The 57,067-nt window shown below is 57.1% G+C and carries 53 protein-coding genes and 7 pseudogenes; 22 read left to right on the top strand and 38 right to left on the bottom strand.

Annotated elements, in window-relative coordinates; genetic code table 11:
* From HJB83_RS22360 to HJB83_RS22370, 3 genes are all read right to left on the bottom strand, one after another.
* Positions 1-652: ATP-grasp domain-containing protein (locus HJB83_RS22360; RefSeq protein WP_311044488.1), on the bottom strand; the 652-nt coding region annotated here is incomplete at its 3' end.
* Between the two features lie 105 nt (positions 653-757).
* Positions 758-2,290, bottom strand: coding sequence for an acyl-CoA carboxylase subunit beta (locus HJB83_RS22365; protein WP_221159586.1), 1,533 nt, complete (start codon positions 2,288-2,290; stop codon positions 758-760).
* 302 nt (positions 2,291-2,592) lie between these two features.
* The gene (locus HJB83_RS22370; protein ID WP_221159587.1) at positions 2,593-3,333 is read right to left on the bottom strand and encodes an SDR family NAD(P)-dependent oxidoreductase; all 741 of its coding nucleotides are present in this window, start codon (positions 3,331-3,333) and stop codon (positions 2,593-2,595) included.
* A gap of 879 nt (positions 3,334-4,212) precedes the next feature.
* On the opposite strand from HJB83_RS22370, the gene HJB83_RS34615 reads away from it, so the two are divergent.
* Positions 4,213-4,875 (top strand): MFS transporter, encoded by a 663-nt coding sequence (locus tag HJB83_RS34615; RefSeq protein WP_311044489.1) that lies wholly within the window; start codon positions 4,213-4,215, stop codon positions 4,873-4,875.
* A 3-nt stretch (positions 4,876-4,878) separates the two neighbouring features.
* Positions 4,879-5,394 carry a hypothetical protein gene (locus HJB83_RS34620; RefSeq protein ID WP_311044490.1) on the top strand — a complete coding sequence of 172 codons (516 nt, stop codon included), beginning with the start codon at positions 4,879-4,881 and terminating at the stop codon, positions 5,392-5,394.
* Between the two features lie 99 nt (positions 5,395-5,493).
* Here the strand turns inward: HJB83_RS34620 and phbB are convergent, their stop codons facing one another.
* From phbB to HJB83_RS22435, 12 genes are all read right to left on the bottom strand, one after another.
* Positions 5,494-6,216, bottom strand: a complete 723-nt coding sequence (gene phbB, locus HJB83_RS22380) for an acetoacetyl-CoA reductase (protein ID WP_221159588.1) — start codon at positions 6,214-6,216, stop codon at positions 5,494-5,496.
* A gap of 101 nt (positions 6,217-6,317) precedes the next feature.
* Positions 6,318-7,484, bottom strand: a complete 1,167-nt coding sequence (locus HJB83_RS22385; RefSeq protein WP_221159589.1) for an acetyl-CoA acetyltransferase — start codon at positions 7,482-7,484, stop codon at positions 6,318-6,320.
* 77 nt (positions 7,485-7,561) lie between these two features.
* Positions 7,562-8,317: an SDR family NAD(P)-dependent oxidoreductase gene (locus tag HJB83_RS22390; RefSeq protein ID WP_221159590.1), complete on the bottom strand. Its 756-nt coding sequence runs from the start codon at positions 8,315-8,317 to the stop codon at positions 7,562-7,564.
* Positions 8,318-8,371: 54 nt separating this feature from the next.
* Complete coding sequence (locus HJB83_RS22395; protein ID WP_221159591.1) at positions 8,372-9,337, bottom strand: helix-turn-helix domain-containing protein; 966 nt, start codon at positions 9,335-9,337, stop codon at positions 8,372-8,374.
* A gap of 65 nt (positions 9,338-9,402) precedes the next feature.
* Positions 9,403-10,236 (bottom strand): MBL fold metallo-hydrolase, encoded by an 834-nt coding sequence (locus HJB83_RS22400; RefSeq protein WP_221159592.1) that lies wholly within the window; start codon positions 10,234-10,236, stop codon positions 9,403-9,405.
* 9 nt (positions 10,237-10,245) lie between these two features.
* Positions 10,246-11,085, bottom strand: a complete 840-nt coding sequence (locus HJB83_RS22405; protein WP_221159593.1) for an MBL fold metallo-hydrolase — start codon at positions 11,083-11,085, stop codon at positions 10,246-10,248.
* A gap of 21 nt (positions 11,086-11,106) precedes the next feature.
* Positions 11,107-12,624, bottom strand: coding sequence for a sugar ABC transporter ATP-binding protein (locus HJB83_RS22410; RefSeq protein ID WP_409079182.1), 1,518 nt, complete (start codon positions 12,622-12,624; stop codon positions 11,107-11,109).
* A gap of 1,210 nt (positions 12,625-13,834) precedes the next feature.
* On the bottom strand, positions 13,835-15,955 hold the full coding sequence (locus HJB83_RS22415) for an ABC transporter permease subunit (protein WP_221159594.1): 2,121 nt from the start codon (positions 15,953-15,955) through the stop codon (positions 13,835-13,837).
* 17 nt (positions 15,956-15,972) lie between these two features.
* Complete coding sequence (locus HJB83_RS22420; protein ID WP_221159595.1) at positions 15,973-17,037, bottom strand: sugar ABC transporter substrate-binding protein; 1,065 nt, start codon at positions 17,035-17,037, stop codon at positions 15,973-15,975.
* Positions 17,038-17,069: 32 nt separating this feature from the next.
* Positions 17,070-18,041 (bottom strand): ABC transporter permease, encoded by a 972-nt coding sequence (locus tag HJB83_RS22425; RefSeq protein ID WP_221159596.1) that lies wholly within the window; start codon positions 18,039-18,041, stop codon positions 17,070-17,072.
* Positions 18,042-18,086: 45 nt separating this feature from the next.
* The gene (locus tag HJB83_RS22430; RefSeq protein ID WP_221159597.1) at positions 18,087-18,896 is read right to left on the bottom strand and encodes an enoyl-CoA hydratase/isomerase family protein; all 810 of its coding nucleotides are present in this window, start codon (positions 18,894-18,896) and stop codon (positions 18,087-18,089) included.
* Complete coding sequence (locus tag HJB83_RS22435) at positions 18,889-20,475, bottom strand: class I adenylate-forming enzyme family protein (protein ID WP_221159598.1); 1,587 nt, start codon at positions 20,473-20,475, stop codon at positions 18,889-18,891. The genes HJB83_RS22430 and HJB83_RS22435 overlap by 8 nt, the downstream gene beginning before the upstream one ends.
* 385 nt (positions 20,476-20,860) lie before the next feature.
* Here HJB83_RS22435 and HJB83_RS22440 point away from each other — a divergent pair, with 385 nt between their 5' ends.
* On the top strand, positions 20,861-21,868 hold the full coding sequence (locus tag HJB83_RS22440) for an alcohol dehydrogenase catalytic domain-containing protein (RefSeq protein WP_221159599.1): 1,008 nt from the start codon (positions 20,861-20,863) through the stop codon (positions 21,866-21,868).
* A 156-nt stretch (positions 21,869-22,024) separates the two neighbouring features.
* Positions 22,025-22,204: pseudogene (locus HJB83_RS34225) on the top strand (transposase); the annotation flags it as partial.
* Here HJB83_RS34225 and HJB83_RS22450 read toward each other — a convergent pair.
* From HJB83_RS22450 to HJB83_RS34765, 3 genes are read right to left on the bottom strand one after another with little or no spacing between them, the layout of a single operon-like run.
* Complete coding sequence (locus tag HJB83_RS22450) at positions 22,205-22,447, bottom strand: hypothetical protein (RefSeq protein WP_221159600.1); 243 nt, start codon at positions 22,445-22,447, stop codon at positions 22,205-22,207.
* Positions 22,422-22,721: a plasmid pRiA4b ORF-3 family protein gene (locus tag HJB83_RS22455; protein ID WP_221159601.1), complete on the bottom strand. Its 300-nt coding sequence runs from the start codon at positions 22,719-22,721 to the stop codon at positions 22,422-22,424. The genes HJB83_RS22450 and HJB83_RS22455 overlap by 26 nt, the downstream gene beginning before the upstream one ends.
* Positions 22,678-22,887, bottom strand: a complete 210-nt coding sequence (locus tag HJB83_RS34765; RefSeq protein ID WP_409079183.1) for an IS1096 element passenger TnpR family protein — start codon at positions 22,885-22,887, stop codon at positions 22,678-22,680. Before HJB83_RS34765 ends, HJB83_RS22455 begins: the two co-directional genes overlap by 44 nt.
* Before the next feature lie 37 nt (positions 22,888-22,924).
* Here HJB83_RS34765 and HJB83_RS22465 point away from each other — a divergent pair, with 37 nt between their 5' ends.
* From HJB83_RS22465 to HJB83_RS22485, 5 genes are all read left to right on the top strand, one after another.
* The gene (locus tag HJB83_RS22465; protein WP_221159603.1) at positions 22,925-23,158 is read left to right on the top strand and encodes a hypothetical protein; all 234 of its coding nucleotides are present in this window, start codon (positions 22,925-22,927) and stop codon (positions 23,156-23,158) included.
* Between the two features lie 113 nt (positions 23,159-23,271).
* Positions 23,272-24,057 carry an amino acid ABC transporter ATP-binding protein gene (locus tag HJB83_RS22470; RefSeq protein WP_221159604.1) on the top strand — a complete coding sequence of 262 codons (786 nt, stop codon included), beginning with the start codon at positions 23,272-23,274 and terminating at the stop codon, positions 24,055-24,057.
* Positions 24,054-24,698, top strand: a complete 645-nt coding sequence (locus tag HJB83_RS22475) for an amino acid ABC transporter permease (protein ID WP_221159605.1) — start codon at positions 24,054-24,056, stop codon at positions 24,696-24,698. The genes HJB83_RS22470 and HJB83_RS22475 overlap by 4 nt, the downstream gene beginning before the upstream one ends.
* A gap of 38 nt (positions 24,699-24,736) precedes the next feature.
* Positions 24,737-25,354, top strand: coding sequence for an amino acid ABC transporter permease (locus HJB83_RS22480; RefSeq protein WP_259671393.1), 618 nt, complete (start codon positions 24,737-24,739; stop codon positions 25,352-25,354).
* Positions 25,355-25,646: 292 nt separating this feature from the next.
* Positions 25,647-26,252, top strand: coding sequence for a TetR/AcrR family transcriptional regulator (locus HJB83_RS22485; RefSeq protein WP_221159607.1), 606 nt, complete (start codon positions 25,647-25,649; stop codon positions 26,250-26,252).
* A 32-nt stretch (positions 26,253-26,284) separates the two neighbouring features.
* Here HJB83_RS22485 and HJB83_RS22490 read toward each other — a convergent pair.
* From HJB83_RS22490 to HJB83_RS22540, 12 genes and pseudogenes are all read right to left on the bottom strand, one after another.
* Positions 26,285-26,969 (bottom strand): annotated as a pseudogene (locus HJB83_RS22490) (IS630 family transposase); the annotation flags it as partial.
* Positions 26,876-27,121 (bottom strand): annotated as a pseudogene (locus HJB83_RS34230) (DDE-type integrase/transposase/recombinase); the annotation flags it as partial. The pseudogenes HJB83_RS34230 and HJB83_RS22490, both read right to left, overlap by 94 nt.
* A gap of 166 nt (positions 27,122-27,287) precedes the next feature.
* The gene (locus tag HJB83_RS22495) at positions 27,288-27,701 is read right to left on the bottom strand and encodes a hypothetical protein (RefSeq protein WP_259671400.1); all 414 of its coding nucleotides are present in this window, start codon (positions 27,699-27,701) and stop codon (positions 27,288-27,290) included.
* A 102-nt stretch (positions 27,702-27,803) separates the two neighbouring features.
* Positions 27,804-28,277: a MaoC/PaaZ C-terminal domain-containing protein gene (locus HJB83_RS22500; protein ID WP_221159609.1), complete on the bottom strand. Its 474-nt coding sequence runs from the start codon at positions 28,275-28,277 to the stop codon at positions 27,804-27,806.
* 83 nt (positions 28,278-28,360) lie between these two features.
* Positions 28,361-29,713: an amidase gene (locus tag HJB83_RS22505; RefSeq protein WP_259671382.1), complete on the bottom strand. Its 1,353-nt coding sequence runs from the start codon at positions 29,711-29,713 to the stop codon at positions 28,361-28,363.
* A gap of 106 nt (positions 29,714-29,819) precedes the next feature.
* Entirely contained in the window at positions 29,820-31,499 is a 1,680-nt protein-coding gene (locus HJB83_RS22510) for a class I adenylate-forming enzyme family protein (RefSeq protein WP_259671383.1), read from the bottom strand.
* Complete coding sequence (locus tag HJB83_RS22515; RefSeq protein ID WP_221159610.1) at positions 31,465-32,292, bottom strand: polysaccharide deacetylase; 828 nt, start codon at positions 32,290-32,292, stop codon at positions 31,465-31,467. The genes HJB83_RS22510 and HJB83_RS22515 overlap by 35 nt, the downstream gene beginning before the upstream one ends.
* Positions 32,289-33,470, bottom strand: coding sequence for an acyl-CoA dehydrogenase family protein (locus tag HJB83_RS22520; RefSeq protein ID WP_221159611.1), 1,182 nt, complete (start codon positions 33,468-33,470; stop codon positions 32,289-32,291). The genes HJB83_RS22515 and HJB83_RS22520 overlap by 4 nt, the downstream gene beginning before the upstream one ends.
* An 18-nt stretch (positions 33,471-33,488) precedes the next feature.
* Positions 33,489-35,102: an NAD(P)/FAD-dependent oxidoreductase gene (locus HJB83_RS22525; protein ID WP_221159612.1), complete on the bottom strand. Its 1,614-nt coding sequence runs from the start codon at positions 35,100-35,102 to the stop codon at positions 33,489-33,491.
* Positions 35,103-35,116: 14 nt separating this feature from the next.
* Positions 35,117-35,503, bottom strand: coding sequence for a RidA family protein (locus tag HJB83_RS22530; RefSeq protein ID WP_221159613.1), 387 nt, complete (start codon positions 35,501-35,503; stop codon positions 35,117-35,119).
* A gap of 493 nt (positions 35,504-35,996) precedes the next feature.
* Positions 35,997-36,920: pseudogene (locus tag HJB83_RS22535) on the bottom strand (NAD(P)/FAD-dependent oxidoreductase); the annotation flags it as partial.
* A 30-nt stretch (positions 36,921-36,950) separates the two neighbouring features.
* Entirely contained in the window at positions 36,951-37,442 is a 492-nt protein-coding gene (locus tag HJB83_RS22540; RefSeq protein WP_221159615.1) for a thioesterase family protein, read from the bottom strand.
* Between the two features lie 121 nt (positions 37,443-37,563).
* Between HJB83_RS22540 and HJB83_RS22545 the strand changes: the two genes are divergently transcribed.
* The gene (locus HJB83_RS22545) at positions 37,564-38,382 is read left to right on the top strand and encodes a citryl-CoA lyase (RefSeq protein ID WP_221159616.1); all 819 of its coding nucleotides are present in this window, start codon (positions 37,564-37,566) and stop codon (positions 38,380-38,382) included.
* A gap of 63 nt (positions 38,383-38,445) precedes the next feature.
* On the opposite strand, the gene HJB83_RS22550 is transcribed toward HJB83_RS22545, so the two are convergent.
* The 3 genes from HJB83_RS22550 to HJB83_RS22560 all read right to left on the bottom strand — a co-directional run bounded on the left by HJB83_RS22550 (position 38,446) and on the right by HJB83_RS22560 (position 41,583).
* On the bottom strand, positions 38,446-39,339 hold the full coding sequence (locus HJB83_RS22550) for a hypothetical protein (protein WP_221159617.1): 894 nt from the start codon (positions 39,337-39,339) through the stop codon (positions 38,446-38,448).
* A gap of 209 nt (positions 39,340-39,548) precedes the next feature.
* Positions 39,549-40,364 (bottom strand): ABC transporter substrate-binding protein, encoded by an 816-nt coding sequence (locus HJB83_RS22555; RefSeq protein WP_221159618.1) that lies wholly within the window; start codon positions 40,362-40,364, stop codon positions 39,549-39,551.
* Between the two features lie 109 nt (positions 40,365-40,473).
* Entirely contained in the window at positions 40,474-41,583 is a 1,110-nt protein-coding gene (locus HJB83_RS22560) for a nitronate monooxygenase family protein (protein WP_221159619.1), read from the bottom strand.
* A gap of 184 nt (positions 41,584-41,767) precedes the next feature.
* Between HJB83_RS22560 and HJB83_RS22565 the strand changes: the two genes are divergently transcribed.
* Positions 41,768-42,559, top strand: a complete 792-nt coding sequence (locus HJB83_RS22565; RefSeq protein WP_221159620.1) for an aspartate/glutamate racemase family protein — start codon at positions 41,768-41,770, stop codon at positions 42,557-42,559.
* 54 nt (positions 42,560-42,613) lie between these two features.
* Positions 42,614-43,408, top strand: coding sequence for an SDR family NAD(P)-dependent oxidoreductase (locus tag HJB83_RS22570; protein WP_221159621.1), 795 nt, complete (start codon positions 42,614-42,616; stop codon positions 43,406-43,408).
* 254 nt (positions 43,409-43,662) lie between these two features.
* On the opposite strand, the gene HJB83_RS22575 is transcribed toward HJB83_RS22570, so the two are convergent.
* Positions 43,663-44,472: an aspartate/glutamate racemase family protein gene (locus HJB83_RS22575; protein WP_221159622.1), complete on the bottom strand. Its 810-nt coding sequence runs from the start codon at positions 44,470-44,472 to the stop codon at positions 43,663-43,665.
* A gap of 323 nt (positions 44,473-44,795) precedes the next feature.
* On the opposite strand from HJB83_RS22575, the gene HJB83_RS22580 reads away from it, so the two are divergent.
* A complete protein-coding gene (locus HJB83_RS22580) occupies positions 44,796-46,445 on the top strand; it encodes a choline dehydrogenase (RefSeq protein WP_221159623.1) in 1,650 nt (549 codons plus the stop codon).
* 66 nt (positions 46,446-46,511) lie between these two features.
* On the opposite strand, the gene HJB83_RS22585 is transcribed toward HJB83_RS22580, so the two are convergent.
* The 3 genes from HJB83_RS22585 to HJB83_RS34240 form a co-directional block, all read right to left on the bottom strand.
* Positions 46,512-47,936 carry an aldehyde dehydrogenase family protein gene (locus HJB83_RS22585; RefSeq protein ID WP_221159624.1) on the bottom strand — a complete coding sequence of 475 codons (1,425 nt, stop codon included), beginning with the start codon at positions 47,934-47,936 and terminating at the stop codon, positions 46,512-46,514.
* A gap of 85 nt (positions 47,937-48,021) precedes the next feature.
* Positions 48,022-48,651, bottom strand: a complete 630-nt coding sequence (locus tag HJB83_RS34235) for a GMC oxidoreductase (RefSeq protein ID WP_259671384.1) — start codon at positions 48,649-48,651, stop codon at positions 48,022-48,024.
* Positions 48,652-48,738: 87 nt separating this feature from the next.
* Positions 48,739-49,452 carry a GMC family oxidoreductase N-terminal domain-containing protein gene (locus HJB83_RS34240; RefSeq protein ID WP_259671385.1) on the bottom strand — a complete coding sequence of 238 codons (714 nt, stop codon included), beginning with the start codon at positions 49,450-49,452 and terminating at the stop codon, positions 48,739-48,741.
* Positions 49,453-49,933: 481 nt separating this feature from the next.
* Between HJB83_RS34240 and HJB83_RS22595 the strand changes: the two genes are divergently transcribed.
* From HJB83_RS22595 to HJB83_RS22635, 9 genes and pseudogenes are all read left to right on the top strand, one after another.
* Complete coding sequence (locus HJB83_RS22595; protein ID WP_221159625.1) at positions 49,934-51,208, top strand: ABC transporter substrate-binding protein; 1,275 nt, start codon at positions 49,934-49,936, stop codon at positions 51,206-51,208.
* Between the two features lie 22 nt (positions 51,209-51,230).
* Positions 51,231-52,097, top strand: coding sequence for a branched-chain amino acid ABC transporter permease (locus HJB83_RS22600; RefSeq protein ID WP_221159626.1), 867 nt, complete (start codon positions 51,231-51,233; stop codon positions 52,095-52,097).
* A 3-nt stretch (positions 52,098-52,100) separates the two neighbouring features.
* Positions 52,101-53,102: a branched-chain amino acid ABC transporter permease gene (locus tag HJB83_RS22605; protein WP_221159627.1), complete on the top strand. Its 1,002-nt coding sequence runs from the start codon at positions 52,101-52,103 to the stop codon at positions 53,100-53,102.
* A complete protein-coding gene (locus tag HJB83_RS22610) occupies positions 53,102-53,854 on the top strand; it encodes an ABC transporter ATP-binding protein (protein WP_221159628.1) in 753 nt (250 codons plus the stop codon). The genes HJB83_RS22605 and HJB83_RS22610 overlap by 1 nt, the downstream gene beginning before the upstream one ends.
* A complete protein-coding gene (locus HJB83_RS22615; protein ID WP_221159629.1) occupies positions 53,851-54,552 on the top strand; it encodes an ABC transporter ATP-binding protein in 702 nt (233 codons plus the stop codon). The genes HJB83_RS22610 and HJB83_RS22615 overlap by 4 nt, the downstream gene beginning before the upstream one ends.
* Positions 54,524-55,261 carry a hypothetical protein gene (locus HJB83_RS22620; RefSeq protein ID WP_221159630.1) on the top strand — a complete coding sequence of 246 codons (738 nt, stop codon included), beginning with the start codon at positions 54,524-54,526 and terminating at the stop codon, positions 55,259-55,261. The genes HJB83_RS22615 and HJB83_RS22620 overlap by 29 nt, the downstream gene beginning before the upstream one ends.
* Positions 55,262-55,407: 146 nt before the next feature.
* Positions 55,408-55,647: pseudogene (locus HJB83_RS22625) on the top strand (IS21 family transposase); the annotation flags it as partial.
* Positions 55,648-55,652: 5 nt separating this feature from the next.
* Positions 55,653-55,820: pseudogene (locus tag HJB83_RS22630) on the top strand (IS21-like element helper ATPase IstB); the annotation flags it as partial.
* A 118-nt stretch (positions 55,821-55,938) separates the two neighbouring features.
* Positions 55,939-56,625, top strand: a pseudogene (locus tag HJB83_RS22635) (IS1595 family transposase); the annotation flags it as partial.
* On the opposite strand, the gene HJB83_RS34770 reads toward HJB83_RS22635, so the two are convergent.
* Complete coding sequence (locus HJB83_RS34770; RefSeq protein WP_221159658.1) at positions 56,572-56,967, bottom strand: LysR family transcriptional regulator; 396 nt, start codon at positions 56,965-56,967, stop codon at positions 56,572-56,574. The pseudogene HJB83_RS22635 and the gene HJB83_RS34770 overlap by 54 nt on opposite strands.
* Positions 56,968-57,067 lie beyond the last annotated feature (100 nt).

Genomic DNA, 57,067 nt, shown 5'->3' on the forward strand with positions numbered 1-57,067 from the left:
GGCCATCCTTCATGACGATCAGCGGATTGACTTCGAGCAGCGCCATGTCCTTCTCATTGAAGGCCTTGTAGAGCGCCGGGAAGAGCGACTTCGCATCTTCGGCGGCAGCGCCGTCGAGCGCGAGCGCGCCAGAGATTGCCGCGATATCGGCAGCCGTCACACCGGCTTCCGGATCAATCGCGATCGTGTGGATCTTCTCCGGCGTGTCATGGGCGACGGCTTCGATGTCCATGCCGCCTTCGGTCGATACCACGAAAGCCACGCGTCCGACCGAGCGGTCGACAAGGATCGAGCAATAGAGTTCGCGGGCGATGTCGGCGCCATCTTCGATGTAGAGGCGGTTGACCTGCTTGCCGGCTTCGCCAGTCTGCGCCGTTACTAGCGTGTTGCCCATCATTTCCTTGGCATGCGCCTTGGCTTCGTCGATGGAGAAAGCCAGGCGAACGCCGCCCTTGGCATCGGCGCCGAGTTCCTTGAACTTGCCCTTGCCGCGACCGCCAGCATGGATCTGGCTCTTGACGACGTAGAGCGGGCCTGGAAGCGACTTTGCAGCCGCTTCGGCTTCGTCCGCCGAGAAGATAGCGACGCCTTCCGCAACCGGAGCGCCAAAGGTCTTCAACAGAGCCTTGGCCTGATATTCATGAATGTTCATGGGGAAATTTCCTGTTTCGACTGCAGAGCCAGAGACATATGGCAAATTTCTCGTTCCCCATGGCGAGACATCACTGACGGTTGAGGACAGGGCATGCTCAGACGGTTACAGTGGTATCGTGTCGTGCTTGCGCCATCGCGTGTCCACCCGCTTGTTTCGCAGAGAAGCAAAGGCACGGGCAATACGGCGGCGTGACGAATGCGGCATGATGACCTCGTCGATAAAACCGCGTTCTGCAGCGACAAACGGATTGGCGAAGCGCTCTTCGTATTCTCTTGTCCGAGCCGCGATTTTTTCTGGTTCACCGAGTTCGGAGCGGTAAAGAATTTCCGTAGCCCCCTTGGCGCCCATCACCGCTATTTCCGCAGTCGGCCAAGCGTAATTAACGTCCGCGCCGATGTGTTTCGACGCCATGACGTCATAAGCTCCCCCGTAAGCTTTTCGTGTGATCAATGTGACCATGGGGACTGTCGCTTGGCTGTAAGCGAACAGCAGTTTAGCGCCGTGCTTGATGACGCCGTCATATTCTTGGGAGGTGCCGGGAAGAAAACCGGGCACGTCGACCAAAGTGAGGATTGGGATATTGAACGCGTCACAGAAACGGACGAACCGTGCGGCTTTGCGGGAGGAATTGATGTCAAGGCATCCTGCTAGGACCATAGGCTGGTTGGCAACAACACCCACGGACTGCCCTTCGATGCGCGCGAAACCAGTAATAATATTCTTCGCGAAAGCCTCCTGAATTTCGAAAAAATCTTCCTCATCCGCTATTGTGACGATCAGTTCGCGCATGTCGTAAGGCTTGTTCGAAGAGTCTGGGACGAGCGTATCGAGCCGCTGTTCTAGGCGTGCCGGATCGTCATAGAATGGACGGGACGGAGCCTGTTCACGATTATTTAGGGGCAGGAAATCGAAAAGCCGTCGGATTTGCTCCAGAGCTTCGACGTCGTTCTCGAAGGACCCATCTGCTACAGATGATTTGGTCGTGTGTGTCCTTGCTCCACCAAGTTCTTCAGCGGTCACAATTTCGTTTGTGACGGTTTTCACAACATCCGGACCGGTCACGAACATATATGAGCTGTCGCGGATCATGAAAATGAAATCTGTCATGGCAGGCGAATAAACAGCGCCTCCAGCGCAAGGTCCCATGATAACGGAAATCTGCGGCACGACACCCGACGCCTCGACGTTGCGTTTAAACACGTCTGCATAGCCAGCCAGCGATGCCACGCCTTCCTGAATTCGCGCTCCGCCGGAGTCATTCAGGCCAATCACGGGGACGCCATTTTTAAGAGCCATGTCCATGATTTTGCAGATTTTCTGCGCATGGGTTTCAGACAGCGATCCACCAAGGACGGTGAAGTCTTGCGAGAAAACGTACACTTGGCGACCGTTGATCGTGCCCCAGCCGGTCACGACTCCATCGCCTGCGACCTTTTGATCCGCCATTCCGAAATCAACGGCGCGATGTGTGACATACATGTCATACTCTTCGAACGAGCCCTCATCCAGAAGAACTTCAAGTCGTTCACGGGCTGTCAGCTTGCCCTTTCCATGTTGCGCGTCGATGCGCTTTTGGCCTCCGCCGAGCTTGGCTTCGGCCCGCCTGGATTCCAACTGTTCTAGAACGGATCGCATGTCATATCCTTCAAAAATGCTTTGCTCGCGCAGTTACATCGGGAGACTGGGCGCACAAAACACGTAGTCATGCGTAAAACGAGTGAACTTTAAACTTGCAAACTTCACTCCCGCAAAATTGTGAACGTGGCGGCTAGACAGATATCCGTCCGGCAGGGGTGACATTACGGTTGCCGCGAGATTCATTGGAACAGACTGGCTAGCCATATGGTACTGGGCTAGCATAAGCATCTTAATCCGAGCCTCATTGCGTCCGTTGTGTCAAACCTCGATCGTATCGCAGAACTCCACCGCCACAACGCTTAACATGGCCTCTGGAATTCCATTAATCTTGATGCGCGAAAGTCGTAGATCTTACCGGTTTCGGAGAACGCCGGGAGGCACATGGCTATGACTTTCTGCGCAACCTCGTCCGGCGTGGGTAGGGTAAGAGGATCTTCCTCGGGAGCAACCGTGGCGCGCATTCCCGTCCGTGTCGGTCCAGGGCTGAAAAGATTGGCTTTAATCATCCCGGAGCTACACTCAGCTGCGTATACTCTGACCAGTTGGTCAAGTCCCGCTTTAGATACTGAATATGGCGCCCAATTAGGCCAGGCAAGCGTTGCGACGCCTGAAGTAAAGAATACTGCCCGCCCGGCATCAGATTTTTTCAGGAGAGGATCGAATGCCTTTATCAGGTGCCAGTTGACTGTCAGATTAACCGAAAGGGTTTCATCCCAGAGATTTTGGTCGATCTCTCCAAGCGGCGCGAGAGGATGTACGATAGCAGCGCATGAAACTAACGCGTCTATCTTGCCAAAGGTAACATCAAGGGAACGGGCTAACTCATAAACCTGATCGTACTGCCTCAGATCAATACTGTACGGTGTAATTTTCCCGGATTTGAATTTGTCGTCTTGGTCGAGTTTTCGTGGTTCGCCCAGTGACCTACCCAACGCAATGACATGAGCGCCCGCTTCCGCTAACTTAGTAGAAATCGATAGGCCAATCCCACGAGATGCTCCCGTCACCAATGCGATGCGGCCTTTCATTGGCAATGTCATGCACTCCTCCAAAAGCAATAGAAATCGCAATATCGCTTGCGTCGTCCGGTGGACAGTTGCCGTTCATAGCGCCAAGACGGCTAACCCGATTGCTTGAGAGTGCACGCGATTATTAATGGATGTGCAATTTTATATTCGAGACAAGATAGGCAGATCTTCGCGGGAACTGCGGGCGGACGGCTCCGCCTCCTGTGCCTGACTAAGCTATCTATCAGAAAATCCAACATTCGATGGGATTCCGCGGTTGTTCGGCAGCTTCGCCGGGCCGCCCGTCACGTTCAGAGTTCTTCGACTGCGTTTGCGGTCTTCACTCAGCCAATATCAGATTATGCCCAGTCTCAGACGAAACCGAAAGGACTGCTGCAGATCCCGCCGTAGGTGTGCGTCCGCTTCATTATAAAGTAATTGCGTTGGATCGCGAAGCCGTAGCAACGTTTCGAACATTCTGAACGTTGAAAAGGTTCTAGATCGAGGTCGTATTAGGCGCGGTATTTGCGCAATGCCGCAACACCCGATGCGCTGTGAAGCAAGCGTTGCGGCAGTGCTGCGATATTGATGAGCACGAGCAGAGATCACTCGCAGATCTCCATAAACACTATGCCGAGATGATTTCTCGATCAGATGAAAGGCCATGGAAATTGTGAGTTGTGGAGATTTGCCTAAGTGCGGTGCGCGCCGGACAACCAAGAGGCTGGGGCCGGTTGATAATGCTCGGTTCCTTGCGTATGCCGGGCCGCGCTCTGTAGAGCGCAAGTTCGGGAATGTTTACATTATTTATTTTCGTTAAGACCAATTTTTCTCTGTTTGGCCTCTATGCACAATGATTGCGTCCTTCACCAAGGAGGATGGCGACCGGATCAACGATATGGTTCCAGGCCTATGAGCACGACGGTGCCGGAACGCACGCAACGGATTGCAATGATTGTTGCGCTCGGCACTACGCAGATCATCGGCTACGGTACGCTCTTTTACAGCTACAGTATCCTGGCTCCGGGCGTCGCTGCTGAACTCGCATGGTCCGAACAATGGGTATTCGGTATTCTATCGTTAGGATTGCTGGCAGGAGCGCTGCTCTCCCCGTTCTCGGGCCGTTGGGCTGATCGGTTCGGAGCTGGCCGCCTGATGGGGCCTGGATCGTTCGCGGCTGCATTCTCTCTGCTCGTCTGCGCTCTTGCGCCGGGCCGCTTCGGTTTCGCAATCGGCGTGCTTGCGATGGAGCTTGCCGCCTGCTTTATCCTTTACAGCACGGCCTTTGCTGCAATCGTTCAGATTTCCGGAAAAGACGCTCAACGCGACATTACCCACCTGACGCTGGTTGCCGGATTTGCCTCCACATTGTTCTGGCCGCTGACAACGTTTCTGGCGGAGCACCTGACGTGGCGGGAAGTATTGATTGTGTTTGCGGCACTGCAACTCATGGTGTGTTTGCCGATCCATACCTGGCTGGCGTCGTTGACACGCAAAACGGCGTGGGTTTTGCCTAGAGAACTGCCAGACTTGACCGGCGATCCAAATCACTTCAAGCGCACAACGGTTTTTTAGGCGATGCTGGCGGGTTTTGCATTCGAGGGCTTTATAATATCGGCGATCTTCGTCCACATGGTGCCGCTCACTGTGGCCATCGGTCTTGGTAGCGCAGGCGTTTTTATCGCCAGCTTGCTTGGGCCATCCCAAGTCGCGAGCCGATTGATAAACAAGACACGACTTGCTGTCAGCGCGACCGCTGCGCTGACGCTTGGGCTGGCGATGTTGCTAATCAATGCGCCGTCGCTGATCGGTGCAACCGCATTCGCGATCATATTCGGTTTCGGATCGGGCATGATGAGCATTGTTGGCGGAACTCTGCCGCTTGAACTGTTCGGGCGCACAGGCTACGGCCAGCACATGGGATGGATCACGGCTGCACGGCAGTGCAGTTCCGCATTCGCTCCGTTCGGGCTCACTTTCATGATGCATGGGATTGGAGTATTTCCCGCATTGTGGATCAACGTTGCGATCGGTTTCTGCGCGATAGCAGCATTCGCTGGAGTAGCCATCATTCACCATCGGGCGGCTATCTGAGCGACATGTCACCATTGTGGTCAACTCCACCCTGAAAGCTAGATCGACGATCTCCTTCCCTGCGCCTACATCAGGCGACCTGATGGCGCCACCGCAACATCACGCGAAGTAGTGCCCTCCGTTTGCCGAAAGGGTTGCGCCAGTGATGAAACCGGCGTCGTCGGAAGCGAGAAAGACCACACAACGTGCGATCTCGGCTGCCTCGCCAAATCGACCAACCGGGATTTGAGCAATGATCGATTGCTGTATCTTTTCGGAAACCGCCATTACCATGTCCGTCGCGATGAAGCCTGGGCAGACCGAGTTGACGGTGATATTCGCACGCGCGCCTTCCTGCGCTAACGCCTTAGTGAAGCCAAGGTCGCCGGCCTTGGCTGCCGAGTAGTTCGCCTGGGCAAACTGGCCCTTTTGGCCATTCATCGACGAGATTGTGATAACCCGGCCAAAGTTGCGCTCGCGCATACCGCCCCATAGCGGGTGCGTCATGTTAAATACGCCCGAGAGATTGGTGTCGATCACCTCTCGCCAATGCTGCGGCGTCATCTTGTGGAACATCGCGTCACGGGTGATGCCCGCATTGTTGACGAGGATGTCCACAGGGCCGAAATCGGCCTCCACGGACTTGATACCTGCGGCGCAGGCCTCGTAGTCGCTAACCGACCACTTGTATATGCGAATGCCGGTTTCCTCAGAAAACCTTTGGGCGACGGGGTCGTTGCCCGCATAGTTAGCAGCGACGTTGTAGCCGGCATCCTTGAGCGCGATGGAAATCGCTGCGCCAATGCCGCGCGAACCGCCGGTCACGAGTGCGGTGCGTGCCATGTTCTCACCTTTGTTCAGATAGGTCAGTTTTTAATTTTTTCATAAGTCTTCTACCTAAATTATACTATATCTTCCTCTCAGCCCCATAGCTTTGTAAGATGCTATCGAATGCGTTCTAGGATTGACACGTAATTTGCGACTGCGGCACCGCCCATATTAAAGATACCGGCAAGCGTCGCGTGAGGCACTTGGATACCGCCGGCCTCTCCGATCAGCTGCATTGCGCTCAGCACGTGCATCGATACACCGGTTGCGCCGATGGGATGACCCTTGGCCTTCAAACCGCCGGATGGATTGACCGGCAGGCGTCCATTCTTCTCTGTCTGACCTTCCAAGGCGATTTTGGCGCCCTCGCCCCTCTTGGCTAATCCCATCGCTTCGTACTCGATCAGCTCGGCGATGGTAAAACAGTCATGCGTTTCGACAAAGGAAAGGTCATCGAGCGAAAGGCGGGAGCTTTTGAACGCGCGCTTCCAGGCAGCCTCGCACCCCTCGAACAATAGGATGTCACGCTTTGACATGGGCAGAAAGTCCTGCACATGTTCGTTGGCACGAAAGATGACGGCACGGCTCATGGAGAGCGCGGTGTTGACGTCGGTTAGCACTACTGCGGCCGCACCATCTGACACCAGTGAGCAGTCGGTGCGCTTCAGCGGGCCAGCGACAAATGGGTTCTTGTCGCTCTCGGTGCGGCAAAATTGGTACCCGAAATCCTTCTGCATATGGGCGTAGGGGTTGGCAACGCCATTCCTGTGGTTCTTGGCGGCGATCTTTGCAAGCGCGTCTGACTGGTCGCCATGACGCTGGAAATAGCCGGCGGCGATCTTGCCGAATTGACCAGCAAAACCGGCAGGAATGTCTGCTTCTTCTTTCATATAGGACGCACGGATCAGGTTCTGTTGGACCTGCGGGCCGGGGACCGCAGTCATCTGCTCCGCGCCGACCACCAATACGGTGCGCGCGGCCCGGGATTCGATTGCGCGGATGCCCTGCCGCACCGCGGCCGAACCGGTTGCGCACGCGTTCTCGATCCGCGTCGCTGGCGTGAAACGCAGCCGGTCGTCAGCCTGCAGCACCAGGCTCGCCGTGAAATCCTGGGGCGAGAACCCTGCATTGAAGTGGCCGAGCACGATCTCGTCGACATCTTCCGGACCGATCCCGGCATGCTGGAGCGCCTCACTTGCGACCTTGACGATCAGGCTTTCGAGCGTCTCGCCTTCGAGCTTGCCGAACTTTGTGTGCGCCCAGCCAATGATGCATGTAGCCACTTTATATCACCGTATGTTGTGTTCCCGTTGAAGGCCATCGACCGGACGCCCTGTCAGTCAGCCATTTGGCCTGTACATCAGGGTTCCAGCCGGATTGCCCCGTCGAGTCGGATGGTTTCGCCGTTGAGCATTGGGTTTCCGACGATATCTCTAACAAGCCTTGCGAATTCGTCGGGATATCCTGGTCTCGCAGGAAAAAGAGGTTTTCCGAGACGATCTTGTGCAGCTTGAGGCAGCGTCGTGAGCATAGGCGTTCCAAAGATACCCGGCGCGATGGAGACGATGCGAACGGCGTGCTTTGCGAATTCACGGGCAATCGGTAGCGTCATGCCTGCAACGGCGCTCTTGGAGGCGGAATAAGCGGCTTGCCCGATCTTGCCGTCAAAGGCTGCCACCGATGCTGTGTTGACAATCACGCCTCTTTCCTCGCCGAGAGGCTCCATCTTCAACAGGCGGGCCGCAAACTGGGCGAGGACGTTAAATGTGCCGATCAAGTTGATTTCTATGACACGCGCGAAATCTGCCAAGTTCGCCGGGAGGCCGTCCGGGCCAACAACCCTGGCACCCGCCACGATGCCCGCGCAGTTTACCAGAATCCTGGCCTCGCCGTGAACCGCCGCAGCGGCAGATAGAGCATTCGATACGTCCTCCGGCTTGGTAACGTCAACTTTCGCGAATATCCCACCGACCTCTTGCGCTAAGGCTTCACCAGCCGAGGTGTCGAGGTCGAAGATCGCCACCTTCGCGCCTTCCTTTGCAAAACGTTGGGCCGTCGCCTGGCCCAAACCTGACGCTCCACCCGTTACTATAGCTGCCACACCCTCAAGATTCATAACGGTCTCCAAACCCCTTTTGACTTATTTCAGAACGCAGATTCGGCGCGTTCACTAGTTGGAAAGTTCCTCGCGAGCCGCCCTAACCCTGAATTCAGTTGGCGTCTCCCCAAATTTCAGCTTGAACAGATTGCAGAAATGAGACGAACTATTAAATCCGCAGGCGTAAGCGATTTCGGTAATGTTCTGGCCCACGTGCGCGGGTGAACGCAGCAGTTCACGGGAGTGCTGCACGCGCATGTCCCAGAAAACCTCGGACACCGACTCGCCGGTGTCTTCGAACAGGTTGTGCAGGTAGCGAAGCGATATGCCGTTTTCCTTTGCGATCGTCGCGGCCGACAACGCAGGACGATTGAAGTTGTTCTCGATGTACAACTTGACAGCGCTTCTGCGCGCTTCCTTGATGTCGACCTCAAGTCTCTCTTCAGGCGCCTTGCGGGAAGCCGCCATGACAAACAAGTCGATCAGGTGGCAACCAACCAACTCTCGCTCAGCTGGGCTCATCGATTCGTAGTTGCGGTAGATTGCCATACAGTAATCGTGGAAAAGCCTGCCGGTTCCCTCCCCAAGATCGAGACTTCCGAGGCACTTCAGATTCTCAATCTTAGTCCTCTTCTTGAGTTCCTCGCGGGGGATTTCAACATATACGCTGCGATGGCTCTGTTGGTATCGCAGTGTATACGGTTCAGCTACCGTGAATACGATAGCACGGCCTCTCGTGTCGGTGAAATACTGGCCCCGCTGCTCAACATCGCACTTGCCTGACTGGACCAATTGGACGAAAATGTTATCGTTTTGACAAACGGATAGATGCTTTGGCTCCCTGCTAACCATATTCGGTGTGCCCGAAGCCATGGTGTATTTTAAAGTCCCAAGCAGTCCTTCTCGGATCTGTCCGCAATAGAACTCGTCAGACAACTGCTGCACGTTTACGATTGCGTAATGCTCGCAAATCGCATCCTGCCATGCAGATAGCCGCTTTTGTGCCCTGAATGGCGCTGTGTCGAAAACAGTCTGCATGGTGTATCCTCCCAGATATCATGTTGACTACGTTGAATGCCATTTGAATGCTCATCGTACGCGCTTTATGTGGCTAGCGGACCGGGAACTATGTTGCCAGCGAGGGGATTGCCGAGGATCTTACCCTGATTTTCCAGAATTCGAACCGGCCTATCATGGTTAGGAACGAGCCATCGGCAGTTGTAGTAGATGTTTTTCATCGCGCGCTTCTCGTCACGCTCACTGAAAATAGTGTTGCCTGATATGCGCGGTTCGTAGAGGTTGCGCTCGCGGAAGGGCTCACGGCATTGGTTGTGCAAACTGTAGATCACGTCGCCGCACAGGTTCGCGATACCGTCGTCCGTCTCGACGAGTATGTTGAGTGATCCGGCAGAATGACCTCCGGCTATTTGAACAGCGACCCCTTCGAGCAGTTCGATAACGTCGCCTGGTTTGCCGTCTATGAGCCATGCCGCGTCCTTGGTGTAAGCACGGTCGACCATGTGTTTCACGTCCTGTGACGGGTAAGCCCAGCCTGCTAAACCACCGGCCGCACTTGCAAGTTCTTCTCGCGCAACGATGGCCGTCGTCGTCATCGGAAACAAATCGGTTTTTCCTGAGTGATCGATATGCATGTGCGTATGGATCACGTAAGGAATGTCACCGAATGCGATCCCGCGCCGGGCAAGCTGGTTTTCCAGGTGCTCATGCTCCGAGACCGTTGCCCTCATGCCGATCGTTTCCATAATTTCAGGCTTACGGAAACCAGTATCCACAAGGACCGGCCCCATGGATAGACCCTTGATTAGAAACACATTGACCGGAACCCGCAAAACACGACCGGGCTGCATGTGTTTCACTTCGAAGGCCCGCTCGGCATAGACCTGTCCGATCGTCATTACTTCAATTTCTAAGCTCATATCTTACCTCTATGTCGTCCTGAACGCCTCGAGCTCGGTGACCGGGCCGGGAATGCTGGTCCCGGTAACACGCCCGATCACCAGTCCGCCGGGGGCCACTCTCGCAGGTCCATCATGCATGGGCAGGAGCCAGGAAGCCTTCGACAATGCCTTCTTGAGTGCTGTGCGTTCCGCCACCTGACTGACCGCCATGCTGCCCGAAATACGGGGCTCCCGGTGATTGACCTGACCCATCGGATCAACGAGCTGTTCATGGACGTGGAACACCAGGTCACCGCAGATCACCGCAGTCCCCTCCTCCGTTTCCACAAGTACATTTGCAGATCCTTCAGTATGACCGCCCGAGAGTTCGAGCGAAACTCCCTCGACAATTTCCACTGGCGATCCTGAGTCCAGATCAAGTAGCCATGCGGCACCCTGGGTATGGACCCGGTCGATCAGATGCTTCATGTCAACTGCGGCGTAGTCATCGCAATCGAGCCCGCTGCAGCCGACTTCGAGTTCCCGCCGATTGACGACAACGGTCGACGAGGTCGGAAAAATATCGTCGCGGCCGCAATGCCCCGAATGCAGGTGCGTATGAATGATGTACCGGATATCCGCAGGCTTGAGGCCGAAACGGTCCAACTGCATTTCCAGCGAATGCGCGTCAGTGCTTGTAACCGGGCGGTCGCTTCCCGGCAGTTGTCTGAAGCCCGTATCGACAAGAATCGGTCCTTCCGGACTGCCCAGGATAAGGTAGGATACAATCCTGGTTCTCACCATACGTCCTGGGGTCTTGTACTGGACCTGACGTGACCATTCGGCCTCGTACTCACCCAGATTTAGGATTTCAATTTTCAACGACACTTAACTCTCCTTCGCGTTCGATTAAAATAAGGCTGCGGCCATGATCCGCGCTTCCGTCGCCTCGGCGCTTGCGAATTCCGCAACGATTTGCCCCCGGCGTGCTACTAGAACCCGGTCAGCAAGTTTCAAGACCTCAGGCAGGTAGGATGAGATGACCACGACAGCGACGCCCTCCCGCGCCAGCTCGCGCAGGGCGGAATGGATTTCCTCAATGGCGCCAACGTCCACGCCGCGCGTGGGCTCATCCACGATAAGCAGCTTGGGTTTTTGGACGAGTGCCTTGGCGAGCACCACCTTCTGTTGGTTGCCGCCCGACAGGCGGTTGACCGGATGCCGCATGTTGATCGACTTGACCTTCAGGCGCTCGATCAGGCGCTTGGCGATTGCGCTCGACACCTTGTGCGAAACAAACGCCAGAGGCTTAGAGTTCATCGCAAGATGGCCCAGATAGATGTTTTCTTCGATTCCCATTGTCTCGAAAATGCCGTCGATCTTCCGATCCTCTGTCAGATACACGATGCCATCCCGGATACCGCTAATGGGCTGGCGATAGCTTACCGACTCCCCATTCAAATAAATCTTCCCGCCGAGGGTGATGTCCCGGCGGTATACACCGGCGACGACCTTGGCCATCTCGCTCCGGCCTGCGCCGACGAGACCGGCGATGCAGGTGATCTCCCCCTCGTAGACCGAGAAAGACATGTTCTTAACGAGCGGAGAATACCGCAAGTTTTCCACGGAGAGGATCTTGTGTTTACGCGTCCAGCGTTCCGCACGTCGTCCGATCATCGTATAGTGCTTTCCGGCGTCCTCGCGCCCTACCATGTGGGATACGATGGAAGACCGGCTGAACTCGCTGGCGGCGCCGGTCGCCACGAGCTTCCCGTCGCGCATGATCGACACCCTGTCGGCCAGATCGAGCGCTTCCTCAAGATTGTGGGAGATGAAGACGATCGCGACCCCGCGTTGCTTGAGCATCTCGAGGAGTTCGAAGAAGCGGGCAGTCTCCCCAGGAGAAAGGGACGCCGTCGGCTCGTCGAAAATGATGACCTTCGCGTCATTGTACAGCGCACGGGCGATTTCGACGATCTGCTTATGCCCCCGGCCAAGCGAGGATGCGAAGACCGTGACGTCAATGCCTGCAAAGTTCAGGGACGCCAGGAACTCCTGTGCCTCGATCTCCATGCGGCGTTGACTGAAGGCAACACGTTCATTTCCCAGCACGATGTTCTGTGCGACGGTCATGTAGGGGACAAGGCTCGTTTCCTGAAAGACCATTGCTACACCCGCCTTCAGCGCGTCAGCGGAGGAATGGAATCGCATCGGCCGGCCGGTGACATGGATGGCGCCGCGGGTCAGTTGAATCGCACCGGCGATCGCCTTTGAAATCGTCGACTTGCCCGCGCCGTTTTCTCCAAGGAGTGCATGGATTTCGCCGGCCTTGAGGGTGAGGTTCATACCCTCGATAGCCGCAGCATCACCGTAGTACTTGGTTCCATCGATGACCTCGAGTGCGGTCGCCTTCTCGGCATTTTCCACGGGCGACTTGCGCGCCAGAAAGGTCGCGATGCGCTCGCGGGGGGTCTTGCGTTTCACTACGGCTTCACTGGCGCGTTCGACGCCGGGCAATGTGGAATATTTTAACAGGGCACCGTAGCCGTTGCATACGATCCATAGTGCGCCGTTGCTCTCGCATACGCTGGTCAGACCGTGGTAAACGTTGTTTGCCCGCGCATGGAAACTCGCTTCGGGTTCAAGATCGTCGTTCAGCTTGACGACGAGTCCATAGCTTCGCGAGGGAGCCCACGGATTTATGCTTCCGTTGCGCCGCATGGCACCGATTTGTCCGGGGGCGAAGAGGCGGGATTCCGGAGTATGCGGCGGCAGCTTCCAAGGATGCGGATCGTAAGCGGAAGAGTAGAGTTCCGGCGCGATCCAGGCCTCCTTTTCCATGGAGGCCATCATGTCCTGGCAAAACGACTTTTCTTTGCGGAGAAACTCCACCATCCGGGATCTGAGCGCAAGGAACGAGAGCCAGTATCCGCCGCCTTCAGCAGGGCGGATTCTTGCCGGCAAGCCCGGAAGGTTGGTAAGGCGGACACGTGGTAGAGCGTTAGCGACTGAGAGATCCAACTCCCAGACTGAGTGATCCCAAGCCTGAGTAAAAAGAAGTCTGCCTTTGGAGCCCTGGCAGATACCGTATGGAAATGCAAGCTTGGACGAGATGGTCCGGGCGCGACCGGACGGGTTCCAATGCAGGATCCGTCCAGTTCGCCCGGAGAGGAGGTAATCCCTCTTCCACTCCGTACCCGGATGTTCTGACGCGTCGGTAATTACGAGCGAGCCATCATCAAGAAAAATCACCGAGGTGGCGGCAGCGATGCGGCGCCCGTCGACCTGTGTCAGGCTCGCAAGCGTCTCTCCCTCGCGGGACAAAACCCGGACCCCCTCGCCATCGAGGCACACCGCGAGATTCCCGGTGGCCGATAGTGCCAAACCCCGTACCGGTTTGTCGAAGGTAAACTCCGTCTCCAGCAAACCGCTGCGTTTGGGGTCATACCGCCCGACGGTGTTCCCGAGACTGAGATAGCCCCGGCCGTAATCATCGAAGACGAGGTCGTCGGGATTATCGAGCTTCTCGAGCACCGGCCATGCCGCCTCGAGTTCATCGTTTTGGCGGAGCGGACCGTCCAGCGGTGGAATCGCGTGTTCAATATCCCCCCGTAACATTTTGGGCAGGTTCATAAGGCTAAACATTGACACCACCAATAACAGGAACCAGCTCGAGAAGGAGCTTTCGGCCAAAGATGTCTGAATTCCTTGATCCGACGAGAAGGTGCTCGTCGTGTTCACGGACCGCCGTGATCATGCAATGGTTGCGGCCAAGCGGGTCCCAGATGCTCCGAATGATCTTGCCGTCCCGATCGACCTGCAGGATCAGACCGGCGTTGAAGTTGGGCGCCAGCCATTCATCGTAAGGCAGTTCACGGGTCATACGGCGGCGAAGGCGAGGGTTGGTCATCGCAAGGTCAAAAGCCGGGCAGCGAAGGCCACCGATGGCGACCCAGTAGGTGCCCATCGACCCCTTCGTCACGGACATCGGATAGCCCGGCAGATTTGTCACGAACGGTTCATAAGCACCCGCTCTGGGGCCGGAAATGTGATACTGTCCGATCGACGCGCTCCATGACTGTGATACCAGGACCTTGTCGCCATCGTGCGTGACGCACACGCCGCCGCAGAACGGCAACCCCCGCAACACTGTAGTCGTCTTGTTGGAAGCCTTGTCATGCTTAATCAGCGCACCATTCCCACGACCTTCGAGCGCGTCCTTGAACCAGTCATCTAGGTCATAGCGCGAGCTTGCTTCGCCGAAATAGATGTCTCCATTGGGCGCGATATCGACCATGGTCGGCACGCGAGGGCGTGAATCGTCGCGAATGGATAAAATCGTCCGGGTGCTTTGGTTGGTGATCAGTTCCGGATTACCCTCGTGATCGATGCGGAAGATGCCACGGCCGACCACGCAGGCAACCAGCAGGTTATCCTTGTCGAACTGCAGGCCGAGCGGACGTCCGCCAGTATAGCTCCAGTATTCACGTTGACGATAATAGCCTTCGGCGGGGTACTTGAGAATCCAGCCCTCGCCTGTCGAGACGTAAAGGTCGGATTTCGCGTCGAAAGCAAAGTCGCCTGGTGAAATAGCCTCCAGATCACCGTAGGCGATGGAATCGCGCAGGTCGTCATTTACAGCGATCGCGGAATCCTGAGTACGGCTCGGTAGGACCAGAGGTTCGAGTTGCCTCTTTCCGGGCGCCAGAAAGATCATATCGGTGACACGCGCTCGGTTCTTGGCGTAACGAACCTCAAAGGCCACTGCTGCAAGGGTCACAAGACCGATGACCATTGTCTGGGAAGCGCCGCCCACACCCATCCGGACAAGGATGTTCGACAGAACCTGTATCGTCAGGCCACCGATCACAGCACGCAGAATGCTGCCTTTGCCGCTCGTCAAGCTTACCCCACCCAGCACGGCTGCGGCAAGGACACTGATTTCCCAACCCGCGCCCACGTTCGGCGATGCACTTTGCATCCGGGCCGCAAGTATGATCCCGGCACATGCCGCGAGCGCCCCGCCCAGCGTGTAGGCGATCATCTGCATCTGCCTGATGTCGATGCCTGCGTGCAGGGCCGTACGGCGGTCGCCACCGGTCGCCGAGATATGGGCTCCAAGGCGGGTGCGGGTCATCAGGAGGTGTCCGCAGATCGCCACAAGCACGACCAGCATGACAGAAGTGGGGATGCCGAGAACGGAGCCGGCGCCAACGAACTCCAGCACCGGATTGTCGATGTAGCTGCCGGCGAGCAGCATTGCATACTGCTGGTCGATGATGCGCGTGATGGCTGCGAGGATCAGGAGGGTTGTCATCGTCGTGATAAGTGGCCTAGTTTTGACCAGACCGACGAGAACGCCGTTCCAGAGGCCGATGCCTGCGCCGAGTGAGACCGTAACAATCGCAGCCAGCGGCAGGCTTAGTTCCGCGTAGCCGACCAGCAGCAGGAACACGTAGTTCGACAGGCAGAAATTGGCCGGTATGCTGATATCGATGCCGCCTGAGAGTAGGATGACCGTGAAGGCCATCGTCACGATCATAAACTCGGCGAACGCACGGCCATTATTCACGAGGTTGGCATATGTGTAGTAGTTATCGACGAGGATGCCCGCGCACACCAGGCAGATGACCAGCAGGGTGAACGGGCCAATAGCCTCGCTCCATCGCTTCTTCAGAACGTCACCAATAAGGACTACAGGTGCGAGAGACGGCAAAAAATCGTTTAGCCGAGCTTGCTTTGAAGTGTACGCGGGCATCTTTTCTACCTCACAGCTCACTTGATCCTGACGGAAGTCGAATCGAAACAGGACCAATTCTTCAACGTATCCTTCGACAGCATTTCGATCGGAGAGAACAATGCGATCCGGGACTTGCCGACCTCGGGCCTGCTTATGAGCAACGTCTTGACGATGCTCATGATATCATACCCCTGGCGTACCGCGTTGTAAGCGTAGTACTTGGTAAAGGAGCCCTGCCGGACGAGGTCGCACATCTCGCTTGCTCCGCCGCCGCTCGTGTACAACATAATGTCTTTTTTGCCAGACTCCTGAATGGCCGCCGCCGAGCCGAGGTCCATTTGGTCCCACATGCCGTATACGGCACACAGGTCCGGATTTTGGATGATGGCTGCGGAAACGATCTGTTTCGCGTTGTCGGTCGCCCACATGGGACCCGTCGATTGGTCCGATACGATCTGAATCTCAGGATGCTCGGCAAAAACCTGCTTTGCCGCGACATATTGGTCGAACGAAGCCGAAGCGGTTGTACTGCCTTGGACAATTGCGATCTTGCCGGATTTTCCATTCTTCGGCGAGCAGTCTTTCACGATGTCGTTTGCGATCGTGGCCCCCATGCCGAAATAGTCGCCACCAACGAACGCATCAGTGTTGACCGTAGAATTCATGTTCAGCTGGACGACGTAAATCCCTGCCTCTTGGGCAGCCTTGATGTTCCGAGAAAACACATTGCGGTCGGCATTATGGATGATCAGCAGGTCTGCCTTGCCGCTGATTGCGCCGACAATCGCTTGGTTCATCGCATCCGTATTCCAGTTGCCATCCTGGATCGTCAGGTCGATGCCATAGAGTTCGGATTCACGCTTGATCGCCTGTGTCCAGGCGTCGAAAAGGGGGAAGCCAGTCACGTTAACGACGTAAGTGACCTTCTTTCCCCTAAGAGCCGAAATCGTCGACTTCCACAGCTCACCCGAAGCACCCGGAAAGTCGTGATCTGAAAGATAGACGTTGTCGTCCGCGGCCACGGCCGACCCCGTCGTCAATAAGGGCACTAGGCTCATCGCGCCCAGTGCTATTAATGTAGCCAAAACTCTTATTTTCATGTCAACTCCTCCCACTGTCGTTAATCCGATTTCTAAAGGTCCCCCTGCCGAGCCGTTTCCTCGTCTCGCGGGTTCAGTATGCTGTCCAATGCGACCGCTGCCAGAAGCACTGCTCCTCGAACGACGCTTTGTATGTCTGACGGTACGTTGAGCAGGATCAGCCCGTTGATGAGCACTCCGATCAGTGTCATTCCGACCACGATCGACAATGCTCCGCCCCGTCCTCCAACCAGGCTGATGCCGCCCACGATCACGATCGTAAGAACGTCGAAAATCATGGTGCCGTTGGCAACGCTGAGATTGACTGTACCGACACTGCCCGCCACGACGAGGCCACCGATGTAACCGATGACTGCACAGAGTACATATTGGGAGACGATCAGGGGGCGAACGGCCAGGCCGGTAATCCGTGATGCTTCGGGATTGTCGCCGATTGCGTAGATGTAGCGACCATAGACCGTTGTCCTGGCCACAAATCCGAAGAGCGCGAGCAGCACCAGGAATACGACCACCGAAACAGGAATGCCTACAATGTAGCCCTGGCCCAGAAAGCTGATGAACGCCGCATTCCCCGGAAGCTGCACCATACTGCGTTCTAAAAGAAAATAACGCCCGAAGCCAAGGACAACCAGCCCCGAGGAGAGGGTAGCGATAACCGCAGGAACCTCGAAATACGCAACTATGATGCCGTTCACAACGCCAGCCAGCACAGCGAAGAGCAGTCCAAACCCAATTGCGACAGGGGTTGGAACGCCGGCTGATATCAGCGACACAACCCACGCTGTCGCAACCGCGACTGTGGACACCTGCGAAAGATCAATGCCGCGACCGATCACAACAACGGACATTCCTATCGCATAGATTGCAACAACCGAGACACTCTTGAAGAGCAGGACAAGGTTCGGAAACGACAACGAATTTGGGACAACAACACCAAACACCGCAGCAATCGCTATTGCCGTTGCAAGTATTATGTATTCTTGCTTAATTGCTCGCTGTTTCATCTTAATAGTGCTCGCATGTGATCTTATCCAAATCGCCCTGCTGTCCTAGACCTTGCGCCGGAACGTCGGTTTCTGTTTGTTGCTGAAGGCCGTGATCGCGTCTGCGTGGTCGGCAGATCGCATCGTGACGAGTTCGTAGGCAAGCGACGCGTCCAGGATGGAGTGTGCCAATTGCCGTAGGCCGATGTTGACAGACACCTTCGTCCAGCGAATGGCGTCCTGCGAGCCCTCGGCGAGCTGCGCAGCAAAAGCGCGGACAGTAGCATCAAGATCGGCGTCGGCCACCATATGGTTGACCAGTCCGATCCGTTCGGCATGGGAGGCCGAAAGGACGTTGCCGGTCATCAAAAATTCCTTCGCACGGGCGTAGCCAACAAGTTGCGGCCATATGATCGCTCCACCGTCCCCGGCTACGACCCCGGCACCCACGTGCGGGTCACCGATTGTCGCGCTTTCTGCCATGAAAACGACATCACAGAGCAACGCGATGGTCGCGCCAAGCCCGTAGCAGGCGCCATGGACCTGAGCGATGATCGGTTTTTCCAGCTCCAGGAGCGAATAGACGATGCGCTTTGCAGTCGAGAACGACATATAATGTCCCGGTGAACCGACCTCCAGCATATGTGCATGCATCCCCTTTAGGTCACCGCCGGCACTGAAAGCCTTGCCGTTTCCCCTGAGAATGATGACATCGACGCCGTCATCCTTCGCAAGGTCGATGAATACTCTCCCCAGCTCTTCATGAAGTTCATGGCTGATAGCGTTGAGACGCTCGGGTCTATTGAGCGATACGGTCATGACTCTGTTTTGCAAAGCAAAGCCGATATTCTGATACGTGTCGGAGATGCTAGACATTTCTGGCTTCCTGGTTGTCGTCGATCTGTCCGATGTTCTCGAAGAGTTTCCGCAGTTCCCGCTTGAGGATTTTGCCGGCACTGTTTTTAGGCAGATCCTCGACAATCCGGACATACTTGGGAGCATTGATGCTGCCGGCCTTCAGCTTGGTGAACTCAACGATTTCTCGTTCGCTGACCTCTTTGCCTGGTATGGTTTGGACAACCGCGGTTACCGCTTCACCCCATCTCGGGTGCGCCACGCCAATGACGGCGCAATCAAGTACTGCGGGATGTGAGAGGACGATCTTTTCAATCTGGGACGGGTAGACATTGAACCCGCCCGAAATGATCAGGTCGCGCTTGCGATCCGTTATGTAAAGGTAACCGTCATTGTCCAGGTATCCCAGGTCCCCGGTCCTATGCATTCCGCGGTGCGTGGCTTCTGCCGAGCCTTCCGGATCACCGAGATACTCGCGCATGACCGTCGGTCCGCTGATGACGATCTCGCCAACCGCCCCCGGTTCGAGGAAATTTCCGTCATCATCGATGATCTCGAGCCTCTTCAGACTGGCGACGGGCCGGCCGACCGAGGCCAATCGACCCGCCAGAGCATCGTCGGCAATCGCATCGCCGATTTCGCGTGGTGACATGAATGTTAGAGGCATCCCGGATTCAGTTTGGCCATAGGCCTGGCACAGGACCGGGCCGATGCTCTTGAACGCCGCACGTATCCTGTCGGCGTCTATCGGCGCCGCAGCGGATATCACATATTTCAGCGAAGTGAGATCATACTGCCCCAGGCCTGGCTCGTTGAGCAATGTGTAGATCAAGGTGGGAGGAAGAAAGACTGCGGATACCTGATGTTTCTGGATTGCGGCGAGAATGTCGGCCGGCTTTGTACTTGTGATCAGGACAACAGTACCGCCCATGGCAAGCATCCCGGTGGCCAAAACTCCCCCCGCATGCGTAATCGGGGCGACGGCCAGATTGACCGGCGGCCGGGTAAACTGGAAGCAGGCCATAAAGGAAATAGCGCTCAGTGCCAGATAGGCGTGGCTCGCCCTGGTAATCTTCGGTGCGCCTGTGGTGCCGCCAGTTGTTCCCATGAATCCGACCCCCTCATAGGAAAAGGGTATCTCGACTCGGGCGTCAGGTTGGTCTTCTATAAAGCGCGCGAGAGACGGATGGCGGCCATCGTCGGCGTCCAGACACACCACGATGTCAAGACAGGGAACTTCAGCGAGAAGCGCAATAGCCTCGGCCTTGCAACTGCTGTGGTAGAAAAGTGCCTTGCACCCTGCCCTATTAAGCAGGCCTGCATTCGTCTCGACGGTACTCTTTATGTTGATGTTGGTCCAGGCGCCGCCGGCCATCATGGCCCCGATGTGGGACACAAGTGCGCAACCGGCATTGACACTGAAGAAGGCATAAGGGCTGCTCGGCTCAAAGCCGCGTGCGATCAACGCGTGAGCGAACCGGCGGGCGGCGGAGCGCACTTCGGCGTAGGTCTGGCCGCCCGTCTCGTCGACAAGAGCGGGCCTTCCGGGTGACAGTCTCGCGCTTCGCTCAAATAGATCCGCGTAGTTTACCGTATCCATTCCAACCCTCCCGATGGGCTATTGTTCTCGGCGCTTACATGACCGAAACCAACAGGCCAACTTCCTCTTGGGAAAGAACTAACTTGCGCAGCATCCTCAGGCTTGCGTTACCGTGCACTGAAATTGCATGGCCGTGCAGTGGCGCATTGCGGGCATTCCCTAGAGAGGGGCAGTATGGGAGTGGTGAGGGAGGTGGAGAGAAATGCTTGGGGCATGCACCTGTTTAAAACACTGTGGCCCCGCCATTTTTATACTCGGCCGTGGCCGGTCAATATTAACGATCGAGGAGGCATGATGTGCTTGAAGCCACTTACAACGTCATAGTTGATTCCCGGGTTGCCTGGCGGATCAAAACGGGTATGGGCCTCGCGGCGTGAAGACATTGATGTATCATGGCAGGGGTGACCTTCGCAGCGTCAATGTCACGGACCCCTCGCCTGGGCCGGACGATGTCCTGATCGAGATTCACGCAAACGGGATGTGCGGCACCGATCTGCACCTCATGGCCCATGGACCGGCTTTTGCGGCACTACGCCCACCTTTCATTCTTGGACACGAGTTCGCGGGCGTTGTGACAGCCGTCGGGGACAACATTGGCGACGTGGTGGCGGGGTCTATTGTATCGGTAAATCCCATGCGATCTTGCGGAAGATGTCGCTCGTGCATGAACGGATGCCCGAACATCTGCCACTCGATCCGTTGGTACGGACTAGGAGAACCCGCCGGAGGGTTAGCGGAAATGGCAGTTGTCGCTCGGAACGCCGTCTACATTGCGCCCGACGGACTTGCGGCTCGCGAAGCGAGTTTGGCAGAGCCCCTCTCCGTAGCGATGCATGCCGTGAACCGTGCGAACCTTCAGGAAGGCCAAAGCGCCGTGGTCATCGGTTGCGGCCCCGTAGGCATCGCGGTTGCACTATGCCTACGGGCAAGGGGTTTCGAGCGTATAGCCCTCGTCGAGGCGGCGGAGGCGCGCCGCTCGACGGTGCAATCGATGGGCTTCGATTGCGTTCTCCCACCGGAGCCAGGCACGGCCCGCGCACTCAAATCATGGAATGGCGGCGAAGGCTTCGAAGCCGCATTCGACACCGCCGGTGTCAGCGCGGCCTTCGCGCTTGCGTGTCAATCAACCGCCCGCGGTGGCGCGATCGTAATCGTAGCCTTGCATAGGGATGAGCTACAACTTGACGCGCGTCGCCTGCTTTTCGAAGAAAAACGGGTGATGGCGTCTATGGGATATGTCGGGACATATCCGGAAGTACTTGACCTGCTTGCGAACGGGAGGATCCCCACGGAGGGGTGGACAAAGACCTATGCAATGTCCGAAATCGACCGGAGTCTTCGGAGCCTTGTCAAGCAACAAGACATAAAGGTTCTGATCGACCCCCGTTTTTAGGCGGAAGCCGTTTTCGCTGGCGAGCCGGGTCTGCTCTTCAAGAGTATCTTGCTCTTTGCCGCGCAGGGCCCTGTAGCAATAAAATCGAAGCCGTAGTGCCCCGTCCTCATCGTCGAGTAGTTCGTTGATGATCGCTTCTTCGCGTGGTCCTTCCGGCCAAAGTCGCCCGAACTCAACCCCGTCGAAAACTTCTGGCAGTTCATGCGCGATAACTGGATCTCAAACCGGGTCTTCAAATCCTACGACGACATCGTGGGCCACTGCTGCGACGCCTGGCGGAAGCTGCAGCAACAGCCGTGGCGCATCGGTCGAAGAAAATGGATCAGTGAGTTTTAATCATTGAGCGCTGGTATTAGGTGGTTGTGCAGGTGGCAAATCACGCGCCCGCAGGAATACGTTTTCCATCTGCCAGTGCTCGTTTGTAAAGCGCGGATCGCCGACCCACTCGTCCCAGCCATGATTGCGGCGGAACTCGCCTAGCAGGCCGGAGGCAAGGATCGCTGCCTTGTCGACCGGCTGCGGTTTCTCGCAATCCGGCCCGACATAGATGGCGTCATGAGGGCAATAGAGCTCGCACATGAAGGGATTTCGTTTCGGCAACTTCCTGCAGAAACTCCGTCGTGATCTCCAGGTCGTCCATCGTCTCGTAGCCGAAGGCGTTGTCCTGCCGCCACATCCAGGCTTCCGGCCCACCGCAGTCTTCCTTCGGGCAGTCGCCGTCTCCTCCCGTGCATGCCGGATAGTGAGCGCCCGGTTTGACTGACTGGCGCTCCTCTAGCCGGATCTCGTGCTCCCAGGGAATGTTGAGGTCATATTCGTACAGGAACCGGCTGCCTTTGCGCAGCTTCGCCAAGCATCATGGCCGGGGAACGGACACCTGTCTCCCACGAGCCGTACCGCGCCGTTTGAATGATGAACTGGTAAAGGTGGATGCCTTCCCATCCCATCGCGACCTGAAGGACGCCATGAAACTCGCGCAGCGTCATCGTCGAGGCAACCTGAACCCGACGCCACACCATCGGGTTCACATCCTTTAGCCAGACGCGGAACTGCAGGATGAAAACCTCAGAAAATCCAGCTGCGCCCGTGCAGGGGGCGGGGATCGTCGAACCACAAGGAGGGCCGCCATTAAAAGCGGTCTCTACGGCAGCCTTCTTGACTGTCGAGAATGCGACAGAGCTTATTGGAAAATGGGCGTTGCAAACCCCAACCAGATATGTCTTTATACTAGTACGTCAGTTTTTAAAACTCTCCGATCAGAAAAGAATAATCGGGACGAATGGGGAGTGACTGAAGGGAGTCGAACTTTGTCCGAAATCATCCGCCTCAAAACCAGTTCCCGCTCTCGTGGATCACATCAAGCAGGGCCCAATCGAAACGGGCAGGTCGAAAGAATGTCCCCGATGACTGAGCAATCCCCGACCGAGCAATCGCAACACGCAGAGGAAGTCCTTCGTGTTTCGAACGTCGAAAAGTCCTTTGGAACGCATCGGGTCCTGGAAGATATCAACTTTACCATGAAGACGGGTGAGGTCATTGCCATCATCGGGCCGAGCGGCTCTGGCAAAAGCACGCTTCTACGATGCCTCAATCAGCTCGAGCCGCCGACACAGGGCTCGATCCGCATCGCCGGCATCAGCGTCGATGCCAAGCGTCCTGCCACGAAAAAGCAACTGACCGAACTTCGCCGCGCCGCCGGTATGGTATTTCAATCGTTCAATCTTTTCCCGCACATGTCGGTGCTGGCCAATGTCAGCCTGCCGCAGCAGCGTGTGCTCGGCCGTAGCAAGGCCGAAGCCGACAGGCGCTCGCTTGCCCTTCTCAAACGTGTCGGGCTGGAGAACAAAGGCGATCAGTATCCCGTGCGGTGTTCGGGTGGTCAGCAGCAGCGCATCGCGATTGCGCGCGCGCTTGCTCTCGACCCGAAAATCATGCTCTTCGACGAGCCAACCTCCGCACTCGACCCGGAACTCGGTCTGGAAGTCCTCGCCGTCATGAAGGAGCTTGCCGAGGGTGGAATGACTATGATCGTTGTCACCCACGAGATGCATTTTGCGGAAACCGTCTCCGATCGTGTGATCATCATGGCCGATGGCCGCATCCTCGAGGAGGGGCCGAGCGCATCGCTAATGCGCAACCCTCAGACGGAGCGGGCGCAACGCTTTCTGCAGGCGGTCAAGAACCGATGAACGCAGAATTATTCGCTATCATTTTGAGTGGCATTCCCTGGACGATCGCCATCACGATCGGGGCGTTCATGTTCGGAGCGCTGCTTGGGCTCCCCCTCTGCGCCATGAAAGTGTCGCGGTCGTGGTTGCTTCGCGCGCTTGCAACCGCACTCATTTTGACCTTTCGGTCGATCCCGCCCATCGTATGCCTGTTCTTCCTCTATTTCGGCATTGGCTCGGGATACCTTCAGGTCGGCCCGGTCGAGTCTGCGATCGTTGCGCTGGGCGTCATCACTGGCGCGAACATGGCCGAGATCTATCGCGGCGCGTTGAAGAGCATCCATGTCGGGCAGTGGGAAGCCTCACACGCGCTGAACATGCCGCGTTGGTCGGTATTTTTCGACATCATGGCCCCACAGCTGATCCGGGTCATCCTTCCGTCAGCGACGAGCTACATTATTGGGCTCCTGAAGGATTCAGCCATTGCCTCGACGGTCGGCGTCACAGAAGTCGCCTTCCAGGCTAGTTTCGTGTCGCGCCGCAATTTCGAAGGTCTGGAGGTCTTTGCGGTCGCCGGCCTTCTTTACATTCTCATCAGTCTGCCTGTTGCGGCTCTCGCCCGCTACAGTGACGGCGTCATGCGTGCAAAGGTGGCCCGATGAGCGATCTTATGGATTTCTGGCAAGAAAACCTGCCAACGATGGTCGACGGGCTTCTTGTGAGCCTTGAGGTGACGGGGGTCGCCTTGTTCATCGGCATTCCGCTGGGATTGATTCTGGCATTGGGCGTTCAGACAAAATCAATGTTTGCTCGCGCGACATCGATTTTCGTGGTGGAGATCGGCCGCGGTGCACCAGCACTCATCCTACTGCAATTTGCCTATTACGGCCTTCCAAGCACTGGCATCAGTCTAACATCCTTTGCCGCTGCCGCGGCTGCCTTATCCTGGACGACCGCGGCCTATACCAGCGAGATCATTCGGGCCGGACTGCAGGCCGTTCCCCACGGCCAGAAGGAAGCCGCCGTGGCCGTCGGTTTCACGTCACTCGATGCGCTTCGCTATGTGATCGTCCCGCAAGGACTTCGCGTGGCGGCCCCTGCCCTGCTGGGCTTTGCGATCCTTATGCTCCAGGCCACGTCGCTTTGCTTTGCGATCGCTCTGCCGGAACTGCTGTCGCAGGCCTATATGATCGGCACGACCACGTTCCAGTATCTGCCGATCCTTCTACTTGCGGGCCTGCTTTATGCGTCCATCTGTATTCCGGCAACAATTCTCGTGTCGTCGCTTGAAAGGCGGCTTGGCCGGCACACGGCCTAGAACCTGAGAACCACCTCTCGAGGTGGCCTTCGCTTCTCGGCGACGAGTCCAAACGGGCTCCAAGACCGCCGGGATATCGAATATGTTGCTTTTGCGTGCGTTGCCACATGCAATCCCGCCCAATTTTTAATCCGATCAGTCCGAATCAATTGACTGATTGGTCAAATTTTTTGTAAGTTTGCGTTGCGCTAAGTGGTTAATCACGCCACTGCGGCGACTGCCGGAATCAAGCCAACCCATCCGAAACCATTTGAGCTGGCGACGATCATTAGACATTGAGCACGAGGCAAAGATGAATTTGAAAGTGCGGGAAGAGCTGAAAGCGAAAAAGCAAGCCTATGTTCAGGAGGAAATCCTGACTGCTGCTGCTACGCTTTTTGCGGAGACCGGCATTCGCGCTGTCACCATCGACGATATCGCAAAAAGCCTGGGCTACACAAAGTCCGTCGTCTACTATTATTTCAAGAACAAGAATCAGGTCCTGTGGGAGATCTTCCAGCGTATCCACGAAGCTTGGTGGCAGGATATGGTCGCCATCATCGGGACGGACTTGCCAGCTGACAAGCTTCTGGGTGCAATGATCCGCAAGCATGCGCTGAACGTCATGGGCCGCGCGGCTTGGACTGCGATCTATTTCCGCGATCAGGGTGAACTAACCGATGATCAGCAGAAAATCATCGTCAAGCGCAAGCGGGAATATGACCAGCTTTTCAAGAACGCTTACGTCAAAGGCGTGGAAGCGGGCATCTTCCGCGACATCCCGACCTATCTGATCGTCAGTTCGATCATCGGCATGTGCAATTTCACGCACGCGTGGTTCAAGCCGAAGGGACAGCTTTCACCGGACGACATCGCCAACCATTATGTCGAGATCATTCTCAACGGCTGCAAGGCGTAGCAGCCAATCCAACTAGTGTCCCGTCACTGAGGTTATGACTCGTTGGGCAATGGTGTTGGATAAGATTTAGCCATCTTTTCGCGGGCCTGGTCTGTCGAGAACATCCATCGGATTTGAGCACCGCTTTCGGATCGCCGTCGCTCCCAGGCCTGAACCTCGGATTTGAGCAAGTCGCGGTTTTCGATGCGGCGGTCAAGACATTGTCGGCGCATAACGCCGATCTCGATCTCGGCCATATTGAGCCAGCTCGCGTGGCGGGGCGTGTAGTGGAATTCCAGACGTCGTACGATCCGACGCGCCTCGGCGGCTGCGGAGGTCTGATAGACAGCGGAGGCCGTGTGGGTTGATAGGTTAACCATCACGACACGGACCCGGTCGGCGTCGGGATAATCGACGTCGACGAGGTCGCGCATGCAGACGGCGAAGTCTTCGTTGGCGCGCCGATCTGTGACCTTAACCTTACGCCACGATCTATTGGCGTCGACGGTCACGAAGAGGTTGGCCGTGCCACTGCGCTTGTATTCTGAAATCGTAGCGGTATCGCTTTCCCGGTTTCTGCACGATAGGCACGCGCACCTCGCCGATGAGCTGGATCGGACTTTCATCGAAGCAGACGACTGGTCGCGTCGGCTCATCGAGTGAACCAGATTGTGGTGCTTCAGGAACGATGCCCAGTCCATGCTGGTGAATTGCGATCCCTGATCCGAATGCACCAGGACCTTTTCCTTTGGCTTTCGCCTCCAGACAGCCATCAGCAACGCCTGCAGCACGACATCCGTCGTCTGTCGGCTCTGCATCGACCAGCCGATGACACGGCGGGAATAGAGATCGATCACCACCGCAAGATAGGCGAAGCCTTCGTTGGTTCGGGGAGGAGAAGCGCAGATGCGCTTCTCCTCCCCGAACCGTACTTGCACCTTTCAGCGCATACGGCTCTCTATTCAAGCGTGGCTTATGGCCATAGCAACATCATGATAGTTCGACGTGACAGTGCTGCGGTTTTCGATCCGGAAGATGTATGGATTCTCCTCCGGATTACGCCACCGAAATTGCGCCTTTGGGCTTGAGACAAGCCGTTGCAGCGCTTTGCCGACGGGGTCGCCGCGTTCGTTCCGACCAAACACGAGCCAGGTTTTCGCCTTGCGTCGCCCACCCCACCAACTGGCGGTTCAGGCTGGCGATCATGTCGACTGTGCTGACACTATGATTGCCGGAAAAGGTTTCGGTAAGTCTGCGGACAAACCCCTTGGCCTTTTCCTTGGGTATGGTCGTGACGACGGACATCCGTCCGTGTGCCCCTCGCTTCCGAATGATCCGGTACCCAAGAAAGACGAAGCCGTCATTGACGTGTGTAGCGGGCAACCCGATTGGGGCAGGATGTCTCGCCGTAATCGAGCAGGTCGTCATGAAGTTTGCGATAAACTCTTCGCTGAAATTCGCTTTGCTCATGATGCTCTTCTTGCCTCAAATCTAGGAAGAAGGTGCCTACAAATCTCGGGGCTATTCACAGGCTCCGCTTCGAACGACGAAAGCGGAGCCTCGATTGTCAGATCAAGCAGCAGCCTTTGAGTGGAACATGACCTTCCACTCGCCTTCTTGGCAAACGGTGCCTTCCTGATTGCGGACCTCGACCCAGAAGTTGACGATGCCACGCGCCGGGTTGCTGGTGGCGCGAACGCCGGCGACCTTTTGATAGACATGAATGGTGTCACCGATCTTGACGGGAGCCTTTAGGTTCCAGGTCATGCCGAGGAAGGCGATTGCGGTTCCTTCCTTCAAGCCCAGACGAAATTCAAGGCCTGTCGCGATCGCGAAGACTGCGGGCCCATGCAGAATGCGTGTGCCGAACGGTGTTGTCTTTGCAAATTCCTCGTCTGTGTGGACCGGGTTAAAGTCACCCGTCATACCCGCGAACATGACAATGTCGGTTTCGGTGATCGTGCGACGCGGCGTGGTCCAGTTCTGATCGACCTCGAAATCGTCGAAGAATTTTGCGTTCGGCCCTACGTTGAGTTCGCCAGTCATAACCTCTCCTTAAGATTAGAATACTTGTTAGTCTTTTTTTCGACCTATTGGTCAAAATAGTCAAGCTATTGTTCTGATTTGGCTTATGAAACCCGACCTCGATAGCGATCTATCCAGGGCGCGGCCTCTTCTAGCCTGGCCGAGAGGCGCAGGAGCTCGGATTCCTTTCCGAAATGACCGATGAACTGGATGCCGACAGGAATACCGTCCTCTGTCCAGTATAGAGGAACATTGGTGGCCGGCTGACCGGAGGCGTTGATGATCGCGAGGAACGTCGTGTATTCACCGACACGGTTGCGGAACGTCCTGAAGTCGCTCTCCATCGTCATTATGCCGAGCTTGGCGGGAAGTTGCGTCAGCGTCGGCGACAATACGAAATCGTAACCGGACATGTAGACTTCCATTTGCCGGGCAAGCGCATGAAAGCGGTTGATGGCAAGCGCGTATGTCTCCGCGCTCAAGGTGGTGCCGATGTCGTAGGCGTCGACGATCGCCGGCTCAAGCTTTTCGCGCCAGGCCGCGTCCGGGCTCGACCGCAGCTTGCCGTTGACGGTCAATGTAACACTTGCGGCAAGGACGTCCTGATGGGCGCGAAGAAAGCTCTTGTATTTGAGATCTGGAAGCGGAGCCGACACCACCTCGTGCCCCATGGATGCCAAGAGCCTTGCGGCTTGATCGACGGCCGCAATGCATTCATCCGCGACGGGGATGTCGTCGAAAGCCTGCGTCCACGTGGCGATCCTCAGCGGCCGGTCGAACGCGACATCAAGCAGGTCCAGATACTTTCCCGGAACCTCCGGGGCAGCATAGGGGGCGCCGATCTCCATACCAACAATGCCGTCCAAAGCGGCCGCGGTATCGCGCACCGTCCTGGTCAGGACGCCGTCGGCAGCAAGGCCGCCCCAGGCCTCTCCGCGCGATGGTCCGAGCGGCACCAGCCCGCGTGACGGCTTCAGACCAAAGACACCGCAGCAGGCGGCAGGAATGCGGATCGAACCGCCCCCGTCACTGCCATGGGCGATCGGAACAACACCCGTGCTGACTGCGACCGCAGCACCACCGCTCGATCCGCCCGCCGACCGCGTCTTGTCCCAGGGATTGAGCGTGGGACCCGAGTTCTGCACGGCCTCCGTTGTCGGCGCCATGCGGAATTCCGGAACCGTCGTGCGGCCGAAGGAGATAAACCCATCGGAAATGAACCGCTCGTTCAGCGTCGCGTTGATCGGTGATTTGAGCCCAGCAAACAATCGGGAGCCTACACTGGACGGCAAGGTCGTCGAAGCAAGCCCAGAATCCTTCAACAGGAACGGCAGGGCACCAAACTGCCCCCTAAGCTCGGACGTTTCCGCCTGCGCCAAAGCCTCTTCGGGTCTGACATAGCAAAGCGCATTAAATTCGTTGTCGCAGTCTTCGGCCAGGACCAGCGCACAGCGCATCAGTTCTGCAGCCGGGAATGAAGCAAAGAGGCAAGGCTCAGGCCGTCAAGGGATCGATATTGCAAACGGTCCATCGCATCACTCCAAGAGGTTGATCTCTGGCTAGTCAGCGAGCTGCCAAAAGCGGCTCGACACGTTCTTTCAGAAGCTTCTTGTCGGTCTTTCCAGTCTTTCCCTGGGGCAGGACTGGCTCGAAGAAGATCGTGCGTGGCACCTTGAAGTCGGACAACGTGGCTTCGACATGCGCAATGAGCTCGTCCTGCGTCACCTCCGATCCGTGACGGCGCACGACAATTGCGACTGGGATCTCCCCGAAGATGCGGTCAGTCGCCCCAATGACGGCCGCATCCTGGACACCTGGATGAGCGATCAATACCTTTTCGACCTCGGAGGGCGAGATATTCGCCCCGCCGCGAATGATGATCTCCTTAATGCGGCCGGTGATGTAGAAGAAGCCGTCTTCGTCGCGCTTGACGAGATCCCCTGTTCTAAAGAGGCCATCGGTCATAGTGGCCTGAGTCATCTCAGGATTTTTCAAATACCGCTTCATCGTGGCGGCTGCCTGCACAAGGAGCTCGCCGTCCTCATCCACGGCGCACTCGCTTCCATCTGAGCGAACAACCTTGACGATCGCGCCGGGCGCCGCCCGACCGATCGAGCCATCAGGGAGAGCGTGTGCGTTATCAAAATACCGTCCGAAGACCGGGGTGCATTCGGTCAGCGCGTAGTAATTTTCCAGCGATCTCGCAAACTTGCCCTCGAAACGGCCGGCCATTTCGTCGGAGAGGGGTGCGCCGGCACAGATCAATTTGCGCACGCCGCTCAGATCGAACTTGAGATCACGTTGCTCGCAATATTCAAGCATCATGGAAAACATTGTCGGCACACCGTGGAATACCGAAACCTGGTGTTCGATGAAGGCTTCCAGGACGTCGCGCGGGTGGAAGCGGCGAAGAATGATCACTGTCCCACCTGCCTGCAATCCCGCTGCAGCGGCGGTCGAGAGTCCATAGAGATAGCCGAGCGGCAGCGCGACAAGCGTCTTGTCGGCCGACGTCACGCCCCACAGCCTTGCCAGGGCGATCGGGCAATTGATCTGCGCCTTGTGATCAAGAATGATTGCTTTCGGCGCTCCTGTTGAGCCGGACGTGTAAATGATCAGGAAGTCGTCGTCCGGCTCGACCGATGGCGCGGCGATTTCCGTTGCGGGCAGAACATTTCCTAACCGGCTCATGGGGACGAGCGCCTCTGCAGCGACTGCGCCCTTGGCGGTATCGGCGACCAAGTCGTCGTAGAACAGGATTTTTGCGTCGCTGTGTCGGAAGCTGTATTCGACTTCGCTTTGCGTCAGGTTTGGATTGAGCGGCACGAAGATTGCTCCCAATCTGGCCGCAGCATAGTAGCAATAGATCAGCTCAGGGCGGTTTTGCGCAAATGCGGCAACGGTTTCGCCTTTGCCTATACCGAGCGCTAGCAGATGGCGCGCCGTGTTGTCGACCTTCTCGAGCAATTGCCGGTAGCTCAGGGACTGATCTTCAAAAATAACAGCCACCTTGTCAGGGTTTGTCCGAACCGAAGCCTCAAGGGCTGCAAAGACGGATGGAAATGGCGCTGCGGAATTGTCTGTCACGTTCAAACCCTCGTTTGCGATATCAGCCATATCGCTTTTTGTCGCTGGCCCTGAGGACCTGTCAGAAGAAAGACTGTCTCGTCGCGCCCAATTCGGCGGGCGCAACTGGCGCTTGGGCAGGCTAAAGAGATCGCACCCGCCAATGTCGGGCCGCATCTGCAACCGTCGAGAACGTCGTGCCCGATGTCGATTTCATGTGGTCTATCAGGCGCGACAGCATTGCCATGCGCGGGCCGCGGCCGATGATTTCGGGATGCATGGTCAAGGTGAATACCGAACCTTCGATCGTGACCGAGAAATCGAATTCTTCGCGCCAGAGCTCGTAGACCTCAGCCGGGGTTCGCATGCCGAGATAGAGCGGCTTGTTCAAAAACATGAAGTGCGGAAAGTCGTCGAGCTCCCAGGCTACCGGAATCTCGACCACCTTCGACGCTGGACCTGCCTGGTATGCTTCTTCCGAGACTTGAAAGCCTCTCGAGGCCCAATATGGCTTGTAGTCGTCGGCCATCAGGCTGCTGTCGTAGACAATGCCCCGCTCTTCGAGCAGCGAGATCGAATTCTCCGACAGATCCCAGGCGGGCGAGCGGTATCCGACCGGCGTAAAATCCTGGCCGAGCGCATTGCGTAGTTTGGCGATCGCTTTATCCAGGAGGGATGCCTCATCGGTCTTACTTAAGCCAACCGGCGTTTCGTGACAGTACCCGTGGATCCCGATCTCATGGCCGTCGTCCAGAATGCGCCTCGTCTCGGCGTTGAACGAGACCGCAGTGTGTGCCGGCACGAAAAAGGTTGCCTTCACGCCCTTTTCCAACAGGAGCGCCAAGACCCTGGGCAACCCGACCCTCGGGGCAAACTCGCCGCGCGACATCGGATTGGCCGTGGCCTGCTTCAGCGAACTGATCCATAGCGAGACGGCATCGAAATCGAAGGTGAGGCAAACGGTGGTCATGGCACAAGTCCGAGATAGGTCTGCTCTTCGTCGCCATTGATGCGGCGAGAGATGACGATCCGGTTGATGTCGTTCGTGCCTTCCCCGATCGTATAAAGTAACGCCTCGCGGTAAAGCCTTTCGACCGCATATTCCTGGATGTAGCCGGCGCCCCCGTGAACCTTGACCGCGTCGTGAACGATCTCCACCGCCGCGTCGCTGGCGTACATTTTCGCCATTGCGCTGATCATGTCGCAACGCCCGCCGCGTTCCTTCATCCAGGCTGCTTCCATGGTGATCAAACGCGCGGTCACGAGTTTCGTCGCCATGTCGGCCAGCTTGAACTGGATTGCCTGGTGCTTGTCGATCGTCACGCCGAAGGTGACGCGCTCCGATGCGTAGCGCTTTGCTTCAGAGAGTGAATTTGCGGCAAGACCGACCGCGCTGATGGCAATCCCAATCCGGCCGATCTCAAGAGAGCCGAACAATTGATGGAAACCCTTGCCTTCGGCAGCACCGAGCAGGTTCGCTTTGGGAACGGCGACGTTGTCCATTTCGATTTGCACGGTATCGACCAAGCCAAAGGCCATCTTGTGGAACGTCGTGGTCACGGTCACGCCGGCGGCGGCTTTATCGACGAGAAGCAGGCTGAACTTCTGTTTTGCCTCCGGGCTCTCCCTTGGATGCTTGACCAGCGTCAGCAGGAGCGTCGCCTTGTCGCCATTTGTAACGTAGGTTTTGCTCGCCGTCAGATCGTAGGCCCCTCCCCGGTCGACCGCGTTCGCGCGAATGGCCTGGAGATCAGATCCGCAGCCCGGTTCCGTCAGGCAAAGCGAGCCCCTGAAATCGCCCGTCGCTAGACCCGGTAGGTATTTTTCCTTTTGCTCGCCGGTTCCGTGCGACGCTATCGCATAGGCCACCGTCGAATGGCTGTTGATATAGGCTGCAAGTGTGGTCCAGCCGCGCGCGACAATCTCCATAACGGCGGCAAAGACCGGAACCCTGAGGCCGAGGCCCCCAAACTCTTCTGGAACCGCGATCCCGAAGAGACCAAGCTCTTTCATCTCCTCGACAATGGCCTGCGGGTAGATGCGGTCCCTCTCAAAGACCATGACATCTGGCCGGACGCGCTCTTCGATGAACCGCTCCACGGTGGAGACGATTTCGTTTTCTTCGGGCGTAAATTGCTCGTAGTTCATCTGCCGTCCACTGCCTCCCTATGGGCGAACCTTGGCCGGAAACGCCTTGCCGAGGTCCCGGAGAATTTCACGTGCCGCATTGTGACCGGGCACGCCGTTAACGCCGCCGCCCGGGTGGCAGGCTGCGCCGCACATGTACATCCCAGAAATCGGTGTACGATAGTCGGCGTAGTGCTGGATCGGTCGGCGGAAGAACACTTGGTCGAGGCTCATCTCACCATGGTGAACATGACCGTCAACCATGGCAAACATCTCCTCGATGTCCTTCGGCGTCAGGATCTGGGCGTGCAGGACTTCTTTTTCGAAACCCGGCGCATAGCGGCAAATCTGATCGACGACGATGTCGAGAAGTTCCTTTTTCGTCGTCTCGTCCCACTCACGTCCGTTGAGCTTGTAGGGGACGTGTCCGCCCATGATCTGAACGACGTGCTTGCCCTCAGGGGCGACGGTCTCGTCAAAGGCGCTCGGCGTGGTGATCCAGAGATATGGATGTTTGGCCATCTCACCGTTTTGAGCGGTGTGAAACGCATCTTCCAGCTCACCGCAATTTTCAGCAAGTGTGACAGAGCCTGGGTTCGGCTCGTTTAGTCTGCGGCTGTCGTAGGCCGTCCATCGCGGTAACGCATTGCAGGCGAGGTTGATCTTAAAGGCAATCGACTTGGTGCGATGGCGCTCGACCTGGCCCTTGACGGCGTCCGAAAGGTGTTCTGTGCCGATCAGGTCGAAGTAGGTCATCTTCGCGCCGGCGTTTGAGACGACCGTCTTGGCTATAAGATGCGGGCCGCTTTCGAGTTCGACGCCAACGGCTTTGCCGTTACTGATAGCGACTTTCCTAACCTTCTCACCGGTCAAGACCTCGACGCCGTGAGCCTTGGCGACACGCAGAAGCGCTTCAGATATCGAACCCATGCCGCCTTTGATCAGCCCGCCTCCGCCAGCAGATGTCGAGTTGTCGCGCAGGTAAGGTCTCGCGAGCACGTAGGCTGAGCCTTGGGTCTTCGGGCTGATCAGACCTGCCGAACCCGATGCATAACTGCCGAATGCCGTCAAAACCTCATCGCTTTCGAACCAGCGGCGCAGATAATCGTCAGCGCTGAGGGTGAGCAGGTCCCAGATGTCATAGACGCGGGCGCCGATGTCACGTAGCCGCCAGGCAAGCGACATGGCCTTTGTGATGTCCTTGATCTTGCCGGTCATCGGGTCTACCGGAGTCTCAAACATCAGCCGGCGGATATAGGGAATGATGTCGGCCATATGGGCGGCAAACTTCGGATAGTTCTCGGCGTCCTTTTTCGAGAACTGTGCGAGTTCCTCGACGAAGCGCTGCTCATCGGGCCAATAGACGATGCTCTTTCCACTATCGAACGGATGAAAGCTCGGAGGGACAGAGATGACTTCAACGCCATTTTCCTGGAGCCCGAGGTCGAGCATGATCTTCGGCTGCAGCATGCTCATCCAGTAGGACGCGACAGAGATCGTAAAGCCCGGCCAGACCTCGCGGGAGATCGCAGCCCCGCCGACGAACGGCTGCCGTTCCACGACGCAAACCTTCAGTCCGGCCTTTGCGAGATAGCACGCACAGACGAGACCATTATGGCCACCGCCGATGACGATTACATCGAACTTTCTCATCGAGACCTCCGGCATTACGGGACGACCGCGAGCACTTCGGCTTCGACCAGCAGGCGGGGATCGTAGAGGGCCGCCTGAACAATCACGCTTGAGGGCGGGCAGTCCTGGTTCCAGTAACGGGCTCTGACGGAACGCAAGGTCGCCATCGTCGTCTCGTCGAAGCTTTTGACATAGCAGGTCATCCGCGCAACGTTGCCAAACTCCAGGCCCGCGGCGGTCAGCGTCACCCTTAGGTTGTCGAACAACGCGACGATCTGATCTTCCGGCGAAGATACGATGATCTCGCCGGCCGCGTCGGTTCCAACATGCCCTGTCGAAACGAAAACGCCGCTACCCTTAAGGATAACGCCTTGCGAAACGCCGGGCCATGCGCTTCCTGGCGGGTTCACTGCGGTCAACATCATGCAACTCCTTCAAAGGCCTCGGTGTTATCCTGACGATAATTCCGTTAGTCCCAGATGTACAGCAAATCTGACTGATAGTACAAATAAAAATACTTGATCGTCAGTTTTTCGAGCGAGCTGGCTTTGGAACGAAATCGCGCTGTTAAACGCGAATGTCTACGACCCAGACGCTGCCCACCAAGCCGCCGAAGAGAGCCCGTACAGGGTCGGAGGCAAAGCGCCCGGCAGCGGCGGTCTTTCGAAGGAGAAAGCTGAGAGCCTTTAGGAGCAAAGTCGCCCAGCGAATGTCATCGGGTGAGCCGGAGCTCCCGGGCCATATCATTCCGCGGCCATGGACAGCCTGCGTTTTGTTCTCGTCGGTCTGCATGCGAGCCCCTTTTTTGTTCTATCGGCAGACGATACCACTTCGGTCGTGCCGGTCAAACATTTTGACGTCAAGGTATGCTGGACGGACCAACCAATCAAAAAAGGAAAAAGGCCGCTCAAGGGCCCCCTCAGCTTGGATCACGCAAGCGGTATCGCCAATGACAAACACGTTCGGCTGGCCGGAGACAGTCAGATCCGGATTCACGATCGTGCGTCCAGCGCGATCTGAATTTGTAGCCAACCATTTGGCCGCCGGCGACGCCTTCACACCTGCAGCCCAAATGATGGTCTTGCAGGCTATGAAATCGTCCCCGATCGTGCCCCCCTCGACGGAGCAATTGGTCACCGGCCGACCGAGTATGATTTCAACGCCGCGCTTACGCAGGCTATCGTGTGCATAACGCGCAAGCGCTTCGTCAAAACTTGGCAATATCCGTCCCCCTGCCTCAATCAGGAGGACGCGGGTCGCACGCGTATCGATACGGCGGAATTCCTGCGGAAGCGTTCTGTGGGCAAGCTCGGCGATGATCCCCGCAAGCTCAACGCCTGTTGGCCCTGCCCCGACAATCGCAAACGTTAGAAACGCTGCTTTCTCTCCTGACGACCGCGTTGCCTCTGCCCTCTCGAAGGCGAGCAAGGCTCGTCGACGGATTGTCGTCGCATCCTCCAGCGTCTTGAGCCCGGGAGCGACCGGCTCCCATTCATCCCGGCCGACGTAGGCGTGCGTTGCGCCCGTTGCAAGCACCAGACTGTCGTATGAGATAGCCTCGCCATTGCTGAGCGACAGCTCATTGGCTTTCGCGTCCACGGAAACGACCTCGCCGAGCAGCGTCGTCACCTCCGACCGGTTCCGATAAAGAGAGCGGATCGGCCAGGCGATTTCCGATGTCGCCAAGAGTGTCGTTGCCACTTGGTAGAGCAGAGGCTGGAAAAGGTGATGGTTGCGCCTGTCGATGAGCGTTATCCGGGTCGGAACGCCCATGAGGTCGTTGATCAGTTGCAGGCCGGCGAACCCGCCACCGACGACGACGAGATGATGATCTTTCATACGGGTCCTGTCTGTGGTTTGCGCGTCGGGTTAGAGCGGCTGAATGTCCTGGAGCCTGAAGAGCGACTGCTCTGCCTCCAATCTGATCACGTCGGGCAACGGCAAGCTTCTCCGCTCCTTGAGGTCGAAGTAGACCGATTTGATCTCGTTCGCTGCGGAGAGGTTGCCGGTCATATCGTAGAGCTTATGGAGCGTTGTCAGTGACGTTTGTCCGACGCGTCCAACGGTACTGTCGATGTAAAAGAGGCTGCCGATCTTGAGCTCCTTCGAGAAGCTCACCGTGTGCTGGACGTCCGCCCAGCCTTGGCTATGCTCTGTCTGCCACTCTGCGCGGTAGCCCAGAGCATGAACCAGATGCCACATCGCCTGGTCGAAGGCCGCGACATAATACTGGACGTTCATGTGGCCCATGGCATCACAATTTAAAGGATAAACCACGCCAGAGTAAGTTCTCAATAGAGCCTCCAATGATGATGCTGCGATCAGCTCCGCCCGGGACGGATTCGCGACGATCGTCTCCAAAAGAAATTATACCACAAAATCCGAAAAACATACCCGCTGGACAAATATTTCGATCCTTGATAACTATTTTGGCGAGCGGCCAGTCTATGGTCGGAATACCAGTTCAGGAAGGAGCGAGTATATGACCACTGATGTGCGAAAGTCGTGGACTACCAGCGTGAGCGATGTCGAGGATGCAGATGTCTTCATCCGCGGCTACAGCCTGGGCGACATTATCGGCAACATGTCCTTTGCGGCGGCAACCTATCTGCTCATTCGCGGAAAGCTCCCGACACCGGGACAGACGAAGATGATCGACGCGGTCCTTTGCTCCGTCCTCGATTATTCTCTGAAGAAGCCGGGAACCGTGGCAGCTCGCTACTGTGTCTCCGGCAATCCCTCAATGGTTGCCGGTCTTGCGACGGCGATGCTTTCGGCAGGCGAATATACGCTTGCGCCTGATAGCGCCGGGGCCTTCATTCGCAACACCTACGACACGCACCGCAAGCCCGGCGCATCCATCGACGAATGTGCGGAAGCCGCGGTCGACGAGATCCGCCAGACGAAGATGCGCGTTGGCGGCTTCGGCCATCCGAACTTCAAATATCTCGACCCGCGAGCGCAGAAGCTTAAGACGATTGCTGTCGAGGCGGGCGTGTGGGGTGATGTCTGCGACTGGTATGAAGCGGTTCATCGCGCTTTCATCAAGCGGGTGAACAAGCCCGAGATGGCCATCAACGAAGTCGGCATGATGGCTGCCATCCTCACGGAAATGTCGTTCACCCCCGACGAAATGACAGGTCTTGCCCTTCTGTCGACGTTCCCCGGCGTCGTTGCCCATATCTCCGAGGAGCTTCAGTCGAAGACCCGTATTCGCACGCTTCCCGACGATATTGTCGACTACGCGCGCGAGCGCAAGGAATTGAACAGGGATCTGGCAGCCGCGGGCTGGACTGCTTGACCGGTCAGGCGAGCGGGCGTCCCATCTGAGAGGCGCCCGGCTCATCGAAACACCAAAACCGGATCAGCCATCCTTAGGCAAGGCGATGGATATCGCGATCGCCGCCCCGATCGGTCCGGACCGCCGCTCCAGCATTTGAGCGATTTTTTCCTCTCGGCTCTCATCAAACTGCTGCCCGACATTGCATTTCAAAAGATCAACGACCCAGGATTCAAGGCGCCAATTGCCGGTAGCCTGCGCACCGTCGAGCTGAGCATATGTGGGCGATTCTCCCTCCTTGAGGGCTTCCAGCGACGTCTCGACGGCACCCGTCGTCCGCACGCGGCAACCGACCGGAGCCTCTTCAAATCGGACATACTCCTTGACGGGATACCGGGTCGATGACGGCACGGTTGGTGGATTATAAAGGAGGTAGTAGACGACCTCGCCAAAGACATTGTTCATGTCCTTCATCGCCGCCACCTGCTTGCTGCCCGCTTTCAGGGCAGCGTATTTACAGCCGTCCACGAAATCATACTGGACGTCCAACTTGTGCAACGGTGAGTGAGGATCCCGACGCAGAAACTCGTTCATGCCATATTGAAATCCCACCGGGTCTTCGTCCTGGACATCATTGTTCTCGGGGTAGAGCCGCTTGGACTGTAATAGACCAATCTTTTGCGCAATAAGCGCCTCGGCCCGGTAGACGAAAACAAGGATTGCAATATCGGCTGTCTCCCAACTGTAGAGACGTCGCGGGCCACCGATATTGTGCACGTCCATTTGCACGAGCGCTCCGGACGGCAGAAGTCTTGGGGCGCAAGAGGGTATAATTGCTTCGATTAGCCCGTCATCCAGGCTGGTTTCGCGGATGTTGGGAACATTGATCAATCGCTCCGACACAATGCGGTTCGCCTCGGCGAACACCTTGTAAAAGAACTCAATTGCATCATCGGGAATGCCAGGCCAGTTCAACATATAGCTCCTCCGCGGTCACGTCCCGTTGCAATCGACGCCGGCCACGCAATGGTCTTGCCGACGACCTTACCCGAGATCCGTTGCCAGAAAAATAGAACCCGGACGTAAGCTCGCAAAGCCGTTCAAGCCACCAAGCATGGACGGCCGCAAAAACCAAAAGACCGCTTCGGCTGCCCGAAGCGGTCTTCACGGTAAAAAGCTGAAAGGGACTACTTCACCATACGTGGCTCACCGACGTCTCCGACCTTCTTGTCAAAGCCGGCAGCTTCTAGTTCTTTTACAATCGTCGCGTCCTTGTGCTGGCCTTCGATGCTTTTGTCGAGGGCGGCCCCGAGCGATTCATTCCCCTTCGTGTAGATCACGCCGGCCTGGGCGGGCAGGATCGAAGCCTGGATGCGCTCGTCAGGCTTTGCGAGCTTGATCTGGATGCCCTTGTAGCCGTCCGCCGTCTTCTGGATGTAAGCGCCTGAATTGTAACCGTCCGCGGCGATATCGATACGTCCGGCTTCTAGGTCCTGTGCGAGCGCCACAGGCGTCGGATAAAGCTTCAACTTGGGTCCGAGCATCTTCTGCATCTCGCCAACCCAAAGATAGCCCTGGACGGTACCGACATTCTTGCCGTCGAAGGCGGCCACAGTGTCTGCGCCATCCTTGGAGAAGATCCCCATTGGATCGAGATAGGTCGGCGCCGACATCGACACGGCCTTGGCTCGTTTTTCGGTGCGGTTCCAGCTTCCTATGGCAACGTCTGCCTTGCCGCTGACGACCGCCTGGATGGTTGCTGCCGGATCGAGCACCATGGGAACAACCTCCAGACAATTTTCCTTGGCGGCGCGGGTGACAATGTCGACGTCGATGCCGGAAATGCCCTGGCCCGAGGTGACCGAGAAAGGCGGGTAGTCGTAGGCAGCAACGATCAGCTTACCTTCCTGGACGGTTTTGACCTTTGTCGCACAGTCGGCTGCGAAACTGGATGCGGCCTGGGCCAGCAGAGCCATTGCTGTAAATGCTAGAATACGCTTCATAGTTATTCCCTCTCTTTGCTTTTTGACGAAGGTGACTGGCTTGCCGGTCTCACCCTGTAACCGGATCTTGGAAAACACAGAGGCTTTCGAATTCTCGGACGGGCGGGGCTCAGTCCTGCAGCAGGCTCTCCATGCGCTCCATCGCGTCGACATATTCGGTCAACATGTCGTAGACGACCTGCTTGACGGTCTTCGGCTCGTTGACCTGGCCGACGACTTGACCTGCTGCATAGGTCATCCAGTCCTTTCGATGGGACCGCTCCGCCCTGCGGAAAGGCTCGCCCGACAAAATTGACTGGAGAGGGACTTTCAGAGGCTTGGGCGCGTCTTCAGCCGCCCAGGCCTCGGTGAACTTGCTTTTCAGCGCACGGCACGGCTTGCCGGTATAGCCGTAAGTGATGACTGCATCGGTGGATTTGGCCGCGTATAGGACGTCGCGCATATCCGGATTGAGCTCGCTTTCGACGGTACCGAGCCAAACCGTTCCGCACCAGACGCCCTCTGCGCCTAGGGCAAGTGCTGCCGCCATCTGGCGGCCGTTGCCGACGCCGCCGGCAGCCAAAACCGGGATCGGATGAACGCGATCGACCACTTCCGGCCACAAGACCATTGAAGCCACGGTTCCGGTGTGTCCACCGCCCTCTGTGCCCTGGGCTATGATCAGGTCCATGCCGGCTTCAACCTGTTTTTCGGCTTGGCGGGACGATCCGACTAGGGCGCCGAACTTGATCCCGGCAGCGTGAGCCCTGTCGATCACGCTTGATGGGGCAACGCCGAGTGCGCTGACAACCAGCTTGACGGGGTGGCGCATAGCGACCTCAAAAAGGGCGTTACTCTCCTCCTGCGTGAAGCTCAAGTTCGCGGCATAGTCTTCGTACCAGCCGTCGACATCTTCTTGAGGAAGTTCGGGCACACCATCCTGGGACATCAGGCCGTTGATATAGTCGACCTGCTCGCGTGGAAGGATCTTGCTGGGACTCTTGCCGCCTGAGATGTCGGAGGCGGTCGAGGTGAAGATCATGTCCACACCGTAGGGCTTGCCCTCAATGTGATCGTCGATCCACTTCAGTTCCTGCTCAAGATGCTCAGGCGTCATCCAGGCGGCTCCGAGAACCCCGATCCCACCGGCTTTTGACGTCGCGACGACGACATCGCGGCAGTGACTGAAGGCGAAGATCGGGGCTTCGATGCCAAACATTTCAGTGATGGCCGTTTTCATCAAACCTCTCCGCCTAAATTAAAGACTTTTAGTACTGTTATTTTGACTAGCAAGTATGTCAACAGAAATTTTAGTCGTCCGCGTCGTGCCCAGCCTGGCGATATGCGCTTGACAAGGAGCCAAAAGAGTAATCAAACTTTCGGGTCTAATTTACATTCCCTTTGGTCAGTTTTTGTGAGCGCCAATGACAAAACGCATCAACTTCATCAATCCGTTCGGGTCGGAAAGCTATGACGCGATCATCCTAAAGACGTTGTCGCACTACGCGTCCGAGGGCACGGCCCTTGACGTCACGCATCTCGACAATTGCCCGGCGGACATCGATTTCTTCTATTCAAAACACATGATCGAACAATCGCTCTTCGAGCAGATCATGGTGGCGCAGGAAGCCGGATACGACGCCGTGATCGTCGGCTGCCTCTACGATCCGGGCGTCAGGATCGCGCGCGAGCTCGTCGACATTCCGGTTATCGGCCCACTTGAAGCATCGTTCCAGATGGCGGCTTACTACGGACACTCAACGATGGTGCTGACTGATCACCGCAAGGCTGTTCCCTATATCTACGATCAGGCTCGCCTGAATGGCCAGGGCAACACGGTTCGCGGCGTCGATGCAATCGATTGGTTCGTTAAGGACATGATCCATGACCGGCAGGCCGTTGCCAAGGACGTGGTGCGCCTGTCCAAACAGGCCGCAGAGCGCTTCGGAGCCGAAACCGTCATCATGGGCTGCACCATAATCGCAGCGATCTACCAGGAGTACCTGATGGACGGCGGCAGTCCCTCGGAGGTGCCAATCATCAATCCCAACCTGATGGCGCTGAAAATAGCGGAAGGACTTGCCGATCTTCACAAGAAAGGCGGCTATCAGCTGGCTCGCCAGGGCTTCTACATGCAACCCACCGGGCATTTCAAGGACGAGTTCGATAATGCCCGACGCGTCTGGAATGCATCGAAACCGCAATCTGCCAGATAGCTAGAGCCGCACCCGCGGCGACACTCGAAAACAGATCTATGATTGGAGAATGCTGTGGAACTGAGCTTGTCGGGACGAACAGCAGTCATCACCGGCGGAGAAACCGGCATTGGCGCTGCCATCACGCGCGCCTTGGCCGAGGCGGGCGCAAACGTCGTCATCGGGGGGATCCTCGACCAAGTCGGGACGAAATTTTCCGATGAACTGGTCGCAGCTGGTTTGAAGGTCTTTTTCCAGAAGACCGACGTCCGCGTGGAAGGAGAGGTCAACGCTCTGGTGGAAGGCGCTGTCGAGCGATTTGGCGCAATCGACGTCATGGTGAACAATGCCGGCGTGTTCGACGGATTTGCCGATTGTCTGGAGACGACTGAAGCACTCTGGGACCAGATTATCGACATCAATCTGAAGGGTACCTTCTTCGGGTGCCGGGCAGCCCTGAAGCACATGATGGCAAAAGGCGCAGGCAGGATCATCAACACATCGTCGGTTGGCGGACTACGTGGTGCGGCGGATGGCGCCTCCTATACGGCGTCGAAATTTGGTGTTGTGGGCCTTACACGCCAGATCGCTGTCAGTCACAGCCAGTATGGGATCACGGTCAACGCAATTTGCCCGGGCGTAATCCAGACCGACATTCGCGGTAACTCTGCGGCCATCTTGGGTGCCGACGGTCCCGACATGCAAAAGGGCGTCGGCAGCGATCCGGAGGGATACAAGCGGCTAGTTCCGGCAAAGCGCAAGGGCTTGCCGCACGAAGTTGCTGCGGTTGCTCTGTTTCTGGCGACAGATGCCGGAAGCTACGTCTCCGGCCAGGCGATTGCCATTGATGGCGGGTGGACGGCCACCTAACAGATACAATCTTGGCAGCGCCCCTTGCAACCGTTAGGGGTGCATATGCCGCGATCGAAACACGGCATACATGCCACTGGCCGGGCTGAGCACTCCCCTTATTAGTGAGTTCTCTTTGAGGGTTGACCATGCTGGCCAGGATCTCGCTGCGCCATCCCCCGTCCTTGAAACAAACGGCATTCCAGAACTGAAAAGGCCGCAGACAGGTTGTCCGTCGCGGCTTTATCGTGCCTCACCGAGTGATCGTCGGCTGTTCATTCGGCAATGTAGCTGCTCACGAGGTTCGGCTTTGCGTTGCGCCACGCCTGAAGGGTGACTTCTGTGACAGCCTGGAAGTGGCGGTCTTTCGGCTGACCGTAATAGCCAAGCCGTGAAACGTGGTAGTTCCCCTTCTGGTAAAGATTAGCAAGCGTTTCGGCCATGCCAAGCGCCATCAGATTGGGATTGAGGATCGGGAACGGTGCCGGCTCTCCGCCGTCCATCAAGAACTTCTGGTAGGAGGCTGCGATGATGGTGCAGTTCAAAATGACGGCTTCGGCTCCAGTGCGCTCGATCGACTTTGCGGTTTGTTCGACGACATCATGGGCGACCGCCGAGGTGTCCAGTACCATGTCCTTGACGTACCAGTCGATCACATCAAGGCCAAGGATCCTATCCGAGGCACCGTAGAGCTTGACATTGTCCTTCATCTGCGAACCGGCTTTGACATGATCAGCCACAATGACGGCGGTGCGTCCATAGAAGGAAAGCATGTTCAAGCTTGCCTCGAACGGACCGATAACCGGAATGTTAACCAGCTCACGCGATACCATAACGCCCGGATCATAGCAGCAGCCGACGATCACAGCGTCAAATCCATCTTCCTCGGATTTCCTGACGGCTTCGAATAGAGCCGCTTCGACCATGTGCTTCGGATAAAAATAGTCCATATCCGCCGGGCAGCCTTCGAGATGGGTGACCTCGAGCTGCGTGTCCTGCATGGCGTAATGCGTCAGCGTTTCCTGGATGAGGTCGTCATAGGCTGTGGTCCCGAACGGGTTGATGAAATTGATCCGACGCGGCATCTGGATTCTCCGTCACGCTGTTTTTGATAGATCTGACCAATGGGTATTTTAAATTGTCCCTTTAGTCAATGTTTTGGAGGCCTTTGCCAGCAATGTTGGCGTCCGATCGCACGACGATATGTAAAGGCCCAAGGCCGCTTGACCAGGAAGCTGTCGTTGCGATATTCTGACCCACGGGTTTATTTTTTTAACTAACAAGTCAACACTTTCATCAGGAAGTCGAACTGACTTTCAGGAACTGAGGCTGTCAGAACTGGATCCCGGCGAAATGTACGTTGAGGTCACACGATCTGTAGGTCCCACGTCATCTATGGAACGATATCATGGCCGTCGCCGAACGATTTGACTATGTCATCATTGGAGCTGGATCCGCTGGGAGCGTCCTTGCCAATCGGCTTAGCGCCGACCCTGCCGTGAAGGTCTTGGTGCTTGAAGCTGGCGGTCCTGACCGTCGGTGGGACTTCAGGATTACCATGCCAGCCGCACTGGTCTATCCTCTTAACAGCCCGACCTATAACTGGCAGTTCCTGAGCGAGCCAGTGCAAGCGCTGAACGACAGGCAGTTGCCATTCTTCCGGGGAAAGGGTTTGGGCGGCTCTTCGACAATCAACGGCATGGTCTACGTGCGTGGAAACGCGATGGACTTCGACAACTGGGCTCTCGACGAGGGCTTGGACGACTGGGACTATGCGCACTGCCTACCTTATTTCAGGCGTTCGGAGACGTACTCGGAAGGGGGCAATGACTATCGCGGCTCTACCGGGCCGCTGCATGTGTCGCGTGGCAAGCCAGAAAGTCCCCTTTACGAGATTTTCCTGCAGGCAGCCTACGAGGCGGGGCACCAGCACACCCCCGACGTGAATGGCTTTCGCCAGGAAGGTTTTGGCTATTTCGATGCGACGATTCACAACGGGATCCGCGAAAGCGCTTCGCGCGCCTACCTGCACCCGATCATGAAAACCCGTCCCAACCTGACGGTCGTGACTGGGGCGATGGTCGGGCAGTTGAACTTTCAAAACCGCCGCTCCGAAAGCGTGGCCTACAGAAGCGAAGGCAAGACTCAGACCGCCCACGTCGAGCGCGAGATCATTCTCTGTGCCGGCGCAATCCAGTCACCACAGCTGTTGATGCTGTCGGGGATTGGCAACGCCGACGATCTGAGATCGAAGGGTATCGAACCGGTGATCGACCTCAACGGTGTTGGCAAGAACCTCGGCGATCACCTCGAATGGATCGTGTCGTACAAATGCACGAAACCACTTTCCTACTATGGTGCAACCAAACCCTTGAAGCAGGCGATGATTGGCGCCCAATGGCTTGCCAACCAAACCGGGCTTGGCGCATCCAATTTCTTCGAGGCCGGCGGTTTCCTACGATCGACGCCGTCGAAAGCCTATGCGGACGTTCACCTGCATTTCGTGGCGCTCGCGGCCGAATATAGCGGTCGCGTTTCTGCTCCGGGCCATAGTTTCCAGGTTCATCTTAGCCCGGGCCTGCCTGCAAGCCGCGGATGGATTTCCCTGAAATCACCGAATCCCGAGGACCATCCCGTCATTCAACCGAATTACCTGTCGGAAGAGCGTGACTGGGTCGAGGCGCGTGCAGCAATCCGGCGGTCTTTCGAAATCCTGGAAATGCCAACGCTCAGCGAATATCGCGGCGAACGCATCCATCCCAACAAGACGCTCGACGATGATACTCTCCTGGATGAATACATTCGCGCCCATGCCGAAACCGGGTACCACTACGCCGGGACCTGCCGAATGGGAGATGGGCCTGACTGTGTTGTGGATGGGCAATTGCGCGTGCACGGCATCAAGGGGCTGAGGGTCGTTGATGCATCGGTCATGCCGCGGCCGACAAACGGCAACACGAATGCCCCGACCATCATGATCGCGGAAAAGGCGGCCGACCTCATTCTGGGTCTTGGGCCCCTTGCACCTTCCGACGCGCCTTCCTTCCGACATAACTAAGGAAAAAGAACGGCGGCCAAACCGGGTTTGGTCGCTGTTTGTGATCTTCGATACGTTATTGCGAAACTATCCGTGACCGACCATCGCCTTGATCTCCAAATATTCGCTCAGGGAATGGTGTCCGGCTTCCCGACCATTGCCCGATTGCTTGTAACCGCCGAAAGGTGCGACTGCATCCCAGTCGGGATAGTTGATGTAGACGGAGCCGGCCCGTAATTTCCGTGCGACTTTCCGTGCTCGCTCGATATCGGCCGATTGCACATAGGCTGCCAGGCCATAGGGGGTGTCGTTAGCGATGCGGATCGCGTCCTCTTCATCGTCATATGGCAAGATGCAAAGAACGGGACCAAAGATTTCCTCCCTGGCGATCGCCATGTCATTCGAGACATGACCGAAAATCGTTGGCCGGACATAGTATCCAACATCGAGACCGTCTGGTTTACCAACGCCGCCGCAGATGACCGTCGCCCCCTCCTCGATACCTTTCCCGATCAACGCCTGGATTTTCGAAAACTGCATTTCGCTCGCGACCGGACCGAGAATGGTTGCGGGATCGGCTGGATTGCCGACGGCCTGCCCGCGCGCTGTTGCCTCTGCGATATCGAGCGCCTCCGCGTAAGAGGACCGGTGCACCAGCATGCGCGTCGGCGCGTCACACGACTGGCCGCTATTTGCAAAGCAGGCTATGACGCCATCCCGCACAGCCGTTGACAGGTCGACGTCATCGAGCAGGATGTTGGCGGACTTGCCACCCAATTCCTGCGTCACACGCTTGACGGTGTCGGCGGCAGCTTTGGCGACACGCACGCCGGCACGGGTCGAACCGGTAAAGGAAACCATGTCGATATCGGGGTGAGAAGACATGGCTTCGCCGACGATCGGCCCCTCGCCATTGACTAGATTGAAGACGCCAGGCGCGAGACCGGCCTCGTCGAGGATCTCGGCAAAAATCGTGGCATCCAGCGGCGCGACTTCACTGGGCTTCAAGACGATCGTGCAGCCTGCGGCAAGCGCGGGAAGCACCTTGCAGATGACCTGATTGATCGGCCAGTTCCAAGGCGTAATGAGACCAACAACGCCTATCGGCTCCTTGGCGATCAGGGTCGTGCCACTTTGCTCTTGGAAGCTGTAATTGCCGAGGATCTCGATAATCGCTTCGAGATGTGCGACGCAGGTCGCCGTTTGGGCTTCGATGCTGAAAGTGATTGGCGAGCCCATTTCCCGCGTGACGATATCGGCCATTTCATGCTGACGGCGCTTGAAGATATCGAGCACGCGTTTGAAAAACGCAATTCGGTCAGAAACCGACGTTTGGGAATAGGCGTCAAAGGCGCGCCGTGCGGCCTTAACGGCGGCATCAACATCGTCTGCGGACCCGAGAGCGATGCGTGCGAAAGGTTTTTCAGTGGCAGGATCGATGACATCCATGAAGCGAGCAGAAAACGGCTCTATCCAGGCGCCATCAATAAAAAACTTCGAAAAATGATCCATCCTCATGATCCTTTTGTTTGCCGACGCAAGGGTGGACATCTCCCCTGGACGGCGCCCTCAACTTAGCGGGAGGGCACTTTTACGCTTATCGTCCCTGCCATTCGTACTGGAGCATGAAAAATCTGTCCAGTGGGTCAGTTTTTTTGTTTAGTGCGTATATCGCGTTCCAGCGCTGCGCGGTTTTCCAATTTGGATTGGTCCAGAAGGGGGCGGACTGCGGTGCAAGAGCCCTGCCGAGGATCAGGTCGGCGGCTTTTTCGCCGATCATGATGGTCGACGCATTGAGGTTGGCACTGACCTCAAGCGGCATGATCGAGGCATCAGCTATCCTTAACCCATCGACACCTCGCACTTTGAGATCCGGATCGACGACACTTGCCGCGTCGTTGCCCATTCTGCACGTCCCAGCCGGGTGGTAGGCGGTCGCAACGTGATCCCTCAGCCAGGCGTCGATCGCATCATCGGCCTGAACATCGCGGCCCTGGAATGCCGGTTGAGCGACGATTTCCCGGGTAAGCCGGATGGCTTCGCGCAGGACCATAATGTCGCGGGGATCCTGGAGATAGTTGAACACCACTGATGGCAACTGTACGGGGTTTGCGCTCACGAGGGCGACACGGCCCCGGCTTTCGGCACGAAGCAGCGTCATGTGGATCTGGAAGGATGGTCCTGGATGCGGATCGAAGCTGTCATGCTGAAAGGCAAGCGGCAGCAACTCAAGCTTCAGGTTTGGATATGGGATGCCGGCACGGGTCCTCAGATAGGCGGCGGCTTCAAACTGGTTGCTCGCGGCAAGGCCGGATTACAGCGAGAACCATTGCAGGCCCGTCATGATCTTTCTGACACCTCGTGTGGCGGAGAATAGACCGACCGAGCCTGCGGCCCAAAACTGAATCGTGACATCAGGATGATCCTGCAGGTTTCGACCGACGTCCGGCGAGGCAATGAGAGGATCGATGCCGAGGTCGCGCAACTCCTCGGCCGGTCCGATTCCTGAACGCAGGAGGATTGCCGGGGTGCCAAAAGACCCGGCCGACAAAATGATCTCTCGCCTTGCTCGCGCAACCGATCGCTGCTGGCCACTAAAATAGACAACGTCCGTGGCCCGGCCCCGTGTTAATGCAACCTTGTCAACCAGCACGTCGCGGACGACCTTAAGATTGCGACGCTTCCTTGCACCGTCGAGATAGGCGCGCGCCGCACTCCAGCGCCGGCCTTGAAAGATCGTCTGTTCGTTGGGGCCAAAACCCTCCATCTGGTAGCCATTGCTGTCGGGCGTTGCCGGATACCCGGCCTCCTCTCCAGCTTTCATGAACGCACTGTTTAACGGCTCGCGGCTGAGATCAGGCTTGGTGACCATCAGCGGACCATCGCCACCGCGGTAGGTATCTCCTCCAGCGAGACAAGTTTCGGCGCGCTTGAAGTAGGGAAGAACGTCGGTATAGCCCCAGCCATGGCAGCCTGCCTCTTGCTTCCAGCTCTCGAAATCAAGCGGATGTCCTCTGGTATAGACCATGCCGTTGATCGACGAGGAGCCACACCGCGAGAGGCATGTCCACTGCCCAGTTGTCGTGATTCCGCCCGCCTCCAGCAAGCAGCCGGCCGCGCGGATGTACGACCCTTCGGCCGTTCAAATATGGCTCGTGTTCGGTCAGGAAATTTCCAGTTGCGAGGATCTTCACCGAGCAGCCTCTCTAGAAACGAGCATGATGGATCCTGCGACAGCCGTGACGCCACAGCGCATCCAGCAGACCCCGCGCCAACCACGATGAAATCGAACTCCATACTCATCCTTCCATGTCTCCCTGACCTCGCCGCGATCGTCATGCCGGCCCCGGCCCGTGCGAACTGCGCCATTCCGCCTCAAAGGGCCGTGTACTTTTGCGTTACGAATCCACTTGCGAATTCGACTGATTAGTTCATAATCTGACGCACCAGTCAAATTAACAGTACAGCTGGTCAATAAGATTGAAAATCAATTCAGAGGAGAGCACGTCTTGAGCAAGTCCCTTTCTTTAACCCGTCGCCAGGCCCTGATTTCGGCTGCGTCTTGTACTACACTGCTGGCAATGCCATCAATTTTGCGCGCTGCAGACAAGACCGTCAAAGTCGGCGCGCTGGTTCCCGAGACCGGTGACCTGTCCCTCTGGGGCCTGCCGGCCAAGAATGGCGCGGAAATCTGGGCCAATCGTCTCAACAAGGCCGGTGGCTTGACCGTGAAAGGTGAAAAATACAGCGTCGAGGTCGTCTCCTTCGATGGAGCCTACATTGCCGAGAAGACCCTGCAAGGTGCACGCGCCTTCGTGGATCAGGATGTGAAATTCACCATGGTCATCGGCGGCGACGACTGGTCGGCCCTTCAAGATTTTTCGAACCGCAACAAGATGCTGACGTCGACGCTCTACGTGTCGGACCTCAACGCCGGCGCAAAGTATCTGATTGCACCGGTTGAAATTCATCCGTTTTATTTTGGTCTTGGCGTCCAATATCTGCGCAAGACAGAACCTGCAGCCAAGACGGTTGCGCTTTGCGCGCAGGATGACGTCACGGGCCGCTCCTCGCTTGCGGCATGGCGCGCCGGCTTTGACGCCCACGATTTTCAGATCGTCGCCGATCAATATTTCGACAATTCCACGACGGACTTTGCGCCTGTCGTGAGTGCCATGCTTTCGGCCAAGCCAGATGTGGCCTGCATCGATACCAGCTACCCCTCTGTCGCGCTTCTTCTCGTTGAGCAACTGTTCACGCAGGGCTTCAAAGGCAAGATCCTGCATGCAGGTTTCGAGCTTTTGCCCGACATGGTCGCGCGCACCAGCAAGGAGTTCATGGAGGGATCGATCGCATTCTTCCCGCGCTTCGACGATCCCTCGATCGCAAAAGCAGCAAGCGGCTTCGACGACCCCGCCGGATTTTACCAGGATTTCATCAAGGCCTATCCGAAAGAATGGAACAACACGTCGTGGGAATTCCCTGCAGCGCTTCAGGTGTGGAAGCAGGGTGTTGAGGGCGCTGGTTCCTTCGATGCCGACCAGGTTCTTGCCAGCATGAAGGCCAACCCGCCGCAGCATATCTTTGGCAAGGCGCGGTGGTGGGGCAAGGAACTTTTTGGAGCCGACAGCGCACTGGTCGGAAACTGGCCGGTCGTCGCCGTCAAGGATGGCAAGGTCAATATCGTCGACGTCGGCGACCAGGTTGCATGGTACGATGCGCACAAAGACGTTTTCCTGAAGCGCTGGCGCGAAGAGCAACTGATGCCCGATCAGAAGCGATAAGACGGACTGGCGGTGGATTGACATGCAGTTCTTGATTGAGACTCTTCTCAATTCCGCTATGGCGAGCGCGGCTTCCGCGCTCGTTGTGGTCGGTCTTGCTCTGATTTTCGGCGTAATGCGCATCGAAAACTTCGCCCATGGCGAGCTTTATATGGTCGGCGCTTACGCCACTTGGTACTTCGGCACCAACCTTGGAGCCGGTTACCCGGCGGGTCTCGTCGCAGCCATGGTGCTCACCGCCGCCATTGGCGCGTTCATGGAGTTCTTCCTCTTTCGACGGCTTAAGGGAAACCCCTTGGGGCCACTGATTGTGACCATCGGCGTTTTGCTGGTGTTGCAGACGGCAGCCGCCTGGCTCTTTGGCGTGAACGCGAATTACCTGGTCGATAGCCCGTTTACGGGCGTCGTAAAAATTGCCGGCGCCAATATGCCACTTCACCGCCTGTTCGTGATCGCGGCCGCGATCGTTCTGCTGGGCGGTCTGACAATTTTGTTGCGGACGACCCGGTTCGGCTGGGCGCTTCGCGCCGTTGCGCAGGACCGTGACGCCGCCTGCCTTCAGGGGATTTCGATCGGCACTATTTCGCTGATGGCGATGGCGCTCAGTGCAGCGCTTGCCGGTGTTGCCGGTGGATTGATGGCTCCGATCGTTCGGGTCAGCCCCTACATGGGTCAGCCCATCATCATCACCGCCTTCATTGTGATCATTCTTGGCGGGATCGGCTCCATGGAGGGTGCGATCCTGGCTGCAATCATCTACTCAACGTTCTTCACCTTCGTCTCAGCGTACTTTGACAGCACAATCGCCAGCATTGCGGGCCTGTGCCTGATGCTCGTCGTGCTCATCGTCATGCCAAGCGGACTGATGGGTAAGGCGCAGAAAGTTTAACTCATGGACGCTCGGAAAAAAATTGGTCTCAGTGCCGCGGTTCTAGCGCTTGCTGCGGCTGCCATGATCCCTGCGGTGACGGGAGACTACTACGTCTCCTTCTCCACCGAAATCGTGATCATGGTGCTCATGCTGTCGAGCTATCGCATTGTTGTGCTCACGGGCGAATGGTCCTTCGCCCACGTCGTCCTTCAGGGCGTGGGCGCCTATACAGCCGCAATCCTCGTCAAGGACTGGGGAGCACCCTTCATGGTGTCGCTTCTTGCCGGTGCTCTAGTGGCAGGCTTGGTTGCGGCAGTCCTCAGCTTTCCTCTCCTGAAGATGCGCGGCTTCTACTTCCTGATGGGGACGTTCGGCGCTGCGGAAGCCGTTCGCCTGCTCTGGCGCAAATTCAACTATTTCGGCGGCACGCGGGGCTTTTCGGGGATCTCCCCGCCCTTTCTGCGTATCGGCAATTTCGCCATCGACTTTGGGCACCCCGCAGCGTTCTTCTATCTTGCGCTGACGGTTTGCGTCGTCTGTCTGCTCATCATCTGGAGCATCGAACAGTCGCGTTTGGGGCAAATCTGGCGGACGATTGAGCAGCAAGATGTGCTTGCTCAGGCCGTTGGGATCGACACCAGGAGATATCGCCGCATTGCCTTCGTCATATCAGCCATATTTGCAGGCGTTGCTGGCGTCCTGCTTGCCTATGCCTTCGGAACCGTTACGCCCAACCGCTTCAACCTCAACTTCGCACTTTATCTGATGATCTGGGCAATCGTTGGCGGGACACGCTCCTTCTATGGTGTGATCCTGGGAGGCATCTTGTTGATGGGATTTGACGAGTCCTTGCGTTTTGCCGACGAATTGCGGCCTGGCGTTTACGGCGTCATTCTCATCTTGGTCATGCTCTTCTGGCCGCAAGGATTGGAACGACTGATCGGCTTTGCCGCAGTTCCGGTAGCCAAGCAAACGCCCGGCACTCCAAGTCGTATGGCAGCGCCTTCGAAAGGAGATGCGTGATGACAATCCTATCGTTACATGGAGTCACTAAAAAGTTCGGCGGGCTTACGGCTGTCAACGACGTGACGTTTAGCGTCGAGCGTGGAAGCATTCACGGGCTGATCGGGCCGAACGGTGCGGGTAAGACCACCCTATTTAGCCTCATTACGGGCTTTTATCGTCCGACCGCCGGCCGTGTCGAATTGGATGGCAAGGACGTCACGTCGCTATCGACCAGTCTTCGCGCACGCAACGGACTGGTGCGCACCTTCCAAGGGACCGTGCTTTTTCCCGAACAGACGGTGGAGCAGAATATTGGCAACGGCCTCTTGGCAAAAGCATCGAGCTCCTGGGTCGATTGGATTGTGGAGAGCAATGCCTATGCAAAATCAAGGCGCGACGAAGTCGAGAGGCTCCTTGTTTTCTCACGGCTGACGGACCTGAAACACAGTGCGGCACGCGATCTGTCTCACGGCCAACAGCGGGTTCTTGGCATTGCGATCGCGCTTGCCGCCAGGCCGCGCGTCCTTCTGCTGGACGAACCGTTTACGGGCATGACAGCCAGTGAAAAGGACCGCCTGGTCGAAATGCTTCGGGAAATCCGCAAGAGCGGCACGACGGTGGTACTGGTGGAGCACGATATGCGCACAGTCATGCGCCTTTGCGACGTCATCACTGTTTTAAACTTCGGTCGTGTGTTGACGGAAGGTACGCCTGAACATGTTCGACGCCATCCTGAAGTGATGTCCGCCTATTTGGGAACTACCGCATGATAGAGCTTCGCAACCTGGTCGTCCACTACGGTCGTGTCGCTGCGGTCCACGATATTTCGCTGTCCTTTGACCACGGCATCAATTGTATCATCGGCTCCAATGGCGCCGGCAAGAGCACGATCATGCGCTCGATCTCCGGTCTCGTCAGACCAAGTTCAGGGAGTATTTTGTTCGAGGGAGAGGCGATCGAGAGCCTTACGCCAAAGGCGATCGTCGAACGCGGTATCGCCCATGTCCCGGAAGGTCGTCACGTCTTTCCAGAGCTCACGGTCGATGAAAACCTCAAGATCGGCGCTTATCTCAGGCGTGATCACGTCGCGGTCAAGCGCGACTACGACAACATCTGTAGCGTCTTCCCAAGGCTTGCCGAACGGCGCAAGCAATACGCCAACACGTTAAGCGGCGGTGAGCAGCAGATGCTGGCGATCGGGCGGGCTATCATGGCCGCACCAAAACTCGTTTTGATGGATGAACCGTCGATGGGTCTTTCGCCGGTGATGGTCGCTGCGATGGCTGAGGTGATCAGGTCGATCAACGCCGAGGGCAAGTCGGTTCTTCTCGTGGAGCAGAATGCCAATGTGGCATTGGGTCTGAGCGTAAAGGCCGCAGTTCTGGAGCAGGGACGAATTTCTCTTCAAGGCATGGCTACCGACATGAAGGATAACGAACATGTCCGAGTCGCATATATCGGTGTCTAATCCGGACAACGAAGACACTATTGGTCTCCTCTGGAAATTGAGTGATCGTGCTCGCTCTGGGGTCGACATCAGAAGCGCACTCGGACGCGTCAGACTTGATGGTTTGGCCAAGCTCGAAACCGAGGTATGCCTTGCCGTCAGGTCGCACCTGAGGGCAATAGCTAAACTAACGGATGGTGTGTCTGAGGATGAGACTCGGACGGGGGCATTTTCCAGGTGGGATGCTGTCCTGGCTGAGGTCCAGCATATGCGCGCATCCCTAACCCCCCAAGCACACGCGTTTCACATGCGTTTGGCGAGCAAATATGCCGAATACTATCGGGGCTTTGAGGAAAAATCCCTGACGCAATGGGTCAATGCAAGCCGCCTCAAAAGCGCGTTTGCAGACGCCGTCGCCATCTATCGGCATGGCGATCTCGAAGGAGCCGCAGGGGCCGTCGCAAGACTATCTCATCTATGGCGGGAGAGTTTGCCAATCAGACTGCCCGGACTGCGGGAAATCGAGCAGGCCGGGCACGTCTGGGCGGCTCGAGCAGGAAACAGCCCGCTGGCTGACAAGCTCGCAGCTAACGCCGACGAACTAACGGGCCGCCTTTCACCTTATGCGGAGGATGATGTTTCCGTTTGGAGCGCACCACGCACAACGGAGCAAGTCGTGCGATTTGGTTTCGCCGCGACGATCTTGCCGCCGAAGATGCTGCTCAGCTGACACCGAGATCCAGGAACGATTGAAATGGTGGATCAAAGGCTCGCGTTCACGCTTGGGCATTGGGGATTGCATGAAGTCCCGTCAGGCCTTTAAGGGCTGGCAACACTGCGACCATGGCGGTCCGACCCCGATCCAAGCGAAATAGGGCTGGTGATCGGCAAATAGTCACCATCCTCGGCTGTGTTCCCACCGACGGTCTGGCGGCTGTCGATGCTGCCTGCCAGGAGGCTTTGGATCACGGCGTCTGCTCGGCCTCGGTGATTATCAACATTCTGGCCCGCAGTCGTGATCCGGCTCCGGCCGCAACCCTGCAAACCCCGGATGCGCTGCGGCTGACCCATGAACCGGTCGCCGACTGCGCACGCTATGGCAGCCTCAGGAGGGCAAGCTGATGGAATGCACACAGGTTCTCGAACTGATGAGCACGCTGAAGCTCTATGGAATGCGCAGCGCTTACGACGAGGTCATGGGCAATGGCATCAAACGGCAGCACGAACCGCCGCGCATCGTCGGTGATCTCTTGCAGTCGGAGATCGCCGAGAAGCAGGCACGCTCCATTTGGGCCCGAACAAGAGTAGTGCGAAATCGTACGCGGCCTTTATCAACCAAAGACAGCAAAAACGTTGTAAGATAGTGCTTCCCATGCGATTCTACGGTCAGTCCCGAAGGAGGTAATTATGTCTGAAATGATGCTGGCAACGCTTTCCAATATCCGGACTGTTGAAGACATGGTCGCCGCGTTCCGGGATGAGGAGCATTGCCGTCGTTTGCTGGAAAGCATGATATGGCCGAATGGCAGGATCTGCCCCGCTTGTGGTTACAAACGCTCGATCGCGATAGCTGGCCGCGATACTGGTAAGCGCCGTGCGCGGCCGGGTCTCTATCAATGCTCCAGTGGTGATTGCCGGTTCCAGTTCACGGTGACAACGCATACGCCCTTGCACGCCACGAAACTTCCCTTGCGCGTATGGCTCAAGGCGATGTGGTTGTTGCTGCAGTCGGAGAAGGGCCTGTCGTCGGTTCGTCTCGCCGAGACGCTCGGTGTAAGTCAACCCACGGCCTGGCGGATCGGTCATGCGCTGCGTCTTATGGTGGCGCGCGAAAACATGTTGGACGGCACAGTCGAGATTGATCATTTCTATCTTGGCGGACGGCCAAGAAAGCGGCCTGACAAACCGCCATCGGGGCGAGGCCGCAAGGGGCAGACAAAAACGGAGAAGACGCCGGTCATGGCAATCGTGCAGAGACCGGCAGACGTTACCCCCGGTTCCATCGCAGGCGATGCCCGAGCCGCTGTCGTTACCGGCCTTTCATTGCGGGCCGCCGTAGTCGCGATTACGCCACAAGTTGGGCTTCAAGCGCATTTCACCGGAACGAAGACAGAGCCGACAAGATCGACAGGCAGGCCTAGCCGAACTATTGCCATCGACGGCGTCACCCGTCGTATCCATCCGTATTTCGTCATTGACGGCCAGCATCTGCTTTGCCTTTGTGAGAAGGCGCTCACCCGCCGGCGTGAGCATCATTCCTTGACGTCCCCCGATGACGAGCTGCTGCCGCGACAGGCCTTCCAGCCGGGCGATTTTCTGGCTGACCGCTCCTTGGGTCAGGAGAAGGTGCTTGGCGCTGGCGGTCATACTCCTGCATTCCGCGACGGCAACGAAGGTTCGAAGGAGGGACGTGTCGAGGTTACGGATGGGCGTCATTAGACCAGCTAATGCTAGCTACTGCAATTATTAGCTTTTCTGAATCTCGATTGGCAGGCAGGTCTGAGCTTTGAGCAAAAGGAGCAACCTTGACCGCAAG

The sequence above is a fragment of the Rhizobium sp. NZLR11 genome (assembly GCF_019685115.1).
Taxonomy (GTDB): domain Bacteria; phylum Pseudomonadota; class Alphaproteobacteria; order Rhizobiales; family Rhizobiaceae; genus Rhizobium.

Excerpts from the sequence above, each read along its gene's own strand:
- HJB83_RS22365 (WP_221159586.1), bottom strand. The coding sequence starts at position 2,290 with ATGCGATCCGTTCTAGAACAGTTGGAATCCAGGCGGGCCGAAGCCAAG.
- HJB83_RS22370 (WP_221159587.1), bottom strand. The coding sequence starts at position 3,333 with ATGACATTGCCAATGAAAGGCCGCATCGCATTGGTGACGGGAGCATCT.
- HJB83_RS34615 (WP_311044489.1), top strand. The coding sequence starts at position 4,213 with ATGAGCACGACGGTGCCGGAACGCACGCAACGGATTGCAATGATTGTT.
- HJB83_RS34620 (WP_311044490.1), top strand. The coding sequence starts at position 4,879 with ATGCTGGCGGGTTTTGCATTCGAGGGCTTTATAATATCGGCGATCTTC.
- phbB (WP_221159588.1), bottom strand. The coding sequence starts at position 6,216 with ATGGCACGCACCGCACTCGTGACCGGCGGTTCGCGCGGCATTGGCGCA.
- HJB83_RS22390 (WP_221159590.1), bottom strand. The coding sequence starts at position 8,317 with ATGAATCTTGAGGGTGTGGCAGCTATAGTAACGGGTGGAGCGTCAGGT.
- HJB83_RS22395 (WP_221159591.1), bottom strand. The coding sequence starts at position 9,337 with ATGCAGACTGTTTTCGACACAGCGCCATTCAGGGCACAAAAGCGGCTA.
- HJB83_RS22400 (WP_221159592.1), bottom strand. The coding sequence starts at position 10,236 with ATGAGCTTAGAAATTGAAGTAATGACGATCGGACAGGTCTATGCCGAG.
- HJB83_RS22415 (WP_221159594.1), bottom strand. The coding sequence starts at position 15,955 with ATGCCCGCGTACACTTCAAAGCAAGCTCGGCTAAACGATTTTTTGCCG.
- HJB83_RS22420 (WP_221159595.1), bottom strand. The coding sequence starts at position 17,037 with ATGAAAATAAGAGTTTTGGCTACATTAATAGCACTGGGCGCGATGAGC.
- HJB83_RS22425 (WP_221159596.1), bottom strand. The coding sequence starts at position 18,041 with ATGAAACAGCGAGCAATTAAGCAAGAATACATAATACTTGCAACGGCA.
- HJB83_RS22430 (WP_221159597.1), bottom strand. The coding sequence starts at position 18,896 with ATGTCTAGCATCTCCGACACGTATCAGAATATCGGCTTTGCTTTGCAA.
- HJB83_RS22435 (WP_221159598.1), bottom strand. The coding sequence starts at position 20,475 with ATGGATACGGTAAACTACGCGGATCTATTTGAGCGAAGCGCGAGACTG.
- HJB83_RS22440 (WP_221159599.1), top strand. The coding sequence starts at position 20,861 with ATGTATCATGGCAGGGGTGACCTTCGCAGCGTCAATGTCACGGACCCC.
- HJB83_RS22450 (WP_221159600.1), bottom strand. The coding sequence starts at position 22,447 with ATGTGCGAGCTCTATTGCCCTCATGACGCCATCTATGTCGGGCCGGAT.
- HJB83_RS34765 (WP_409079183.1), bottom strand. The coding sequence starts at position 22,887 with ATGGTGTGGCGTCGGGTTCAGGTTGCCTCGACGATGACGCTGCGCGAG.
- HJB83_RS22465 (WP_221159603.1), top strand. The coding sequence starts at position 22,925 with ATGAAAACCTCAGAAAATCCAGCTGCGCCCGTGCAGGGGGCGGGGATC.
- HJB83_RS22470 (WP_221159604.1), top strand. The coding sequence starts at position 23,272 with ATGACTGAGCAATCCCCGACCGAGCAATCGCAACACGCAGAGGAAGTC.
- HJB83_RS22475 (WP_221159605.1), top strand. The coding sequence starts at position 24,054 with ATGAACGCAGAATTATTCGCTATCATTTTGAGTGGCATTCCCTGGACG.
- HJB83_RS22480 (WP_259671393.1), top strand. The coding sequence starts at position 24,737 with ATGGTCGACGGGCTTCTTGTGAGCCTTGAGGTGACGGGGGTCGCCTTG.
- HJB83_RS22485 (WP_221159607.1), top strand. The coding sequence starts at position 25,647 with ATGAATTTGAAAGTGCGGGAAGAGCTGAAAGCGAAAAAGCAAGCCTAT.
- HJB83_RS22495 (WP_259671400.1), bottom strand. The coding sequence starts at position 27,701 with ATGAGCAAAGCGAATTTCAGCGAAGAGTTTATCGCAAACTTCATGACG.
- HJB83_RS22500 (WP_221159609.1), bottom strand. The coding sequence starts at position 28,277 with ATGACTGGCGAACTCAACGTAGGGCCGAACGCAAAATTCTTCGACGAT.
- HJB83_RS22505 (WP_259671382.1), bottom strand. The coding sequence starts at position 29,713 with ATGCGCTGTGCGCTGGTCCTGGCCGAAGACTGCGACAACGAATTTAAT.
- HJB83_RS22510 (WP_259671383.1), bottom strand. The coding sequence starts at position 31,499 with ATGCGGCCCGACATTGGCGGGTGCGATCTCTTTAGCCTGCCCAAGCGC.
- HJB83_RS22515 (WP_221159610.1), bottom strand. The coding sequence starts at position 32,292 with ATGACCACCGTTTGCCTCACCTTCGATTTCGATGCCGTCTCGCTATGG.
- HJB83_RS22520 (WP_221159611.1), bottom strand. The coding sequence starts at position 33,470 with ATGAACTACGAGCAATTTACGCCCGAAGAAAACGAAATCGTCTCCACC.
- HJB83_RS22525 (WP_221159612.1), bottom strand. The coding sequence starts at position 35,102 with ATGAGAAAGTTCGATGTAATCGTCATCGGCGGTGGCCATAATGGTCTC.
- HJB83_RS22530 (WP_221159613.1), bottom strand. The coding sequence starts at position 35,503 with ATGTTGACCGCAGTGAACCCGCCAGGAAGCGCATGGCCCGGCGTTTCG.
- HJB83_RS22545 (WP_221159616.1), top strand. The coding sequence starts at position 37,564 with ATGACCACTGATGTGCGAAAGTCGTGGACTACCAGCGTGAGCGATGTC.
- HJB83_RS22550 (WP_221159617.1), bottom strand. The coding sequence starts at position 39,339 with ATGTTGAACTGGCCTGGCATTCCCGATGATGCAATTGAGTTCTTTTAC.
- HJB83_RS22555 (WP_221159618.1), bottom strand. The coding sequence starts at position 40,364 with ATGAAGCGTATTCTAGCATTTACAGCAATGGCTCTGCTGGCCCAGGCC.
- HJB83_RS22560 (WP_221159619.1), bottom strand. The coding sequence starts at position 41,583 with ATGAAAACGGCCATCACTGAAATGTTTGGCATCGAAGCCCCGATCTTC.
- HJB83_RS22565 (WP_221159620.1), top strand. The coding sequence starts at position 41,768 with ATGACAAAACGCATCAACTTCATCAATCCGTTCGGGTCGGAAAGCTAT.
- HJB83_RS22575 (WP_221159622.1), bottom strand. The coding sequence starts at position 44,472 with ATGCCGCGTCGGATCAATTTCATCAACCCGTTCGGGACCACAGCCTAT.
- HJB83_RS22580 (WP_221159623.1), top strand. The coding sequence starts at position 44,796 with ATGGCCGTCGCCGAACGATTTGACTATGTCATCATTGGAGCTGGATCC.
- HJB83_RS22585 (WP_221159624.1), bottom strand. The coding sequence starts at position 47,936 with ATGGATCATTTTTCGAAGTTTTTTATTGATGGCGCCTGGATAGAGCCG.
- HJB83_RS34240 (WP_259671385.1), bottom strand. The coding sequence starts at position 49,452 with ATGGTCTATACCAGAGGACATCCGCTTGATTTCGAGAGCTGGAAGCAA.
- HJB83_RS22600 (WP_221159626.1), top strand. The coding sequence starts at position 51,231 with ATGCAGTTCTTGATTGAGACTCTTCTCAATTCCGCTATGGCGAGCGCG.
- HJB83_RS22605 (WP_221159627.1), top strand. The coding sequence starts at position 52,101 with ATGGACGCTCGGAAAAAAATTGGTCTCAGTGCCGCGGTTCTAGCGCTT.
- HJB83_RS22610 (WP_221159628.1), top strand. The coding sequence starts at position 53,102 with ATGACAATCCTATCGTTACATGGAGTCACTAAAAAGTTCGGCGGGCTT.
- HJB83_RS22615 (WP_221159629.1), top strand. The coding sequence starts at position 53,851 with ATGATAGAGCTTCGCAACCTGGTCGTCCACTACGGTCGTGTCGCTGCG.
- HJB83_RS22620 (WP_221159630.1), top strand. The coding sequence starts at position 54,524 with ATGTCCGAGTCGCATATATCGGTGTCTAATCCGGACAACGAAGACACT.
- HJB83_RS34770 (WP_221159658.1), bottom strand. The coding sequence starts at position 56,967 with ATGACGCCCATCCGTAACCTCGACACGTCCCTCCTTCGAACCTTCGTT.